The following is a 57,671-nucleotide window of genomic DNA, read 5'->3' on the forward strand; positions in this document are numbered from 1 at the left end:
CGGAGAAACGAAACAAACAGCGGCTGTATTTATTGACCGAACTGCACCGAAATTGACACATGAAGTTGATCAAGAAAATCTTGTAATTAGAGGGAAAGTTGACGATATTCTACTAGATTGGATGACAGAATCTGGTTGGGTAGCACCTGGAATTCCAGTGAGACTACAATATGAAATCAATGGAAATGGTGTATGGGAACAGGCATTCCTGAACCCTTGGGAGAAAAGCTATGACATTTATTTCGATCGTACTCAATTACAAGAAGGTAAAAATACAATTCATCTTGTAGCAACTGATGCAGCTGGAAATACATCTAATTTAAACATTGATCTAGAAGTAAAATAAAAAATTCTAGTTGACAATTTTTTTAATATAGTTTTATAATACAAAACATAGTTTAGTTGAACGAATTATATATCGGCTTTGAAGGAATACTAGTAGCGACTTATATCCCTGTCTCAGAGAACTGATGGTTGGTGCGAATCAGTACATATACAAGCGTGAATTACAATTCTGGAGCTTCTTTCCCGTAATGCTGTTTATGCATGAAGAGAAAGACGGATCTTTCCGTTATCGTAAAGTGAGTGGTAAACAATTACTTGTTTACAAATAGGGTGGTACCGCGATTTTTATCGTCCCTATCGGATTTTCCGATAGGGACTTTTTTGCGTCTGTCCTTTTACATAATTTCATATATACGCGTTGAAAGAATCGCAGTAGTATCTTATATCCCTGTTACAGAGAGCTAATGGTCGGTGGAAATTGGCACATATATAAGTACGAATTACAATTCTGGAGCTTCTTTTTCGTAGTGCTTTTACGCATGAAGGAAAAGACGGAGTTTTTCCGTTATCATTAATTGAGATGTAAGTATATTTTCACTTACAAATAGGGTGGTACCGCGATTCTTTCGCCCCTATCGGATTTTCCGATAGGGGCTTTTTCTATTTCTCAAAGAAACAAATGTTAAATAATTCCGAATCTTATGATAAAATTTTATAAGCGCTTACAAATTGAAAAGGGGTGGTACAAGCTATACGAAACCGATACTTAATTTTATTGAAAAAAAGGAGGATGTCTAAATGACAAAGAAAACAGAAATCCCATCACATTTAAAACCATTCGTATCCACACAACATTATGATCAATACACACCGGTGAATCACGCTGTGTGGCGTTACATTATGAGACAAAATCATAGCTTCTTAAAAGACGTTGCCCATCCAGCCTATGTGAATGGACTACAATCATCTGGTATTAATATAGATGCAATTCCAAAGGTAGAAGAAATGAATGAATGCTTAGCACCAAGCGGCTGGGGAGCTGTAACAATTGATGGCCTTATTCCTGGCGTCGCATTTTTCGATTTTCAGGGGCACGGATTACTACCAATTGCAACAGATATTCGTAAAGTAGAAAATATCGAGTATACACCAGCTCCAGATATTGTACACGAAGCGGCAGGACACGCACCGATTTTACTTGATTCTACATATGCAAAATATGTAAAACGTTTTGGACAAATTGGTGCAAAAGCTTTCTCAACAAAAGAAGAACATGATGCATTTGAAGCTGTTCGTACATTAACGATTGTCAAAGAAAGCCCTACTTCTACTCCTGCTGAAGTTAAAGCTGCTGAAAATAATGTAATTGAAAAACAAAACTTAGTTTCTGGTTTATCAGAAGCTGAACAAATTTCACGTCTTTTCTGGTGGACAGTGGAATATGGATTAATTGGAAATATTGACGATCCAAAAATCTACGGTGCTGGCCTTCTTTCCTCTGTCGGCGAAAGCAAACATTGCTTAACAGATGCTGTAGAAAAAGTTCCTTTTTCAATTGAAGCTTGCACAGGGACAACTTATGATGTGACAAAAATGCAACCACAGCTATTTGTTTGTCAATCATTTGAAGAGTTAACTGAGGCGCTTGAGACGTTCTCTGAAACGATGGCATTCAAAACAGGTGGCACAGAAGGATTAGAAAAAGCAATTCACTCCGAAAATCATGCCACAACTGAGTTAAGTAGCGGATTACAAATTACAGGTACATTTACAGAAACAATTAAAAATGATGCCGACGAAGTCATTTACATGCGAACAAGTTCGCCAACAGCATTAGCAATTCATAATAAGCAGTTGGCAAATCATTCTACCTCTGTACACAGTGATGGATTCGGGACACCGGTCGGATTACTAAATGGTAATATCGCACTAGAAGATTGTACAGAAGAAAAGTTACATTCATTAGGCATTACAATTGGAAGCGGTGCAGATTTTACTTTTGCAAGTGACATTCATGTAAAAGGAACAGTAACTGATATTGTAAAGAATGATAATAAAATTGCCCTTATCTCGTTTATAGATTGTACAGTTACTTATAAAGATCGTTTACTATTTGATGCTTCATGGGGCACATTTGATATGGCTGTTGGTTCAACAATTACTTCCGTATTCCCAGGTGCCGCAGATGCCGCAGCATTTTTCCCAATGGATGAGGAAGTACAAGAAATTCCTGATCCACTTGTACTAAATGAACTTGAACGTATGTATCAAACAGTTCGAGATATTCGAAATGAAGGTATTTTACACGACGTGCATATCGATCAATTAGTAGCAATTCAAGAAGTATTAAATACATTTTATGCGAAAGAATGGCTGCTTCGCCTTGAAATATTAGAATTACTTTTAGAGCATAACAAAGGACACGAAACATCAGCAGTACTATTACAACAACTTAATACTTTCACAACTGACGAAGCTGTAACACGCCTTATTAACAATGGTCTTACGTTACTTCCAGTAAAGGGTGTGAGAAATGATGCTACGATTAACTGAAGAAGAAGTTCAAGGAGAATTATTGAAGGTAGATAAATGGATGGTAAAAGATGAAAAATGGATTGAACGAAAATATATGTTTTCCGACTACTTAAAAGGAGTCGAATTTGTCTCTGAAGCCGCCAAACTATCAGAAGAACATAATCACCATCCATTTATCCTTATCCAGTATAAAGCAGTCATTATTACTTTGTCATCTTGGAATGCAAAAGGTTTAACGAAACTAGATTTTGAACTGGCAAAGCAGTTTGATGAACTATTTTTACAAAACGAAAAAGCAATTATAAGAAAGTAAAAAAAAGAGAAGCCTTTTTTAGGCTTCTCCTTTAATTTTGAAATGGATACAATGTCCAAATGGATCCTGGGCTTGTAATATTCCATCTTTGTACGTAGCAATTTTGCCAATATTTTTTAAGCTTTCACATACTTGCTCTTTTTGTTTTTCATCTGCTAGTACAATTGTGAAATATTTCAACCCAACGGAATTTGGCATTTGCGGTAGTATTCCTTCGCCTTGCCACGTATTTAAACCAATATGGTGATGATAGCCACCTGCCGATACGAACAACGCGCCATTACGAGCTGGGATTGTTACTTCAAAACCAAGACCATCCACATAGAAACGTTTCGCTTCTTCTAAATCAGCTACATGGAAATGAACATGCCCCATCACAGTACCAGCTGGAAATCCACTCCATGTGCTTCCTTGCTGCAATAATTCTTCACCAGCTAACGGGTTACTAACAAATGGTAGCTCTCCATTCTCATCACGCCAAACTTCTTTTTGGCGATCATGATAAATTTCAATCCCGTTTCCATCTGGATCAGCTAAATAAAGAGCTTCACTAAAGTAATGGTCAGCTCCGCCATGCAGTGGATATACCATTTCTACAAGATGACGAAGAACGTTCGCTAAATCCTGTCTGTTTGGTAATAAAATTGCATAATGATATAGCCCTGTTCTCCCTCTTTGCTTTGGTAAAGCTTCTTTCTTTTCTTCAATGATAAGGAGTGGTTCTTCATTTTCATTCCCAAATGTAACGACTGTTTCCTCTTCTTTTAGCACTTTCATGCTTAATACTTCTGTATAAAACTCTAGTGATTTCTTTATATTTGATACGTATAAATGAACAACACCAAGTGTTGTTTCGGGATGAAGTTGAAAGCTCATCTTGTTATACCCCCATTTAAATTAGTTCTTCTTTGACATTTTCTCTTTTAAGAAATTATCTACAAAACCATCAGCTTTCGCAACAAATAAGTACGCACCCATTGCTAACAATGCAAGTTCTAATTCGAAGCCAGGATTTTTTCCATCTCCTAATAAACCAGCTGACCATTTTACTTTCACAATTGCTCCAACCATAACAAGTGCAAATAATAATCCAATATATCTTACACCTAAACCTAGAATTAACAATAGACCCCCAACTAATTCCACTGTTGCTACACCGTATGCAAGTCCTCCTGGTAAACCAATACTTGTAAACCACCCTGCAATATTGTCAATTCCCGATTGGAATTTTGTTAAACCGTGCATAAAGAACGTTACCCCTAACACGATACGAATAATTAAGTTACCAATATGTTGATTCATTTCTTTCTCTCCTTTATAGTTTTCTTATACAAAACTTTTATTTACATTACAAAACATACACTACTTTTTTTTATTCGTCAATTCATTTTCACTGGGAAAAAATATATTTTTTTTGCTATGATACAAATAGTTGTTTACAAAAAAGGAGCTTGATTTTATGAATATTGGTTCTGCAATACGTGAAATTCGTCAACGTAGAGGCATAACAATCGCACAAATTTGTGAAGGAACAGGTCTTTCTAAAGGATTTATGAGTCAGGTTGAAAATAATAAAACTTCACCATCTATCTCAACTTTAGAAACGATCTCCAATTTTTTAAACGTTCCTCTTCCCTATTTATTATTAGAACAAAAAGATCGGTTGAAAGTTGTCAAAAAAGTAGAGCGTAAATACAGTGTATACGGAAAAGATGAGCAAAGAATTGAACATGTTGCAGAGCAAGGTGGCCTTCGCCTAAATCTCGTAGAAATTCCTGCTGGGTTTCCGAAGGAAAACTCACCAAATGCCCATGAAGGGGAAGAATGTCACCTTGTATTACGTGGAAAACTAGAAGTTCAACATGGAGAAGATATTGCAATTGTAGAAGAAGGGGATTCTTTCTCTTGGAATGCATGTGTTCCTCATATCGTTCGTAATATAGGAGAAGAAACGGCATTATTACTCATCTCTAGTCATGCAGAAAATCGAAAACGTGTTTATTAAATAAAAAAGAAGCCTCTAAATCAGGCTTCTTTTTTATCCCCTTATAACTCCATAGCTTGTCCCAACTAGTACAGTCTTTTCATGTTGATTGCGATAAACTGACTCGATTGAAACCTTTTTGTATCCTTCCATCTGTTCAATATTTGTTAAAGTTAATTCACAAGTAATCGTATCTCCTGTAAAAACTGGTCTAATAAACTCACTTACTAATTCTCTTGCTATGTAATGTAATTCTTCGCCTACTTTCGTTCCAATACTAGCAGTCAATAAACCATGAACCATTAAACGCCCATTTTCATCATATTCCATATGATGCCTACCTTTATCTCCTGTAATATTTGCAAATTCAAAAACCTCTTCCTCAGTAAATCTTCTTTCGTATTTAAATACATCCCCAACTTTTATACTCATTTTGATCCCCCTGTGAACAAACAGAATTTTCTTTCATTTTATCATAAAATGAGTCTCAATCCATTTTCTATTACAAAAAGAATTAGAAATACTTATAACTGTACTATTTCTTTGCTTTTCGCTCATTTACCGATGACCATCTCTTTTCGCAACTTGATATCCATAGTACGCACATGTTCCATTTCTTGATAACTCTCTCACCTCAAAACCACAACTTCTATAAAAATCAAAATTGTTCGCAGATGTATGCGCAAACCAGTCACCGTGTGGCAGCTTTTGTAAGCAAAGAGCAACAAGCTTCTTACCTAATCCCTTTCCTCTATATTCACACTTCACAACTAAATTTACTATGTTCGCGACCATGATTCCATCAGAAATAACTCTAACCATCGCAATCATCTCTTCTTCATCCCAAATTGTAAATGCCCATGTTGAATTTTCAAATGCTATCGTGAATTTTTCAATTTGCCAAGAAGGGATATTATCATTGCTCCAACCAGCATCTTCAAACAAAGCTTTAATTGCGTATGCTGGTACACCATTCGTTCCCTCGCGAATAATGAGTCCATTATGATACATGTACATGTAATCCCCCCTTTATTTTTATATACCATTCTTCAAAAGATGCAATTTACCCTTTTTCATCCAACGCGTTTAATGGAATAAACGAGAACATCCATCCCATGAAATGAAGTTGTTTTCTCATAACTAAGCCCTGTTTTTCTAGCAACAAAGATTGAGGCAGGGTGGTCTGGATTAATAAGAGAAATTAACTTATTCATTCGTAACGCTTGGAAGCCATAGTCTCGAAATGCTGCCGCTGCTTCTTTCGCATACCCTTTTCCCCAATACTGAGGTAATAACCAATACCCAATTTCAATTTCCTCTTTTCCATCTATCTGCTGCTTTACTAATCCTGCATGACCAATTCGTATTCCCGTTTCCTTTTCAATCAATACAAATAAACCAAGACCGTTTTTATAGCTAGGAATCACCCACTCCTCTAAACTTTTTTTACACTGCATATATGTTTTTAATGTTCCATTTCCAATATAGCGCATTACCTTCTCATTTCCCCATAGTGAAGCGTAGAACTGTAAATCATCCATTGTATATTTACGAATTTGCAAACGATCTGTATGAAACATTTCTGCACCCCTTCCCACGAATTTGTTATTTATTTCACGATCATGTTTTGTATGTATATGAATTGTTACTATTTATTATAAAGTGAAACTTTAATCAGTGGGGGGTTTTGTTCATCCCCACTGATTATTAGCCCTCACCAATCGGACATTTACGGACAGTGGACCTCCAGCCTAACTTCTTTGCTCTAGCTGAATTTTGAGGCGGGAGTCTTACTGCCCCTTAATGTGGGATAAATGAACCAGCAACAAAACACGGAATATTCAATCTTACTAAATATAAAAAAGGCAGTAGACAAATATTGTCTACTGCATCCATATCATAACTAGCATAAAGAAAACTACAATTGAGGGGGTGTAGGATTTTCAAATATACTAGATACTTATCCCGTTCTAACGGGCGGTAAACTTTTCACTTTCCAAGTATATGAAAGTGAAAAGTTTACCGCACATAAGAACCTTTGCGGTCATTAAGAGAGCACCGTTAAATACTCAAATACACGCTGTGCTTTTTCTCCACCCATTCGTGCATGTTGAAGAAGGGAAATACCATGTGGACCAGGTGCATGCAATGCTTCTGGTTGTGCTACTAAAATAGCTTGTACAACTTCTAATTCTCCAAGCATAGCGGCCGCAAAAATATCTATTCGAGCACCCTTTTCTAGTAAATAGAGAGCAACATCTTTACGACCTACATGTGCCGCTGCTCCTAACGCACTTTCCCAATCTGACCCGCCCCAATTGTAAGAGGCATGAAGTAAGCTTGGAGATTCAGCCAACAGCTCCTGTACTTTTTCTAGATCCCCGTGAGCTGCCATAACAAATTCTCTTACTAACTCAGTGGTAATACATTCTTCTGTTCGCATCTTGCTCCTCCTTTTTTAGAAATTCGTTTTGGTGTAAAAAATGGCTTGTCGCTACCTTGAAAAATATCTACCTCTATGCCGAATACACGTTGGAACATTTCATGACATAACACTGCTTCTGGTATACCGTCATACTGAAGCTTCCCTCGCTTTAATACGAGTAAACGGTCACTATATTGAGCCGCTTGGTTAATGTCATGTAAAACCATTATAATTGTCATTCCAAACTCCTCGTTTAACCGTTTCACAAGTTCCATTACTTCCAACTGATGAACGATATCTAAAAAGGTTGTTGGCTCATCCAATAATAAGACATTTGTACGTTGTGCTAGCGTCATTGCAATCCAGGCACGTTGTCTTTCTCCTCCTGATAAAGATTGTAAAAGGCGATATTCATACCCTTCAAGATTTGTAACAGACAATGCCCAATCAACAATTTCTTCATCTTCTTTATTTAAGCGATTGCTCCATGATTTATGAGGACCTCTTCCAAATTCGATTAATTCTTTCACTGTTAAATCTAATTGATGATCATGCATTTGTGGTAACATCGCTAATTGCTTCGCTACATCGGCACTTTTCATTGTATGAATACTTTTTCCATCTAAAATAATATCCCCTTTGCTTTGTTTAAGTAGTCTTGCCATTAAACGAAGCAAAGTAGATTTGCCAGATCCATTCGGTCCAATTAAACTAACGACCTCTCCAGCTTTAATATGTACATTCATATTTTGCATTTGAAATCTTTCAGAATGTGCGTAAAACACTTTGTTAACGGAAATCACGTTGTTTTCCTCCTCTATGAATTAAATATAAGAAGAACGGACCACCTAAGAAGGATAATAAAATACCAACAGGCAATTCTATTGGGTCGAACCAACTTCGAGCTATCGCATCCGCGAAAACAAGTAATATCCCTCCGCCAAGGCATGATAATGGCAGCAAATATTTATAGTCATTTCCAACTAATAAACGTAGCATATGTGGTACGACAAGACCGACAAATCCAATAAGACCAGAAACACTAACTGCAATTCCAGCTAATAATGTACTTACTACTATTAAATAAAACCGGCTTCTCTCCACGTTATAACCTAATAATTTCGCCATTTCATCTCCAAGCATTAATACTCGAATATGCTTAATACCAAAGAAGGCCAATATAATAGCAAATATTGCATAATAAATAATCATGTTTAAATGTGCCCAACTTACACCACCAATGCCACCTGCTAACCACGGTAACACGGATTGTACTTTGTCACTATGTAATAACATTAACGCTGACGTCGCTGCACCAATTAACGCATTGATCGACACACCTACTAAGACAATCCTTGAAGGTGGTGCCCCTTTTTGCCATGATAAAGCATAAATGACCATCGCCGTTATGAAAGCTCCTAAAAATGCCCCGAGCGGTAAAAATGCCATATGCTGAGGGAATAAAATCATAATTACAATTGCTACAAGGCCTGCTCCAGATGAAACCCCGATAATACCAGGGTCTGCAAGAGGATTTCTCATAACCCCTTGCAGCAGGGCACCAGATGCGGCTAAACATGTCCCTACTATAAATCCAACGAGCACTCTCGGTATACGAAGATCCCATACAATTCGATGAACCGTCGAACCTTCATCTTGTATGCCTGTTAGAATATCTCGTAAAGAAAAGGATAGGCTTCCTGCGAAAAGGCCGTAAAAAAGACCTAGAATCGTTAATACAACTAAAGTAACTGCTATTATCCATCTTTTTTTCGCAAAAGGATGTTCCTTTTCCCTTACTACTTCGCTACTTTCCATACTTATCATTTCCTTACATCTTGTATACTTTTATACATAAAGTCCATTGCTTCTGTAACTTTTGTTCCAGGATTTGACCCAAATAAGTCTGGTGGCAAAATAACTACACGGTTTTGTTTTACTGCATCTAAATTTTTCCACGCTTCATTTTTCATCATTTCGCCTTCAAATGCTTTTTTAACGCTATTTGGATCCCCATGTGTAATTAAATAAATCACATCTGGATTTGCCTCAATAATACGTTCTACACTTAGCTGCGCATATTGCGGATATTCCTTCATTTCTGGAAAGTCAGCCGCAATATTTTTCCCGCCCGTTTTCACTAAAATGTCACCTGATAGAGATGTTGGTAGTGCTGCTAAATAAGTACCTGGTGCTCCGTACACTAACAGTGCTTTCACATCACTCTTTTTCTCATATGTCTTCATTTGATCATTAATCTTTTGATTAAGTTCTTTTGCTTTATCTTCTTTCTTCATTATCGTTCCATATAGTTCAATATTCTTTTGAATATCTTGTACAGAATTCGCAGAAGAAATCATTACTTTCGTTCCTTGTCCTTCAACCGTTGGAACATTCTTTTGGAACCCATTGTTAGCAATAAGTACATCCGGTTTCAAACTAGCAATTTGCTCAAAATTCGGTTGATGTGCATTCCCGATTACTTGTACTTTCTTTAAATCCTCTGGAAGAGTTATTTTTGCATCCGGACGACCTACTATTTTTCCGCCTAAAGCATGAATAATATTCATGTCCCCCATACTTAATGTTGCAAAACTCTCTGGCACTTTATCGAACGTTACCTTTCTTCCTGACAGGTCGGTAACTTCGATTTTCTCTTTTCCTTTTTCTGTTTTTGTTGCAGATGCTTTTTCGTCTCCCTTTGCATTGCAACCTATTAACAAGAAAAAAATAGATAAAATCGCTGTGAATAGCGTAATAGATTTTTTCATTCTTCCACCTCTAACTGATAATGATAATCACTGACTACTATTCTACTTTAATTGATAAGGATTATCATTGTCAATATAAACCGCATACACTTTATAGAAAAACAAAAAGCGTTACAAAAAAGATTCCTTCTTTTTGTAACGCTCTATTTATCAATATTATTCACATTCGTTTCCCTCTAACTGTTCTCGCATCACTTTCACACGCTGAAAGAAAAAGAATGATAAACTTAAAAATACAACGGTGCTCCCCATCATAACAAAAGATTGTATTGTTTCTTTTGCTCCATTCGGAATCCATAAGCCAACCATTAACAATGTACTTACAGCGAGAAGAATTTGTCCGAACCGAGTATAATCTTCTATTTTTCCCTGTAATTCTTTCATTATATTCTCACTCCTCTATTTCACTGTATCATATTCTATTAAACTTAAAGACCAGTAAATACAGCCATTCTGGGAGATGTTTTCCAAATAAAAAAGAGCCGCTTTATTGCGACTCTTTCATAACCATTACTCTCCTTTATATGCTTCCATATAAATTTCTTTCAACTCTGAAATGAGAGGTAATTTTGGGTTAGCTGTTGTACATTGATCTTCAAAAGCTCTTTCTGCTAATAATCCAACAACCTCTTCAAATCGGTCGTTAGCAACTCCTTGTCCTGCAATACTCATATTTATATTTAAGCTTTTTCCAAGCTCAATAATTGCTTGGACGAGTGATTCCACACCTTCTGCTTTCGAGCCTGCTGGAAGCCCGAGCATTCTCGCAATATGTGCATAACGTTCATCAGCCACAAAGTGCTCATATTTTGGGAACAATGCGTGTTTTCTTGGCTTAATAGCATTATAGCGAACTACGTGCGGCATAAGAATTGCATTCGCACGCCCATGCGGAATATGAAATTCCGGTCCAATTTTATGCGCTAAGCTGTGATTAATACCTAAGAAAGCATTTGCAAATGCCATCCCTGCGATTGCAGAAGCATTATGCATTTTTTCTCGTGCTTCTTCGTCATTTCCATCTTTAAATGCTCTTGGTAAATATTTAAATACGAGATCAATAGCCTTTAATGCTAATCCATCTGTATAGTCATTTGCTAGAACAGACACATACGCCTCGATTGCATGCGTTAATACGTCCATACCAGTATCTGCTGTTACATGTGGTGGTACTGTCATTACAAACTGTGGATCAACAATTGCTACATCTGGTGTTAATTCATAATCCGCGAGCGGATACTTTATATTATTTTTCTTATCTGTAATAACCGCAAATGGTGTCACTTCTGATCCCGTTCCTGATGTCGTTGGAATCGCAACAAACTGCGCCTTATTTCCTAATTCCGGATATTTACATGTACGTTTTCTTATATCTAAAAACTTCTGTTTAATGCCATAGAATGTCGTTTCTGGATGCTCATAGAATAACCACATTCCTTTTGCTGCATCCATAGCTGAACCACCACCAAGTGCGATAATTACATCTGGCTTAAAGCTTCTCATCATTTCCGCACCTTTAAAGACAGTTTCATCTGATGGATCTGGTTCAACCTCAAAGAAAATTTCAACTTTCACATCATTTGCATGCTTGTTTAAATAGTGCGCGACTGTATCTACATAGCCATGTTCAACCATTCCAGGGTCCGTTACAATAAATGCACGTGAAATGTTAGGCATATTTGCTAAATACGCTGTAGCATGTTTTTCAAAATAAATTTTTGGTGGCAATTTGAACCACTGCATATTCTTTTTTCTATTTGCCAGCCTTTTTATATTTAATAAGTGAGTCGCTGTTACATTTTGGGAAACTGAATTCTTTCCGTATGAACCACAACCAAGTGTAAGTGATGGAATAAATCCATTGTATATATCCCCTATTCCACCTTGTGATGAAGGTGCATTTACAATGAGACGGCAAGCTTTCATACGTAACCCAAATTGCTTTTGCACATCTTTATTTGTAGAATGGATAACTGCTGAATGTCCTAAACCACCGAGGTTCAACATTTCTTCGCAATATGTAAATCCTTCTTCTAATGAATTCGCCTTCACACAAGCTAATACTGGACTCAGTTTCTCACGAGATAACGGATATGCTGCTCCGATACCTTGAATTTCAGCTACAAGCATTTTTGTATGTTCAGGAACAGTAATCCCAACTAATTCGGCAATATACTGTGCTGATTTCCCTACAATATCACTATTTACTGCACATGTATTTTCATTAATAACAAGCTTTTCTAATTTTCTTCTCTCTTCTTCTGTTACAAAGTAACAATTGTTTTCAATCATTTCTGTTTTCACATCATCATAGATTTCTTTATCGACAATGATTGCTTGTTCCGATGCACAAATCATACCGTTATCAAATGTTTTCGATAAAATTAAATCATTAACAGCTCGTTTTACATGTGCTGATTTTTCTATATAACACGGTACATTACCAGGACCAACGCCTAACGCTGGTTTTCCAGTAGAGTAAGCTGATTTCACCATACCAGCGCCTCCAGTTGCTAGAACGAGTGCTACACCGTCATGGTTCATTAATTGTTTCGTCGCTTCAACAGACGGTCTTTCAATCCATTGAATACAATGCTTTGGTGCACCAGCTTTCATCGCTGCATCATATACGGTTTTCGCCGCTGCCACAGAACATTTTTGTGCTGAAGGATGAAATGCGAAAATAATTGGATTTCTCGTTTTTATCGCAATTAACGCTTTAAACATTGTTGTCGACGTTGGATTCGTTACTGGCGTTACTCCAGCTACTACACCGACAGGTTCCGCGATTTCTATTATTTCTTCGTGAGGATCTTCGTGAATAATTCCTACCGTTTTATCCTGCTTTATACTATGCCAAATATATTCAGTGGCAAAAATATTTTTAATGCATTTGTCTTCATACACACCACGGCCTGTTTCTTCAACCGCCAATTTTGCTAGCGGCATATGTTGATCAACACCTGCTAATGCCATTTCATGAACAATGTTGTCAATTTCCTCTTGTGTAAAACTTTCTAATGCTTGTAAAGCTTGTTGACCATTATTTACTAGCGTATCAATCATCTTTTTTACTTCCTGCATTTCATTTACAACTTTCTCTTTGACTACCATGTAAACTTCCTCCTATTCTACTATCACGGTCATTATATGTCCCTATAGGTCAAAATAAGTCCCAATTAACATAAAAAAATAGAGATGCTTTCCTACATGAATTTCATTGTTTGTGAAATGTTTCACAAGATTGTTCATGAATAACATTTCCTGAATTCAATATACATGAAATCATTTCGTTTGTGTATGTCTATTTTGTGAAATATTTCACAAAATAATGTAATAAAAAATGCACTGCTAATATAAAGCAGTGCATTTTTTATTACGCTAGCGCTTGTGCTAAATCTTCAATTAAATCTTCACCATCTTCAATACCGACAGAAATACGAATTAATGTATCTGTAATTCCTAATTCTTTGCGGCGATCAGCTGGGATTGATGCATGTGTCATTTGAGATGGAATAGAAATTAAACTTTCTACTGCTCCTAAGCTTTCAGCAAGTGTAAAGTATTGTAGTTTCTCAAGTACTTTATTTAATGTCTCTTCACTATCTACATCAAATGAGATAATAGCACCAAATCCGTTTGCTTGTTCTGTTGCTAATTCGTGGTTTTGATGTGATTCAAGACCTGGGTAATATACTTTATTTACTTTTGGATGATTATTTAAGAACTCAGCAATAGCGCGTGAATTCGTTTCATGTTCTTCCATACGAATTCCTAATGTTTTTAAACCACGAAGTAGTAAGAAGCTATCTTGTGGCCCAAGAATGCCTCCTGTTGAGTTTTGTACAAAGTGAAGGTCTTCTGCTAATTGCGGGCTGTTTACAACTACTAGGCCTGCAACTACGTCACTATGACCTCCTAAATATTTCGTTGCACTATGAAGTACAATGTCTGCTCCTAAAGAAATCGGCGACTGCCAATATGGCGTCATGAATGTGTTATCGATAATTGTTAATAAATCTTTCTCTTTAGCAAGAGTAGATATTTTCTTAATATCAGTAATTTTTAGTAATGGGTTCGTTGGCGTTTCTACATAAATCGCTTTCGTATTTGGACGAATCGCTTCAACAACTTCTTCTAGGTTTGTTGTATCTACAAATGTATGCTCAATACCGAAGCGGTTTAATACTTTCGTAATAACGCGGTACGTTCCGCCATACACATCATCTGTTAAAATAACGTGATCACCTTTTGAGAATAACATAATTGTAGCTGTAATAGCAGCCATTCCTGAACCAAATGCAAATCCAGCATGCCCGTTTTCTAATACAGCAATCATTTCTTCTAAAGCTGCACGTGTTGGGTTACCTGTACGTGAATATTCATATCCTTGATGCTTACCAACCGCTTCTTGTTTGTACGTACTTGTTTGATAAATCGGTACATTTACAGATCCAGTTGAAGGTTCTCCTATGCGAATACCATGAATTAACTTTGTCTTTGCTCTCATTTTTTATTCCCATCCTTTGTATATGTCTTTACTTAAATAGCGCTCACTACTATCAGGAAAAATCGTTACAATATTTGTACCTGGTGCTGCTTTCTCTGCTTCAAGTAAACTTGCATGAAATGCTGCTCCTGAAGAGCTTCCAACAAGCAGTCCTTCTTTTTGCGCTAATTCCTTCACTCGTAAAAATGCATTTCGATCAGAGATTGTATGAATTGCATCAAAATAAGATGTTTTCAAAAATGGCGGAATGAATTCAAGGCCAATCCCTTCTGTTTCATGAGAACCAGCTTTACCACCATTTAAAATGGATCCTTCTGGTTCCACAATAACCGTTTTTATATCTACATTTTTTTCTTTCAAATAAGATGCAGTCCCCATGAATGTACCACCAGTTCCTGCTCCTGCAACAAATATGTTAATCTCTCCGTTAAGTGCCGACCAAAGTTCAGGACCTAGTGTTTTGAAATACGCACGCGGGTTTGCTTCATTCGCAAACTGACTTGGAGAGTATGAATTCGGTATTTCATTTACTAATTCTTTTGCTTTTGCAATTGCGCCGGTCATCCCTTGTTCAGTTGGTGTATGCACGACCGTTGCGCCCAGTGCTTTCATTAATTCTTGCTTTTCAATACTAAATTTCTCTGGTACACAAACAATAACGCGTAAATCATGTTGTAACGCTGCAAGTGCCAGTCCAATACCAGTATTTCCAGCAGTCGGTTCAATAATTGTTCCACCCTGGGTAACAAGCCCTTTTTCTAACGCATCTTCAATTAATTCTCTTCCTAAACGGTCCTTAACGCTTCCGCCTGGGTTATAAAATTCAAGCTTTGCAAATAAACGGACCCCTTCTGGAAGTGAAAAACGAGTAATTTCTACAATTGGTGTATGACCAATCAACTCATGAACTCCACGATATACATTCATCGTGTTCTCCCCCTTATTTGCCAATAAAGAAAAGGCAACTGTATGTATTTTCTTTATATGAGACAGTTGCCTTTTTGTTACATTACTTTAACTCTTCTAGTACTTTCACGATAAAGTTTGTAGAATGAAGAGCTGCTTGATCTAAAAATTGATCAAATGAAACATTTGATTCTTTACCAGCAATATCAGAAAGTGCACGAATAATAACAAACGGAACTTCATATTGGTGGCATACTTGTGCAACAGCTGCTGCTTCCATTTCTACTGCATAAAGATCTTCAAATTTATCACGAATTGCTGCAACGCGGTTCGGATCACTCATAAATGAATCACCTGTTGCAATCATACCTTTTACAACTTGAATATTTTCTTCTGCCTGCATACATTTCTCAGCTAATGCAACTAATGCTTCATCAGCCTTGAATCCAGGCGGCATTCCTGGTACTTGACCATACTCATAGTTAAATGCTGTTACATCTACGTCATGATGACGAACTTCTGTTGAAATAACTACATCTCCAACATTTAGAGAATGATGGAAGCCACCAGCTGAACCAGTATTAATTACTTTTTCAGGCTTATATCTTTCTAATAAAATTGTCGTTGACATCGCTGCATTTACTTTACCAATACCAGACTTTAACAAGATTACTTCATGTCCTGCTAATTGTCCTTTCGTAAATTCACAACCCGCAACCGTTTCTGTTTCTGCTTGTTCTAATTTGTCACGTAAAATACGTACTTCTTCTTCCATTGCTCCAATTACAGCAATTCTCAATCTAATCCCTCTTTCTATTGCTTAGTTGCCTCCATTACCCAAACGAAATGATTTAATCTCGTAAACGTTACATGGAAGCCATTGTTTTCAAAAATAGACTGCATGACTGGAATACGTGTATAGTATTCCGTTTGCAAATCATTTGCTAACTGATGAAAACCTCTTTGTTTTGCTGTTTCAACAGTTTTATCATATGCATCTTGATCTGCAAATATCGTATCAGCAAACACTATTTTACCACCTTTGTTTAGCAATTGACTATACTTCGCAATCGCTACATTTTTTTCATCATCTGTTAAATGATGAAATGCATAGGTGCTTACTATGGTATCAATTGAATTTGGGACTTCAAACGAAAGAAAATCACCTTCTGTAATGGAAAACTCTTGCGGCAATTTCTCTTTCGCAATCATGCGCATTTCACGTGACGGTTCTATACCGTAAACTGTGCGGCCAGCAAGTAATAACTTATTTGTTAAATTACCTGTACCAACACCAAATTCTAATACATTACCAAATGACTTGTTAACTACATCCTCTAGAATGTCCTCATAATGGGCGAAAACTTCTTTATATTGTATATCTTCGCCTTGTACAAATGAGTCGTACGTATGAGCCCACTCATCAAATAAACCATTAAATTCTGTACCCATAAAAATTCCCCTTTTTCTTATCGGTTTTATCAGTATGATATGCCCTCTTTCCAAAAATGTCAATTGAAATGTACATGGTATTTCCTTCTTTTCTTTGTTACACTATAGTTGATTACATAGGAGAGGGGTCGTCTTCGTGTCATTTACCTTTGAAATGTTAGAAGATAAAGTAGAGTTTTTCGAAGCAGGAGACTTAGCTTCTTTGGAACGAAAAATTAGTGAACAAATCGATAATAATAAAGCACTTATGCTTGAAGTTCATCACATCTCGCATCAAATGGTTATGGATCCTGAAAGCAAAAGGCCATATTATAGCGCGGTTGTTCATTTTAAATTAAAAAAATTACGCTAACTAAAAAAGAGAAGCTCCTAAGGAGCTTCTCTTTTTTAGTTTAGAGTTTGAACAAGTACTGGCTTCCAGCCCTCATTGTCTACCCAATCAATATTCACATAATATTTTTTACCTGATTGTTTATCTTGTACGTTACCGTAAGCTTTATTCTTACCGTTATTTCCAATTCTATGGATAACTAATTGATTTACTGGAACGTCAATTGCAGCTGAAATCGCTTGATTCATCTCATTCCAATCTGCTGTACCTTTTTTAAACGTCATCGCAGGTGTTGCACCTTGCTCTGTACCTACTGGCTTCCAAGAAGATTTCGTATAAGCATCTGTTGCCTGTGACTGTGTTTTTTCAGCTGGTACTTTCTCGTTAGCTTTCGCTTCTTCTTCAGCTTTTTTCTGTTCTTCTTCAGCCTTTTGCTTCTCTTCTTCCTTCTTCTTAGCTTCTGCCTTATCTTGCTCGCTCTTCTTCGTCTCTTCTTTGCCTTTAGCTTTCTCAGACTTATTCTCTTTCGTTGTTTGCTGAGCTACTTTTTTATCGCTAGAAGACGCTTGTTCTTTTCTTTCAGGAACAAACAATTGATATGATACAATAGCTACTAATATTAATACAATTGCAATTGCAATATTTAAAACACCGTTTTGACGACGTTTTTGTTGTTTCTGTTGGAATCTAGATCCTCCTGCCATTCTTCAAACCTCCATGCAGTTTTTCATACTTGCTATTGTAACATTAAATCTAGAAAGGTTGAACATTTACAATAATATTTTCACGAAATGAAAACATTTCACTATGAATTGCAAGATTACTTTTCATTCTCTAATCGATAGATTGATTCTACGATAGCTTTGAAAATAGGTGTAACTTTATTTACACTGCTATTCGTTTCTATATCCACGACAACTAAAGCATATTTTGGATCTTCATATGGAAAATAACCTGCAAACCAACGATTCACTTTCGTCCCTTTTCCTGTTTGCGCTGTCCCAGATTTTCCAGCGACACTTAGTGGTAACGACCTGAATGCTGATCCTGTTCCTTTCTCCGTTGTTACAACGCCCCTTAATAACTCTTGTAATGTTTTCACCGCTTCATACGAAAGCTGTTTTCCACCTAATGTATGGTCTTCAAATGTATAAAAGTCCGTTCCATTTTTATACATTATTTTTTCCACAGCTTTCACTTCCATCTTTTCTCCATCCCTAGCAATCGTCGCCATCATATTTGCAATCGCTAGAGGTGACATGCGTACATCTTTCTGTCCAATTGCTGTTTGCGCTACCGCCTTTTTACTATTCTTATTTCCTTCACTACCCCAAATCGTAACTCTCTTCTCCTCTGGCATTTGTTCAAAATGAGTTGTATGAAATACAGAACCTTTCCATCCAACCTTACCAGCGGCTCCTAAAGCTGCTACGTAAGTTTCTAATACCATCTTATCCTTTTGTATTAGCTCATTACCTAACTCTGAAAATGTCCTGTTACAGCTTCTAGCAAAGCTCTCTTTAAAACTAAGTGTACCCATCATAACTTGTGGGTGGTCTTCACCATATAAATCTTGATTACAATTAAATGTACGATTCAACACATTTTCATTTTGATCAATCACTGCCGCTGCAACTATTGTTTTAAAAACAGAACCAGGAAAATGTGGTGTCAACATTTGATTTTCAAGTGTAGTTGTATATAAACGCTCATCCTTCATCTGCACAGATGGTTTACTGACCATCGCTAAAATTTCATTTTTCTTTACATCAAGTAATACTAATCCCCCCTTCTTTATTTCGCTTGCTTCAACCACTTCTTCTGCTTTTTGCTGTAACCTGTTATGTAAAGTCGTTTGAATCGTCACTGGATAAAACGGATTTCCAGGCGCAGTATATTTTGCTTGTTTTCCAAAAATCGGTTCTCCTTGTCGGTCCACTTGATACAATACTTTTGCCTCTCCATCGGTCAAAAGAAATTCATCAAATGATTGCTGCAATCCTGAAATGCCAATTGGCGTTTGCCTTGAAATTTTTCTTACTTCTCCGTATCGTTTTTGAAATTCTCGTTCATTCTCCCCCACATCACCAATTAAATGATTCATCGCGCCAGTTTGCCGTAAACGAACTTCAGTTGCTACAATACCTAATACATTTAATTGATTTACCTTCTCCATCTGCTCTCGTGCCAATCGAAATGGACCATTTCCCCTTTGCATGATAAATGCACTTTTCTTGTCTTTCATTTGACTTTCAATCTCTTGTCTCGACACACCAATGATATGCGCAATTTTCTCTAACATGTCATTTTTTATTTGTAGAAATGGAAAAACAATTAAAACAGGATACTTTTTCTCACCTATGTCCTTACCGTTCCGATCTATAAAATGGCCTCGTCCATCATCTACGGTAATGGATTGCGTCCGTTGTGTAACACTTTTTTCAATTAAATTTATCTTACGTTTTGTAAATGATTCTGTATCTATAATTTGTATTTGAACTAAACGACAAAGTAAAATAAGCATGACACATATAAAACAAATTAGAACAATTGTGATTCTCCGTTTTATCTTCATAAAAAAACACCTCGTCTATTATAGTTTGGACGGAGTGTTTCATCTTTTATACAAATAAAAAAATCACCCGCTTTTACACGAGTGATTTTTTATTATTTTACAGAGATAATCTCTACTTGCATTTCTCCACCTGGAGTTTGGATTGCTACCTTCTCACCAATTTGCTTACCTAATAAGCTTTTTGCAATTGGAGAATCGTTAGAAATTCTTCCTTCAAATGGATCTGCTTCTGCGCTACCTACGATTGTGTAAGATTCTTCATCTCCACCTGGTAACTCTTTAAATGTTACTGTTTTACCTAATGTAACAACTGTAGATTCTTCACCGTTATCTGTGATGATAACTGCGTTACGAATCATGTTTTCTAATTGTGTAATACGTCCTTCTACGAATGCTTGCTCATCTTTCGCTGCATCGTACTCAGAGTTCTCAGAAAGATCTCCGAAGCTGCGTGCAATCTTAATTCGCTCTACAACCTCTTTACGTTTTACCGTTTTTAAATCTTCAAGTTCGTTCTCTAGCTTTTGCTTACCCTCTTGCGTCATAGGGTATGTTTTTTCTGTTGCCATATTTTCCACTCCTTTTATATACCAATCCCCCGAAAAAAAAGAGGAGTTCCATATGAAAACTCCCCCACTTATATGTATAGCGGAGGTTTCTAGCACGCCTGTACTAGCGGAGTTGTCACATACAACCCCGTATTCCCAATTCTTCTTTATATAAAGAAGATATGTATGGAAAGTTGATATAAATATGCCCTCACCTATATATAGATGAGGTTGCATGTTTCATTGTATTCGATAGGAAGGGAAAAAATCCCTTCCTATCGTATATCTTTTACTATGCTATTACAAATTTACTTTTTGTTCAAGAATTGTTGCAATTTTTGTCACCATAATATCAATTGCAACATGGTTTTGTCCACCTTCAGGGATAATAATATCCGCAAATTTCTTAGAAGGCTCAATAAATTGATTGTGCATTGGACGTACAACACTTACGTATTGATCAACAACTGAATCCATCGTACGACCGCGCTCTTTAATATCACGCTGCATGCGGCGCAGGATACGAAGATCTGCATCTGTATCAACGAATAGCTTAATGTCCATTAACTCACAAAGACGTGGGTCTTCTAAAATAAGAATTCCTTCTAAAATAATTACATCTTTCGGCTCAACTGGAATAACTTCTTCTGAACGCGTATGCAATGTATAGTCATATACAGGCTTATCAACTTGCTCATATGCAAGCAACTGCTGCAAATGTTCAATCAACAGATCATTATCAAACGCAAGCGGATGATCATAATTTGTTTTTAAACGCTCTTCCATTGGTAAATGGCTTTGATCTTTGTAATAATAATCTTGCTCTAAGATTAAAATAGAATGACCTTTAAAATGGTCAAAAATCGCTTTCGTTACACTCGTTTTACCTGATCCCGAACCACCAGCAATTCCAATTACAACAGGCTTATTCGTCCCCATTCGACTATCACTCTTTCTTATTGAAGTATGCTTTTGCGCATCATATTATTCACATACACTCGTTGATCCACTTTGAATTTCACGATTTGCAACGGATGTCTCGCTGCATCTAATTCGTTTCCATCCTCATCCCAAATCTTCTCCACCGTTTGCGTAAAGTTTTCTATTTCTGGCCCAAAGAACTCCACTTCATGTCCTGGTTTGAAATGATTACGTTGCTCAATCGTTACGATGCCCGTTTCTTCATTATAATCTAACACTAAACCAGCGAAATCATACGTTGTTTTCTTACTATGATTTCCAAACATTTGCTCTTGATGTCCTGGAACCCCTTCAAAGAATGCAGGAGCTGTATCACGATTTGCACATTTATCCAGCTCATCTAACCATTCTTGTTTAAACTCAAAGTTATCAGGATCCGCACAATACGCATCAATTACTTTACGGTATACCGTTGCTACAGTCGCTACGTAATGGATTGATTTCATACGTCCTTCAACTTTTAAGCTATCAATTCCAATTTCAATCATTTTCGGAATTGATAAAATTAAATTTAAGTCTTTTGGACTCATTGCAAAGTGAGCATCATCTTCTTGGAATAGAGGAAGCTCTTTTGCATCTTTATGTTGTGATACTGTTTGAACTAAATCATAGTCCCAGCGGCAAGATTGACAACACCCACCACGGTTAGAGTCACGCGCTGTCATATGGTTACTTAACGTACATCTCCCTGAATATGCGATACACATTGCACCATGGACAAATGCTTCAATTTCAATATCCACTTTTTCTTTAATTTCTTTCATTTCTTCATAGCTTGCTTCACGAGCTAATACAAGACGATGTAAACCTTCTTCTTTCCAATACTGTGCTGCTTTCCAGTTGGATAGTGATTGTTGTGTACTTAAATGCACTTCAACAGAAGGCGCTACACGTTTACAAGTCTCAATAATAAGCGGATCAGCAACGATAATTCCCGTTACGCCAGCTTTTTCAATCCCTTTTAAATATTCCTCTAGCCCGTCCATATTTTCATTATGTGCAAAGATATTTGTTGTTACATATATTTTTGCTCCATATTTCTTTGCAAATTCAACGCCTTCTGCCATATCTTCCAGCGTAAAGTTACCTGCATTCGAACGAAGACCAAATTCTTGTCCACCTAAATATACAGCATCTGCCCCGTAATGGATAGCTACTTTTAATTTTTCTAAGTTACCCGCAGGGATTAACAGTTCAGGTTTCTTCACAATAACGCGCTTGCCATCGATCACTCGTGAAATTTCTTGTACAGTCATTTCCTACACCCTCCTCGTTTAGTAAACCGTTTCTTTAAAGAAGAATCCTGTGTCTAACGGACGATTTACTGGTTGCATTTCTTCTATTTCTTTATATAGAGCATCTTTCACGTCATAATACGCATCACGATCTTCCACACATAAATCAATCGCTTGACGATATTTCTTCGTTACTTCAATAATGTATTCTGAGCTTTTTAGTACACCATCGATTTTTAAGCTGTCAACTTCAGCTTCGATTAGTTCCTCTAATTCATCGATGAAACAAATATCGTTCGGACTCATAATATGAGTACCATTTTCATCTTCATAGATTGGATATTTATTGTTACGCTCTGGGTCATATAAGAACATATTCTCTTCATATTTTTTCTTTTCAATGTCAAGATTACGTCCTTGATACTCAAAGTAGTTTCCTACTAATGAACGCTTCGATTGGAACATACAAGTCATACCGTGAATTTGTACTTCTAGTTCCACTTCAGCATTTTCTTTTAAATCAACAATTTCATCTAAGCTAAGCTCACGAGCTAATATAGCACGCTTAGCTCCTCGTTGTCCCCAGTAATTACAAGTAAACCAGTTCGTTGCTGTCGTTTCTGTATTCCAGTGCAACTGCATATTTGGCGCTACTTCACGAACAGCCATTAATACCGCTGGATCCCCAAAAACAATTGCATCTACATTCACTTCGTTTAAAAATGAAACGTAATCTGTTAATTCTTCTACTTTATCGTTGTGGAACATAGCGTTCATTGCTACGTATACTTTCACACCATTTTCATGTGCGATCCTCACAGCTTGCTTCACATCTTCACGTGAAAACTCCCCCGCTAAACGTAAACCAAACTTTTGCTCACCGATCATTACCGCATCTGCTCCTGCTTTCGCAAGAGGTTCGATATCCGCTACCGCTCTTGGCGTTACTAACAATTCAGGCTTCTTCATACCTTGGTCACCCTCTCTTTTTACTAACAGCTACTCCATCACCAATTGGGAAAATCGTTGTATCATATCCTTCATGGTTCATAAGCCACTCATTGTACGTCTTAATACGACGGATTAAACCACGTGTACGTCTGTTTTCAATTTTCTCTTTTGTCGTTACAAGACCATGGTACATAACATTATCTGAAATAATTACGCCACCAGGATTTAATAACGGTTCATATAAGTCAAAAAAGCGACGATATTGTCCTTTTGCTGCATCAATAAAAATAACATCAAATGTTCCATGTTCTTCTACTTGCTCGCCTGTTTCTAACGCATCACCGTAAATAACGGAAATACGCTCTTTAACTGGTGAACGTTCTATATATTCAAGTGCTTTTTCATATCGCTCGTGATTGCGTTCAACTGTCACAATGCGAGAATTTGGAATAGCTTGCATCATACGAATACTAGAATAGCCAATTGCTGTACCAAGCTCTAAAATACTTTTTGGTCCAATTAAACGTAAAAATTGCAACATAAATTCCATTCCAAGTCGATCCATAATCGGCACATGATTTTCTTTCGCATAGTCTTCCATTTCAAGAATTAATTTATCTTTCGGATCAATAAATGATAATAGGTACTCGTTAACTGCATCCTCCATAATGGTCCTCCTTATTTACATGGAGAAGTGCCTCTATGACGTCTTTTCACACATAGAATGCAATAAAAATACAAGCCAGTTTCACCCTTAGCTTGTACGTCCCGTTTTGATATTAAAAACGATTCTTCTGCCAGTTTTTAACCCGATATATTTTACCACAAAAAAGAGGGATGTGCGACCTTTTTCGCTATCCCTCCTCATTTCACTGTTTTTTCGTAATATATTTTTGCTTTAATGCATTATGCTCTTCCAATGTTTTCGCATAGTACACTTCACCAGTTGGTGCAGCTAAGAAATAATAATAATCTGTTTGCGCAGGTTCTAAAGCCGCCTCCACTGAATGTTTACCAGAGTTTGCAATCGGACCAACCGGCAATCCTTTCACAACATACGTATTGTACGGTGAGTTTACCTTTAAATCTTCGTATAATACACGTTGTTTATGCTTTCCAAGTGCGTATAATACTGTTGGATCGGTTTGCAGTGGCATACCCTTTGCTAAACGATTATAAAAGACACTAGATATCTTTTGACGATCTGTAAAACCTGTCGCCTCTTCTTCAATAAGTGAAGACAATGTTAAAAGCTGATGAACATCCCAGTTTTTCGCTTTCATTTTTGCCTCGTTTTGAACTACGATTGCATTCGTTTTCTCAAGCATCGGAATTACAATTTCTTCTAACGTCGTATCTTTTTTATAGAAAGAGTACGTTGCAGGATATAAATAACCTTCTAATGGGTATTTAATATTGCTATCAAAGATTTTATCCGTTAATAACTTTGGATACTTTTGCTGCATTTTTTGAACAAATGCTTTATCGTTTAATTGACGTACAACATCATCTTTATTCCACTTTAATTCGTTTGCAATTGCATCTGCAATTTCAGTTACTTGTGCCCCTTCTTTTATCGTCACTTTATAAAGAGCTGGACGATGAACATTACCAGATGACATTTGTTCAATCACATCTGAGGCATTCATTGAAGGATTTAATAAATATGTACCCGCTTGTAAATTTTTTGATTTAGCCTTTGTATAAAAACTAAAAACTGTACCGTTTTTCACAGCACCTTTTTCTTCTAAAATCTCACCAATTTTACTAGTAGATGATCCCTTGGGAATTTCTACTTCAATCTCTTTTTTATTCCCGCTATCAACTGGTCCTAATGCGGATGAAATATACGCATAGACTGAACCACAAACTAAAAGCAGTGCAATAATCGAAAATAAAAAAAGACGTCTACGCTTTTTTTTCACTTGATTCTCTATCAACACTCTTCCTCCTTAATTAAATTGTAGACCGTATGTATATCTTTCTATACAACACGATATAAAACACAATAAATTTATTTATCTTTTTTAGATAGACATTTTATTTTTCTACAATCCGTCTCATTATACTACAAAGGATTGCAAGGTTTCGACAAAAAATCTTTCATTTTACATATAAAAAAAGATGGACTATATGTCGTCCATCTTTTCAGTACTTATTATTCAGCTTCTTGCTCATCAGCTAGAGTGTTGAACATTTCTTGTACCATTTCCCACTCTTCTTCAGATTCGATCGGAAGTAAATTTCCGCCCTCTTCTTCATTTTGCTCATAAGCCATTGCATCATAAATTGGGTCTCCATCTTCATCTACTTCACCGATTGGAGAGAAGACTACGTATGATTTTTTGCCAAATTTTTCAGCATCAAAAGTGAAAATAATTTCACATAAATGTTCGTTACCTTTTTCGTCTACAATTGTAATTTGATTTTCTTCCATTTTGGTCACCTCTTATTTACTATCTAAAAATCCTTGTAAGATTACGACTGCAGCCATCTTATCGATTACTTGCTTTCGCTTCTTACGGCTTACATCAGCTGAAATGAGCAGACGTTCCGCTGCCATCGTCGACAAACGCTCGTCCCACATTACAACGTCTAATTGTAACAGCTCTCGTAGGTTTTCTGCAAATTGTTGGCACGCTTCACCACGTGGGCCAATTGTACCATTCATATTTTTAGGTAAACCTACTACTATTTTGTCCACATTGTACTGCTTTACTAACTCAGAAATACGATCAAAACCAAAGTTGCCTCGTTCTTCGTTAATCCTGATTGTTTCCAGTCCTTGCGCTGTCCAGCCCATTTCGTCGCTCATTGCAACTCCGACTGTTTTTGTACCTACATCTAAACCTAATATCCGCATAAACTACTCCTCACGATGATGTTTCAAGTAAGACTTCACAAGCTCTTCAATTAACTCATCACGTTCAAGCTTGCGAATGATGCTTCGTGCATCTTTATGGCGAGGTATGTATGCTGGGTCTCCACTTAATAAATAACCGACGATTTGGTTAATCGGATTATAACCTTTTTCTTGAAGTGCATCATACACAGTTAAAAGTACATCATTTACATGGACACTCTGTTTTTCATCTTGAATGCTAAACTTCATTGTTTTATCAAAACCGTCCATTTCAAGCACCTCACTTATATAGTAAGTATAGGGAGAAGAACTTCTCCTCTCCCTACCATTGTACACTACTATCTCTTTATTTTGAAACAGATTTAACGTACTCTTGTACAAATGCTAAAGCTTCCTCAACTTGCGCTGGGTTTTTACCGCCTGCTTGAGCCATATCAGGACGGCCACCACCGCCGCCGCCGCAACGAGAAGCTACTTCTTTCACAAGTTTACCAGCATGGTAACCTTGGCTAATTAAATCTTTCGTTACGCCAGCTAAGATGTTCACTTTATCATCATTTACAGACGCTAACACGACAACTGCAGACTCTAATTTATTTTTCAGGTCATCCATCATCGTACGTAAGTTGTTCATATCTGCAACGTTTACTTTCGCTGCTAATACGTTTACACCATCAACTGTCATTACTGAATCAGTTAAGTTTCCAGCTTCAATGTTACTTAATTTTGCAGCAAGAGATTCATTTTCTTTTTGAAGTTGTTTTACTTCAGCAAATAAACCATCCACTCTTGTTAAAATATCTTTCGGATTTGTTTTCATTTTTCCTGCTGCTTCTTTTAATAAACCTACTTGATCGTTCATTAATTCGTATGCAGACTTACCAGTTACCGCCTCAATACGACGAGTTCCTGCACCGATACCAGACTCAGCAACGATTTTGAAAATACCGATAGAAGCTGTGTTATCAACGTGACAACCACCGCAAAGCTCTAAGCTGTAATCGCCAACTTGTACAACGCGTACTACATCACCGTATTTTTCACCGAATAATGCCATTGCGCCCATTTCTTTCGCTTCTTCGATTGCTTTTTGAGAAATCTCAACATCAATACTTTCCCAAATTTTCTCGTTTACCATACGCTCAATTTTTTCTAATTCGTCAGCTTGTACTTGACCGAAGTGAGAGAAGTCAAAGCGTAAACGTTCAGAAGTTACAAGAGAACCTGCTTGGTTAACATGCGTTCCAAGTACGTCTTTTAATGCTTGGTGTAATAAGTGAGTTGCTGTATGGTTTTTCACAACGCTACTACGGTTCTTTGTATCAATAACAGCTTTCACAGCCGCATCTTTCGTTAATGTACCTTCTTCAACGACAACTTTGTGCAAGTTTTGGCCGTTTGGTGCTTTTTGTACGTCTTTTACAAGAACTTTCACGCCGTCAGCAAGAAGGTAACCACGGTCTGCAATTTGTCCACCGCTCTCAGCATAGAATGGTGTTACATCAAGCATTAATTGTCCTTCTTCACCAGCTTGTAAGCTGTCTGTGTATTCGCCGTTTTTCACAAGCGCAACAACGTTACTTTCTGTTGCAACTGTACCGTAACCAACGAACTCGCTCGCTACTTTCACTTCTCCAAGGACACCACCTTGAACTTGCATAGAATCAACGTCTTGACGAGCAGCACGTGCGCGCTCACGTTGTTTTTCCATTTCATTTTCAAAGCCTTCCTGATCGACTGTCATACCAGCTTCTTCTGCATATTCTTCTGTTAATTCAATCGGGAAACCGTATGTGTCATATAGACGGAACGCATCTACTCCAGAAATAACAGTTACTTTTTCTTCTTTTGCTTTTGTGATAACTTCAGCTAAAATTGCTTCCCCATCATGAAGTGTTTCATGGAAACGCTCTTCTTCGTTTTTCACAACTTTTGCTATAAAATCTTTCTTTTCAAGTACTTCTGGGTAGAAGTCTTTCATTACCTCTCCAACAACCGGCACTAATTCAAACATGAATGGACGGTTGATGTTTAATTTCTTCGAATAACGAACCGCACGGCGTAATAAACGACGTAATACATAACCACGGCCTTCGTTAGATGGAAGAGCACCGTCACCTACAGCAAATGTTACTGTACGGATATGGTCAGCAATTACTTTAAACGCCATATCTTTTTCTAAGTCACCATCACGATACTTCTCACCAGAAATTGATTCTGTTGCGCCAATCATCGGCATGAATAGGTCTGTGTCAAAGTTTGTAGGTACATCTTGAACGATAGATGTCATACGCTCTAGACCCATCCCTGTATCTATGTTTTTCTTAGGAAGCGGTGTATATGAACCGTCTGGATTATGGTTAAATTGAGAGAATACAAGGTTCCATACTTCTAAGTAACGCTCGTTTTCTCCGCCTGGATATAATTCTGGGTCACTAAAGTCATTACCGTAAGCTTCTCCGCGGTCATAGAAAATCTCTGTATTCGGTCCGCTTGGTCCTTCACCGATATCCCAGAAGTTTTCTTCTAAACGGATGATGCGCTCTTTTGGAACACCCATTTTTTCATTCCAAATTGTGAATGCTTCTTCATCTTCTGGATGGATTGTAACTGATAGTAATTCTTTATCGAATCCGATCCATTTGTCGCTCGTTAAGAATTCCCAAGCCCAAGTAATTGCTTCTTCTTTAAAGTAATCACCGATTGAGAAGTTTCCTAACATTTCAAAGAATGTATGGTGACGAGCTGTTTTTCCTACGTTTTCAATATCGTTTGTACGAATTGATTTTTGAGCATTTGTAATACGTGGATTTTGCGGGATTACACGTCCATCAAAATATTTTTTTAATGTCGCTACACCACTGTTAATCCATAACAGAGATGGATCTTCATGCGGAACTAGTGATGCACTAGGTTCTACTGCATGTCCTTTTTCTTGGAAAAAGTCTAAAAACATTTGACGAATTTGTGCGCCTGTTAGTTGTTTCATTGTATTTTCCTCCTTAAATATAAAAAACTCCCGCCCCTATAAAAGGGACGAGAGTTAACTCGCGATACCACCCTAATTATGAATTGATTAGTATAACAATCAATTCATCACCTCATGGTGCCGTAACGTGGCAAGACGGCAGTGATTAGCTGCTCTCAGGATTAGCTTTCTGTTACCCTTCATTTAAAGCTTCTTTCAGCCATATGGAAGCTTCTCTCTATAAATGGACTGTAACGTACTTTTTCCGTCATTGATTTAATGTATTATATGACTAAATATAATAGAATTCTCTTAAGTTTGTCAATGTAGATAATCATTTATATTGCATTAACCATAGTTATTCTACTATTCATTCTTAACAGCCTTTCAATATATTATGCATTTATTAATAAATTGTACTATCTCTATATTTTTTCAGAATATTATATTTTTTTATAATTAAATTATCAATAATAAAGGAGCGATTACAATGACAACCTTATTAAGCAAAGCTAAAAACATATTAATGACTGACGAAACAATATTGTTTTATGTAGCATGTTCATTAAATATATTTATTTATCGTTCCGTTGCAAGACCAGGACTGTTAATTTTAACGAACAAACGGCTCTTCTTTTATGGACCAGATGTAAGTAAGAACCCAATATTTGAAGAGTACTCTTTTGCAAACATTTCTAATCTAAAAGAGCAAAAACGTCTTTTCAGCAATCAAATTATATTTATGTACGATAATGAATGGAAAAAAATAAAACATATTCAAACAAATGATGTAAGCTCTCTCGTTCAACAAATACACGAGCAACTCTCAAAATAATGAAAGCCCTCTACTTTTATAAGTAGAGGGCTTTCTTATTACACATTTTCTTTTTTCCAAAGAGGTCTTACATGAACGATCACTGTACGAATGACTGCTAAAATTGGAACTGATATGAGTAATCCTACAATTCCCGCCACTTCTCCTCCAACTAGTAATGCCAGCATAATAATAACAGGATGCATACGAAGTGACTTACCAACGATGTAAGGTGATAAAATATTACTTTCCAAAAATTGTAAAATAGCAATCGTAATTCCCGCCTTAATGAGTAAACTCGTTGATACCGTTGCCGCAATCATCAATGTCGGAATCGCCCCTAAAATAGGACCGAAGTATGGGATTATATCCGTTACCCCAATAATAATGCCGAGTAATAATGGATATTTCATACCGATAAACCAAAAAGAAAGAACAGATACTCCTCCTAATACTAAGCAAACAAATAACTGTCCTCGAATATAACTTCCGAGTGACTTATCAATTTCTTTCGCCAGCATTTGCCCTGTACTACGCCACTTACTCGGGACTAGTTTCCAAAAGATATGATAAAACTCACCGTAATCTTTTAATATGTAAAATACAATGAACGGTATTAAGAAAATAATAAGCAACGAGTCCAATACGCCACGGGCTGTGCTCATCACTTTATTTAAAAGTGATTGTATCTTCGTTTCTACCCCACCAAAAATTTGTTTCACCTTTTCATGAATAAATGACGGGAAGTTCGCCGTTTGTTCCGTAACGCCATCCATCCAAGAATCATACATTTTTGTAAACTGCGGGAATTGTTCATTGATTTCTTGTAACTGCTTAATCACAACTGGCGTCCCTTTATATATTCCATAACCAATTCCGCCAAAGAAAAGGATATAAATGAGCAAAATAGCGAGCGTGCGTGGCATCCCTTCCTTATGAATTTTTTCAATTAAAGGATGCAATAAATACGCAATAAAACATGCAATAAGAAACGGTGTAATTGCCACTTTAAACACAAAAACAATCGGTTCCCAAAGCGGCTTAATTTTTAAAAAGACAAGCAAACAAAGAAAGACAAGTAACAATAACCCTAAACGATATATCCAAATGATTTTAAGATTCTTCACACGAAAAACCTCCTCCACCTTTATTGTGAAAATAAATAGGGTAGGTTATGTGCAAAAGTTTTAAAATCTTTTCGTGTAGACCATACTGTTTTGTAAAGATATACATATACATAACATAATAAGGACAACCACCCCTGAGAATGCAGCATGAAACAATATAATCAGGAGGGCTCATAATGGTTTTATTTATGCTCGTATTATCAGCACTTTTTATGATTCTTGAATGGGTTTGTATCGGGTTTGGTATTTGGAAAGGTTTCTTTATTCGTTCCTCACGAAAAGAAAGGGCGAAGCAATTATTTCATTACGGCATGCTTGGCGTTGGATGTTACGGCCTATCTTATCTCTTCTCTGAAATTGGACTTTTATATTTACATACAAGTGCATAAAAAAACTCCCTTATCATAAAGGGAGTTTTTTGCGCTTATAGATAAGATTTAATCATCTTACGTGCTTTTTTCATATTGCGTTTTGAAAATACATCTTGCTTGCGAGCATATTGATACGCTGCCGCTCCAACACCTAATGCGATTAATGAATTGCGTAGATTCAAAGTAAATCCCCCTTTTCGTTATCCGATCGTTCTTTCGTTCTCATCAAATAAATCATCAAGTGAGCTTAATGAACCATCTTCTTCTACTTGATGCGTATGGATTTTCCCCTTTGAAACCGATAATTCGATATAACAATTCCAGCAATAAAATTGGTTGACACCTATTTTTCCAATGTCTTTCCCTTTGCAATTTGGACAAATGAACATATGGCTTTCATCTCCTTACAGTCTCCCAGATTCTATTCGCCATTATGTCCAAACCGCATTCATTTATACATTGCTGGAGCCTTTCAACGTTATACGTTTGAAAGTTTCACTATATAATTTCACCTTGTTACATGAAATCATACGGTGAAATGTTTTCCACGTCCATTTCTTCACCATTAACTGTTACCATCTGTACTTCTCCTTGTGATTCTTGCAAGCGACCCGCTAAAGTTGTTTGACGCATTGCATCATCAAGGCGATTTACACCAGACCGGAAAGCTGCTTCCTCACCACAAATAATAAGGAATTTCTTACTCCTTGTAATGCCCGTGTAAATTAAATTACGACGTAACATACGGTAGTAGCTCTTTACAATTGGCATAATAACTATTGGGAATTCACTACCTTGTGATTTATGAATTGAGCAGCAATATGCATGGGTAATTTGGTTCAAATCAGGCTTTGTATACGTTACTTCAATCCCATCAAATGAAACGATAATCATATCTTGTTGCTCGACATTTTCTTTTGCATAAAAAATCGAAACGATTTCTCCAATATCACCATTAAACACTTGGCTTTCCGGCTGATTGACTAATTGAAGTACTTTATCACCTCTTCGATACACAACGTCACCGTAGGCAATTTCTTTACTTTTTTCTTTTTTCGGATTAAACACTTCTTGAAGAGCTTCATTTAACACATTAATACCTGCTGGTCCGCGGTACATAGGTGCCAACACTTGTACATCTTTTGCGCTAAACCCTTTCGTCTTCGCGTTTTCACATACTTTTTTTACAACTTCAACAATTTGAGCCCCTGCACAGCTGATAAATGAACGATCTTTTTTATTTTGCGCTAAATCTGGTGGAAGTGTTCCGTCTTTTATCGCATGGGCAAGCTGAATAACAGACGAACCTTCTGCCTGACGATAAATTTCTGTAAGTTTTACCGTTGGGATGGCTCCTGCATTTAATAAATCTTTTAACACTTGTCCAGGTCCTACAGATGGCAACTGATCTTCATCACCTACAACGATAACTTGAATATTTGTCGGAAGTGACTTGAATAGCTGATTTGCAAGCCAAATATCAACCATTGAAAACTCATCAATAATGAGTAGCTTTCCTTGTACTGGATCGGTTTCATTGCGCTGGAAAGACCCTTCTGGCGTCCAACCAAGCAAACGATGAATCGTACAAGCTGGAAGCCCTGTCGATTCACTCATACGCTTCGCTGCTCTTCCTGTTGGGGCCGTTAATAATATTGGAAATGGATTATCATCACTGTATTCATTCGTATTTAATGATAATCCGTGCAGTGACGCATACATTTCAACAATCCCTTTAATAACTGTTGTTTTCCCCGTTCCTGGTCCACCCGTTAATAGCATCATCGGCTTATGAAGTGCAGTTTGAACTGCTTCTTGCTGAAGCGGTGCATACTGTACCTTTAGCTGTTCTTCAATTTCCCCTAACGTTTTTAACACTTCTGCTTCAGGGAATGCAGGGGTTTCTTCTTGGTTCATAAGACGACGAATTGACTTTACAACGCCTTTTTCAGAGTAGAATAACGAAGCTAAATACACTCGCTCTTCTTCTATAATGACTTTCCCTTCACTTTGCATCATTTCAACGCAACCTACAATATCTTCCTCAGTCACTCTTCCTTCTTGATTGTTTAAAAGTGACATCGTTTCTCTTACAAGTTGATCTTTCCCCATATAAACGTGACCGAGTTGCAGTGAAACATTCTCTAACGTATAAAAACACCCCGCACGTACACGGTCATCATGATTACCCGATATACCTAACGCACGTCCTATATCATCCGCTCTTCCAAAGCCAATCCCATCCACTTCTTCGATAAGTTGGTACGGGTTATTACGAATCACTTCTAATGTCATCTCTTTATATTGTTGGTAAATCTTAATAGAAAGTTTCGTTCCAAAACCGTAGCCATTTAAAAAGCTCATTACTTTCTCTAATCCTTGATGTTCAACAATTGTCTCATATATTTCCTGAGCTTTTTGTTTGTTGACAACACCATTTAATGCCTCAGGGTCATCCATAATTTTAGAAATAGCATGTTCCCCGAGATGGTCCACAATTTTTTCGGCCGTACGCTTTCCAATCCCTTTAAATAAATCGCTCGCTAAATATTGCACCATACCTGCTTTTGTTTGCGGCAATTCTTTCTTAAACGTTTCAACTAAATATTGTTTCCCATACTTCGGATGGTCTTTAAAATGCCCTGTCAATGTAAACACTTCATCTTCATGCATGCGGGGAAAATGACCGTTTATCATCACTTTTTTTTCGTCGTACGTTTCATTCGTTTCAATGATTTTCATACTGACAACGGAATAGAGGTTTTCTTCGTTGTGGAAAATGGTATGAAGAACTTGCGCTTTTATAAATTTTTTCTCTTCCTCAAACAAATCCATGGCATGTTGATTTCCCATCTTTCCTCTCCTTCCCAAGTTCTTTTCACCTTAATGAGCAGTACATCCCCCACCTCTTTCACAACCTTTAGATGAGGGGTAACTGCGCATTAAACTATAATTTCACTTTATTCAGCTTCTTGCTCTAATAAACGAACACCATTACCAGCTAAAAAGTGATCTGGCTGAATTTCAGTTGCTTTCTTAAATAAAGTAAGAGCCTTCTCGTTATTTTCTTCAAATACGTACGCAACACCTAAATTATAATACGCATCTGCATGCTCTTCATCCATTTCTAATACCTTTTCAAAATAAGGTTTCGCCTCTTGAATATGTTCTAAACGTGCAAAGCAAAGTCCGCACTGGAACACAGCTTCTACATCGTTTTCATCTAATTCTGTTGCTCTTTGTAAAAACGGCAGTGCAAGAAGATCATTTCCAAGTTGCACATGTGTAATACCTAACATAAATGTTACATCAGCTGATTGTAATCCCGCTTGCATCGCTTGTTCAAATACAGCCTTTGCCTCTGCAAATTGCTCTTGACTGTAATACACATTTCCTAATCCATAATAAGCAGCCGCAGATTTATCATCTAATTCTAATGCACGCTTATAAAATAAAATTGCTCTTTCACTATCACCTATTACATCTAATAAGTTCGCAAAATTAATGTATCCAAGCGCATCTTTCGGATTTTCTTCGATTGCTTCTGTGAAATTTTTAGCAGCTTCTTCCCAGTTTCCTTCTTGCATATATTGAATACCTGTTTCAAGTTTGTTTGACATGTCCTTCACCTCTACAACAAATTATAACAAAGAATGTATTTTCCAAGCGAACGAAAATTCGCTTTATGTAAAAGAAACCTCTAACCGCAAATCGGCAGAGGCTTCTCGTTTTATCCTAAATAATCCAATTTCTTACCGCTACGGTACACTTCATCAATTGTAGCACCGCCTAAGCACTCATCTCCATCATAGAAAACAACTGCTTGTCCTGGTGTAATTGCACGAATTGGCTCGTCACAAAGAATACGAACTGTATTTTCATCAACGATTTGAACCGTTACTTTATTGTCTTCTTGACGATAACGGAATTTCGCTGTGCACTTAAATTCTTTTTCTTTCGCTTCATTACTTACCCAACCGATATTCGTAGCAATAACTTCATCACCATATAGAAGTTCGTTATGGAACCCTTGATCAACATATAAAATGTTTTCTTTCAAGTTTTTCCCAACAGCAAACCATGGATCACCGTTACCACCAATACCAAGGCCATGACGTTGTCCAATTGTATAGTACATTAAACCGTCATGCTTTCCTTTCACTTCACCAGATAATGTTTGCATCACACCTGGTTGTGCTGGTAAATAGTTACTTAAGAAATCTTTAAAGTTACGCTCACCAATGAAGCAAATACCAGTACTATCTTTCTTCGCCGCTGTCGCTAAACCAGCTTCTTTCGCCATTTCACGAATTTGTGGTTTCTTTAATTCACCTAACGGGAACAATGTTTTTGATAATTGCTCTTGGCTTAATTGATTTAAGAAATAAGTTTGGTCTTTATTATCATCAACGCCACGAAGCATTTTATATTCGCCGTCCATATAAGCAACGCGTGCATAATGACCTGTCGCTACATAATCAGCACCAAGCGCAATTGCATGCTCTAAAAATGCTTTAAATTTAATTTCTTTGTTACACATTACATCTGGGTTTGGCGTACGACCAGCTCGGTACTCATCTAAGAAGTACGTAAATACTTTATCCCAATATTGTTTTTCAAAGTTTACTGCATAATACGGAATGCCAATTTGGTTACACACTTCAATTACATCATTGTAATCTTCTGTTGCTGTGCAGACACCATTCTCATCTGTATCATCCCAGTTTTTCATAAAGATTCCGATTACATCATAACCTTGCTCTTTTAATAAAAGAGCTGCTACAGATGAATCAACGCCACCGGACATCCCGATGACAACGCGTGTTTCGTGAGGTAGTTTGTTCATCATGTCACCTCCCATGCTAATTTTGTGTTAATCGCTTCACGATTTTCACTGTTTCGTACGCCGCTTTCTCAATTTGCTCTTTCGTATTTCCAAGCCCGAAACTAAAGCGTACGGATGAACGTATTTGATCGGAGTCTTTTCCGAACATCGCTACTAATACATGTGATGGATCAATCGAACCAGCTGTACAAGCCGAACCACTTGACACTGCAATGCCAGCTAAGTCTAAGTTCACAAGGAACGGTTCAATGTTCATTCCTGTAAAACTGATATTAAGCACATGTGGTAAGCGATATTCTAAGTTTCCGTTTACCTCGAAAGTAATGTCTTCATTTTTGAAGACAGATACCATTATATCTTTAAACTCTTCATATTGGGCATTTTTTTGCTCACGAGTTTTTTCAGCTAGCAAAATTGCACGTTGCAAACCAACGATACTCGGCACATTTTCAGTACCAGCACGGCGTTTTCTTTCTTGCTCCCCGCCTATTAATAACGGTTCAAATTTCACATTTGCACCAGCGTATAGGAACCCTACACCTTTTGGCCCGTTAATTTTGTGAGCTGAAATCGATAATAAATCAATGCCGAACTCTTTTACATCTATTTCTACTAATCCGTAAGCTTGTACCGCATCTGTATGAAAATAGGCTTGATGCTCTTTTAGCAACTTCCCTATTTCCGCGATTGGTTGCATCGTCCCAACTTCATTATTCCCAAACATAACGGATACGAGAATTGTCTCTTCTGTTAATGCCTTTTGTATGTCAGAAACTTGAACGCGTCCTGTTTCATCAACAGGTAAATATGTCACTTCAAACCCTTCGCGCCCTAACAATTCACACGTATGCAAAATTGCATGATGTTCAATTTGCGTCGTTATAATATGGTTACCTTTATGACGGTTCGCACGTGCTACACCTATAAGTGCTAAATTATCAGCTTCTGTACCACCGCTCGTAAATATAATTTCATTCGGATTCGCATGAATGCTACGTGCACCCGCGCGTCTCGCCTCATCTACTGCATGGCGTGTTTGACGTCCATAAAAGTGAATACTAGACGGGTTTCCAAATGTTTCTGTCATATATGGAATCATCTTTTCGACCACTTCTGGGTGAGTCGGAGATGTCGCAGCATGATCTAAGTAAATGCGTTCCATTAAATCTCCTTCTTTCCAAATCGTTTCACAAGGAATTAAATGTAAAACATATAGCCCCCGTGATTTTCTTCCTCATAACGTACTAAATCTTCTAACGTTGTACTATCTAACACTTCTTGCACCGCATCACGAACACGCATCCATAATTGGCGTTGTGCTGGTTCTTCTTCTTCTATCATTTCTACAACACTAATTGGACCCTCTAATACACGGATTACATCTCCCGCTGTAATGTTAGCTGGCTGATCTGACAATACATATCCGCCATATGCACCGCGCGTACTCTTTACTAGACGAGCGTTACGAAGTGGTGAAATTAATTGCTCTAAATAATGTTCCGATAAGTCATGTGCCTGCGCAATTGATTTTAAGGAAATCGGACCTTCACCAAACTTTTTTGCAAGATCGATCATAATTGTTAAGCCGTAGCGGCCTTTCGTTGAAATCTTCATCTATTTTGCACCTCTTTTCAAATTTTCACTTCTATTAGTTATATCTTATTTATAAAAGAACACAATTTAAAATCCTATGAAATTATAGCATAATATAGTATTATAAGAAATTTCAACTTGTGTATCAAAATGATAACATAAAATCACATTGAAAAACTCGGAAATTATTACAATTGAAAGAAAAATGAAAATATTAATATTCATTTTTCCCACAAAACAGCATCCTATTTCAAATTCCACTAAAAAAAATGATACGATAGAAAGAGATTATACATTAAGGGAGACGGTAAAAATGAAACAACCACTCGCACATCGAATGCGCCCTACAAATATTCAAGAAATTATCGGACAACAACATTTAGTTGGTGAAGGAAAGATTTTATGGCGAATGGTCCAAGCAAATCATTTTCAATCTATGATTTTATACGGCCCTCCAGGTACTGGAAAAACTTCTATTGCAAGCGCAATTGCAGGAAGTACTGGAACCCCTTTTCGCCTATTAAACGCTGTTACTCATAATAAAAAAGATATGGAAGTTGTCGTACAAGAGGCAAAGATGCATCGACACCTCGTTTTAATTTTAGATGAAGTACACCGTCTAGATAAAGCAAAACAGGATTTTCTATTACCTCATTTAGAAAGCGGACTCCTTACCTTAATTGGTGCAACGACGAGTAATCCGTTCCATGCTATTAATTCTGCTATTCGAAGTCGTTGTCAGATCTTCGAATTACACGCATTAACAGAAGATGATCTTTTAATTGGCTTAAAACGAGCACTTGAAGATAAAGAAAAAGGTCTTGGGGAATATGATGTAACTGTTACGCCTGAAGCATTACATCATTTTGCAAATGCATCAGGCGGAGATATGCGTTCCGCTTATAATGCACTTGAACTAGCTGTTTTATCTAGCTTTACAACGGATGACAACGCTGCGGAAATTACGCTAGAAATCGCTGAAGAATGTTTGCAAAAAAAGAGCTTCGTTCATGACAAAGATGGAGATGCTCATTATGACGTATTATCGGCATTTCAAAAATCAGTGCGCGGAAGTGATGTAAATGCAGCACTTCATTATTTAGCACGTCTTATTGAAGCTGGTGATTTACAAAGCATTGGTAGACGCCTTCTTATTATGGCATATGAAGATATCGGACTTGCTAGCCCGCAAGCTGGACCACGTACACTAGCAGCTATAGAATCAGCTGAACGAGTTGGATTCCCAGAGGCACGTATACCACTTGCAAATGCTGTTATCGAGCTTTGCCTATCACCAAAATCAAACTCAGCTTATAAAGCACTTGATGCTGCACTACACGATTTACGTAACGGTCAAACCGGTGACATCCCAAGTCATTTAAAAGATAGTCATTACAAAGGCGCAGAATCACTTGGAAGAGGCATTGGATACTTATATCCACACGACCATCCAAATGGCTGGGTACAACAACAATACTTACCTGATAAAATAAAAAACAAACAATATTATAAACCGAAAGCGACAGGGAAATTTGAGCAAGCACTTTCTACTGTATATGAAAGATTACAAAGTTCGAATAAAACGAAAAATAAAGGGTAACCTAAGCGAAAACGTCACCATTATGGAGGTTTCGCTTATGAAAACACGTCAAGATGCATGGACAAAAGAAGACGATCTCCTTTTAGCAGAAACTGTTTTACGACATATTCGCAGCGGCAGTACACAAATAAAAGCATTCGATGAAGTCGGCGATACATTGAACCGCACTTCAGCAGCTTGCGGCTTTAGATGGAATGCTGAAGTACGACCGAATTACGAAGATGCGGTTCAACTTGCAAAAAAACAACGTAAAGAATTAAAACGCTCTGAAGCTAAAATAGAAAAAGAGCATTTCACGCAAACGAAACAACTCGTAATTGATGCCGAGTTTTCAGAAGATATTACACCAAATAAACAAGAACTTACAATGCACAGTGTTATTTCATTTTTACAAAACTTAGAGCACAATGACCCTTCACTCGCAAAGTTACAAACTGAAAATGACGTATTACAGGCTCAGCTCACGTCCCTGCAAAAAACGAATCATGAACTCGAAGCAAAATTAGTAATACTCTCAAAAAAACAACAAGCAATTGAAGAAGATTATGCCATGCTTGTTAGAATTATGGACCGTGCTCGAAAACTCGTTTCAGTTGAAGAACAAGAAGAACAGATTGCCCCCATTTTCAAAACAGATCAAAATGGAAATTTAGATATTATATATTCTGCAGAGAATTAAAAGCAGGGATGCCACTTTTTTGACTAAGTGACATCCCTTTTTGTTTATTTGATGAACAGCATATATATGTGTGTATGTGCCAGTAAATCAAATTATATCAACGATTTTTCAAATATATCTATCGTAACTCAAATTATATCGATGATTCGACACACAATATCGATTTACCGACAAAAACCGAAGAAATATCCCTCCCTTTCATACAAGGAAACTCCTGAAACGAATTGGATATTTTTTACTTAAATGTTACTATAAACATATACGTTTGAAGGGAGATAATTACTATTTCATTAATAGTCTTCAAAATAACACTCGGTGTTCTCGTCCTAACTTTAGCTCTTTTCACCATTAACAGCTTAAAAAAGACGTCCGCCTATAAATCAGATAAATATGATCATTACTTACTAGCCTTGCTTACATTTGAACTAGTGGTGATGCAAATATCCATATTTCTTTAATACATATAAAAAAGCATATATCCGAAATGGATATATGCTTTTACTTTATTCTTGCCCTACACGTTTCACTTCTACGTTTTTAATACGTTCACGTACAACGTGACTTGCCATAATTAAGCCTGCCACAGATGGTACGAATGCATTTGATGAAGGTGGTAATTTCGCTTTACGAATTTTTGCATTTTCGTCTGGTACGATTTCTTTACGTACTTCTTCACGAATTACGATTGGGTTTTCGTCAGAGAAAACAACTTTTACACCTTTTTTAATACCATCTTTACGAAGCTTCGTACGAATTACTTTCGCAATTGGATCTGTATGTGTTTTAGAGATATCCGCAATACGGAAACGAGTTGGGTCCATTTTATTTGCCGCACCCATACATGAGATAATTTTAATTTTGCGACGTAAGCACTGTTTAATTAAATGAATTTTGAACGTAATCGTATCAGATGCATCTACTACGAAATCCAATCCATGTTTGAAGAACTCTTCATATGTTTCATCAGTATAAAACATTTCTAGTCCAATTACTTCACACTCTGGATTAATGTCTGCGATACGCTCTTTCATTAATTCTACTTTTGAACGTCCTACAGTAGATACTAACGCGTGAATTTGACGGTTTACGTTTGTAATATCTACAACGTCTTTATCGACTAATACGAGACGTCCTACGCCAGAACGTGCTAACGCCTCTGCCGAAAATGACCCTACGCCGCCAATTCCTAAAATACCGACTGTACTATTTTTTAATATTTCAAGTCCTTCTTTACCGAAGGCTAATTCATTACGTGAAAATTGATGTAACATTCAGCTCTACACTCCTATTACAAAAATGGTCTACCATGTATTCTAGCGTTTTTCCGACTATTTGTATAGAAAAAGTTATAGAATTCCTAAAAATACATATTTCGATAATGAAAACATAGTATAAACCGGCTTTTATTTCTTCCTAAATACAAGTTTAAAAAAAGCCTAGATGGTATTAGTATAACCATCTAGACCCTATTTTCACTTCTCTTACTTCTCTTCTTTCAAGCTCAACTTCAAGTTTAACTCTTCAAGCTGTGCTTCTGCAACTGGGCTTGGAGCTTCTGTTAATAAGCAGCTTGCGCTTGCTGTTTTCGGGAATGCAATTGTATCACGAAGGTTCGTACGACCTGCAAGTAACATAACAAGACGGTCTAAACCTAATGCGATACCACCGTGTGGTGGAGTACCGTACTCGAATGCTTCTAATAAGAATCCGAATTGCTCTTGTGCTTCTTCTTGTGAGAATCCAAGTGCTTTGAACATTTTTTCTTGTACGTCACGCTCGTAAATACGAAGTGATCCACCACCAAGCTCATAACCATTTAATACAAGATCATATGCTTGTGCACGTGCTTTTTCTGGTGCCATTTCTAATAACTCAACATCTTCACGGAATGGCATTGTGAATGGGTGATGAGCTGCAAAGTAACGATCTGCATCTTCATCGTACTCAAGAAGTGGCCAATCCGTTACCCATAGGAAGTTAAATTTACTTTCATCGATTAACTCAAGCTCTTTACCTAGACGTAAACGAAGTGCACCTAAGCTATCTGCAACAACGCTCTTCTTATCTGCTACGAATAGTAATAAGTCGCCAGCAGTAGCTTCTAATGTAGTCATTAACGCGTTTGCTTCTTCTTCACCGAAGAATTTCGCAATCGGTCCTTTTAAGCCATCCTCTTCCACTTTAAGCCAAGCTAGACCTTTTGCACCGTATACTTTTACGAATTCAGTTAATGCATCGATATCTTTACGAGAGTATTTGCTCGCAGCACCTTTTGCATTAATTGCTTTTACTTGTCCGCCGCTTTCTACAGCACTTGTAAATACTTTAAAACCACACCCTACTGCAAATTCAGATAGGTCTGTTAGTTCCATTTCAAAGCGTGTATCTGGCTTATCAGAACCGTAGCGAGCCATTGCATCAGCATATTTCATACGAGGGAATGGTGCACGCACTTCTACACCTTTTGCATCCTTCATAACTTTCGTCATCATGCGCTCCATCATATCTAAAATTTCATCTTGTGTTAAGAATGAAGCTTCGATATCGATTTGCGTGAATTCTGGTTGACGGTCTGCACGTAAATCTTCGTCACGGAAACAACGTGCTACTTGATAGTAACGCTCAAATCCGCCGACCATAAGAAGCTGTTTAAATAATTGCGGAGACTGTGGTAATGCATAGAATTCACCATCATGTACACGACTTGGTACTAAATAGTCACGAGCTCCTTCTGGTGTGCTCTTCGTTAAAATTGGTGTTTCCACTTCTAAGAACTCTTCTGTGTCTAAGAAGTTACGAATTGTTTTCGTTACATCGTGACGCATTTTGAATGTGTTAAACATTGCAGGACGACGTAAGTCTAAATAACGATATTTTAAACGCACATCTTCTGATGCATCTGTATCATCAGCAATAATGATTGGCGTTGTTTTTGCTGCATTTAATACGTTTACTTTCGTTGCTTGTACTTCAATACGACCAGTTGCCATATTGTCATTAATTGCACCTTCACCACGCTCAACAACTGTACCTTCTACGTGTAATACGTATTCACTACGAATCGTTTCTGCTATTTCTAACGCTTCTTTTGATGTTTCTGGGTTAAATACAACTTGCACGATACCTGTACGGTCACGTAAGTCGATAAAGATTAATCCACCTAAATCACGTCGTTTTTGTACCCAACCTTTTAATTGAACTGTTTGTCCAACTGCTTCTACTGTTACTTTTCCACATGCATGTGTTCTTTCAGCCACTGTAAGTTCCCCCTATATTAATTTCTCTGCTACGTATGAAGCAAATACATCTAATGCTACTTCTTCTTGCTCACCAGTTGCCATATCTTTTAAGTTAATGATGCCTTTATCTAGTTCATCTTCCCCTAATACAGCTACAAATTTCGCCTTTAGACGATCTGCGGATTTAAATTGTGCTTTCATTTTGCGGTCTAAATAATCTTTTTCAACTGATAATCCAGCTTTACGAAGATCAAACGCAACTTTCGCAGCATGGTCTTTCGCTTTTTCACCAAGCGCTACAACATAACAATCAATACTATGTTCAATTGGTAATTCAATGTTTTCAGCTTTTAGCGCCATAATTAAACGTTCGATACTCATCGCAAAACCGATACCTGGCATTTCTGGTCCACCGATTTCTTGTACAAGCCCGTTATAACGACCACCACCGCTTAATGTAGTGATAGCACCGAAACCTTCTGCCTCACTCATAATTTCAAAAACAGTGTGTTGATAGTAGTCTAAACCACGTACTAAGTTCGGATCTTTTTCAAATGGAACATCCATCATCGTTAATAGTTCTTGAACTTTCTCGTAGTATACTGCTGAATCTTCGTTTAAGTATTCTGTAATAGATGGTGCTGTTCCCATTAATTCATGGTTACGGTCCTTCTTACAATCTAAAATACGAAGAGGGTTCTTTTCTAAACGAGATTGACAGTCAGAACAGAACTCACCGATACGTGGCTGGAAGTGTGTGATTAACGCATCACGGTGCGCTTGACGGCTCGCCGCATCACCTAAGCTGTTTAATACAACTTTAATATTTTTTAAGCCCATGCCGCGGTAAAACTCTACAGCAAGTGCAATTACTTCTGCATCAATTGCAGGATCGTTACTACCGATTGCTTCAATACCGAATTGTACGAATTGACGATAACGACCTGCTTGTGGTCTTTCATAACGGAACATTTGACCGATATAGTATAATTTCGTTGGCTGTGTTGCGTCACCGAACATTTTGTTTTCAACATAAGAACGTACAACAGGTGCAGTACCTTCTGGACGTAATGTTAAACTACGCTCCCCACGATCTTGGAATGAGTACATTTCTTTTTGTACGATATCTGTCGTATCACCAACACCACGTAAAAATAACTCAGTGTGTTCAAAAATTGGTGTACGAATTTCTTTATAATTGTAACGACGGCAAATTTCGCGTGCTTGCCCTTCGATATACTGCCATAACTCAACAGTGCCTGGAAGAATATCTTGCGTTCCGCGTGGGATTTGAATAGACATATTCAGTTCCTCCTCAAATTGTTTTAATCTTAATAAAAATAAAAAAACTCCCGCCTCTACTGTTTGAACAGTAGGGACGAGAGTATTATACCCGTGGTGCCACCCTAATTGAAGCACGTATGCTTCCACTTTTTTAATAACGCTTAAATGTGCGTTCATCTCTACTAAGCATATATGCCGTTCAAGTTGAAACCTCTAGAGTGTCATTCAATCAGTCATCATGCAGAAATGTTTTCAGCCTAAGACATTTCTTCTCTTTCCATGTGTGTCTCATTTACTCTTCTCTATCAACGGTTATATTCATATGTAAATATAAAATTACTATACGTTTGTTCAGTAGGATTGTCAAGTGCTCTAAGAGCGTTCAATCTGCTTCTTTAGACGCTTTACATCTTGAAGAGAAATTCCAAACTCAGAAGCAAGCTCCATTGAAGTATTGTTTTGTTCCTTTGAAATAAACTCATGAAAATTCACGTTAAACAGTTGATTTGCACCATTTGTAACAGAATGCCCTTTTTCATTCATACGCATACGTATATCCCTCACATTCAATATGGATGTTTTACTTTTTATTGTTCCATATTGATGAGAGAGTTATACATAACTGAAACAGCTATTGATTCCAAATAAAGTGAACCTTTCATCTGTGGGGGGCACTGCCCACAAATAGCGGGATAAATGAACAAAACATACAACAATGTATAAAAAAGAGAGGATTATATAATCCCCTCTTCTTTAGCAACACTATTTACTATCCACAATTAAGGTCACCGGACCATCATTGATTAAAGAAACATCCATCATTGCTCCGAACTTCCCTGTTTCTACATGCAACCCTTGCTTACGAACTTCCTCATTAAAGAAATCATATAAACGCTCTGCATAATCAGGTTTGGCAGCATCCATAAAGTTGGGACGTCTTCCCTTGCGGCAATCTCCGTATAATGTGAATTGCGAAATTGATAGAACTTGTCCTTCTACATCAAGTACAGAATGGTTCATCTTTCCACTCTCATCTTCAAAAATACGTAAGTTCGCAATTTTTTCTGCAATGTAAGTTGCATCTTTTTCTGTATCTTCATGCGTAATGCCAACTAGTAATGTTAAACCGAACGGAATTTGTCCTACGATCTCACCGTCTACTGTGACAGACGCTTCTTTTGATCGTTGTAAAACAACTCTCATCTTTTCTACACTCCCTATTAATGCATCATGCGTCGTACTGCATAAATTTCTGGAACACGTTTAATGCGTTCTACTACTTTTTTCAAGTGCTGTAAGTTACGAATAGAGATTGACATATTAATTGTTGCCATCTTATTACGGTCACTTCTACCAGAAACTGCCGAAATGTACGTTTTCGTCTCTGTAACAGCTTGCAATACTTCATTTAATAAACCACGGCGATCGTAACCTGAAATTTCAATATCAACGTTATACTCAATTTCTTTTTCAGGGCTACCTTCCCACTCTACTTCTAATAAACGTTCTACAGCTTCTTCTGTATGAACATTTACACAATCACGGCGGTGAATCGATACGCCTCGGCCTTTCGTAATATATCCAACGATATCATCACCCGGTACTGGGTTACAGCATTTTGATAAGCGAATTAATAAATTATCCGCACCGCTTACTTTAACGCCAGAATCCCATTTTCGAATTTTCATCGGTTTACGAACTTCTTTAACTTCAACGATTTCTTCTTCTTCACGTTGCTTACGGAATTTGTCCGTTAGTCGCGTAACAATTTGCGACGCTGTAATCCCGCTATATCCAACTGCTGCAAACATATCTTCTTCATTTGCAAAATTGAACTTCTCAGCAACACGTTTTAAATTGTCAGGAGCTAACACTTCTTTCATCTCATACTCTAGACCACGCACTTCTTTTTCAACAAGCTCACGGCCTTTTTCAATATTTTCATCTCTACGTTGCTTCTTAAAGAATTGACGTATTTTATTTTTCGCATGAGATGTTTGAGCAAGTTTCACCCAGTCTTGACTTGGTCCATACGAATGTTTCGATGTTAAAATTTCAATGATGTCACCTGTTTTTAATTTATAATCAAGGGTCACCATTTTGCCGTTTACTTTTGCACCAATTGTTTTATTTCCAATCTCTGAATGCACGCGATACGAAAAGTCAATTGGAACAGATCCAAGTGGCAATTCCATTACGTCGCCTTTCGGTGTAAAGACGAATACCATGTCAGAGAATAAATCAATTTTTAATGACTCCATAAACTCTTCTGCATTAGAAGCTTCATTTTGCCATTCTAATATTTGACGGAACCATGTAAGTTTCTTCTCTAATGTACCTGTTGTTTCTGCTGTTTTTCCTTCTTTATACGCCCAGTGCGCCGCGATCCCGAATTCTGCAATCTCATGCATTTCTTTCGTACGAATTTGCACTTCAAGCGGATCACCTTTCGGCCCAATTACAGTCGTATGAAGAGATTGATATAGATTTGCTTTCGGCATCGCAATATAATCTTTAAAACGACCTGGCATCGGCTTCCAGCACGTATGAATAATTCCAAGCACTGCATAACAATCTTTAATACTATTTACAACGACACGTACAGCTAATAAATCGTAAATTTCATTGAACTGTTTATTTTGCAGTGCCATTTTACGATAAATACTGTAAATATGTTTTGGTCTTCCAGAAATCTCAGGTTGAATTGAAACCTCTTTTAATTTCTCACGAATACCAGTCATTACTTCATCTAAATATTCTTCACGCTCTGCACGTTTACGCTTCATTAAATTTACAATACGATAGTATTGTTGCGGATTTAAATAGCGAAGTGACGTATCCTCTAACTCCCATTTAATAGTACTAATTCCGAGTCTATGTGCTAAAGGTGCAAAGATTTCTAACGTTTCATTCGCAATGCGACGCTGCTTCTCTTGAGGCAAATGTTTCAATGTACGCATGTTATGAAGACGATCAGCTAGTTTAATTAAAATAACTCGAATATCTTGAGCCATTGCGATAAACATTTTACGATGGTTTTCTGCTTGTTGTTGCTCATGAGATTTATATTTAATCTTTCCGAGCTTTGTTACACCATCGACAAGCATAGCAATTTCTTTATTAAATTCCCGTTCGATATCTTCTAATGTAATCTCTGTATCTTCCACTACATCATGTAAGAAACCTGCTGATACTGTAGCTGGATCCATGTGTAAATCAACTAAAATACCTGCAACTTGAATTGGATGAATAATGTACGGTTCACCCGATTTTCTGTATTGTTCGCTATGCGCATCACGTGCATATTCATAGGCACGTGCCACTAGCTCAATATCTTCATCTGCTAAATATTGACTTGCTTTCTCGAGTACCTGTTCAGCTGTTAGTACCTGCTCATTTGCCATCGAATCACCTTTTATTGAAAATTGACTTTATCTTAATTAAGTAGAATAAATTATATTCTATCATTATAACCTAATGATTGTGAATTGTGAAAAGGAAAAGATTTTACTGACATTTCACCTTATTTTTTTGTGCAATTATACAAAAGTACCCGCTCCTCTCCAAGAGATTCACGGGTACTTTTTATCACCGTAGTTTTACCTATATAGTGATTAGTATTTTTCTAATACTAATACATCGTAACCATCTAACATTTTACGACCATCTAAGTAAGTAAGCTCTACTAAGAATGCAATTCCTGCTACAACTCCGCCAAGTTCTTCAACTAGCTTAATTGTCGCTTCAATTGTTCCACCTGTAGCTAATAGATCATCTGTAATTAATACGCGTTGACCTGGCTTAATTGCATCTTTATGGATTGTTAAAACATCTTTACCATATTCTTTACCGTAGTCAACTGTAATTACTTCACGTGGTAATTTTCCTAATTTACGAACTGGTGCAAAACCTACTTCTAATGCATAAGAAACTGGGCAACCGATAATAAAGCCACGAGCTTCTGGTCCTACTACAACATCGATATCTCTGTCTTTTGCATACTCAACGATTGCATCTGTTGCTGCTTTGTATGCTTTACCGTCGTTCATTAACGGTGTAATGTCTTTAAATACAATACCTTCTTTTGGATAATCCGGTACAATTGCGATATGTTGCTTGAAATCCATATTTCTGAATCCTCCTCAGATATAAAAGGTTTTGTAAATACAAATCCTTTACCCTAACTGTTCTACTTCTTTATGATTACGAATCGTTTCAAACCATGTATATAGTTGCTGATATGTGCTATAAACCAATTCTTTTTCTAATTGTAAGTGGTTCATTTTCTCACGATATGTGTTCGATTCAATTAAATCACGCTTTTGTTTTTTGTCTGCCATAAAAATGACGCCATCTTTTATTGTAACAAATTCTAACTCAAAAAACACCTGTGTCATGAAATTTACTGTATCTTTTGACCAACCTTTATGTCGGCATAGTTGTTCTCCATATTGTCTTAAAGAAAATGGTGCTTTTTGGCTCAAGAACGAATAGTACCATTTAAAATGTTCCCTCGTTGGAACAGTACTAAATAAATGATTATTCTCTTGATAAAATAGCGTATAAATTCGCGACGGGAACCCAACTTTAAATAGATCTCTTAATTCATCTGTTCCTTTTGGTAAATTAAGTAACACGATGTATTGATCGTCTAAATGAGTTACTTCTGATGCATGCATCATATGCTCTTTATAGTCTTCTAAAGAAAATTTATTCAATACCTCTTCAGAAAAATACACCATCGTTATTTTTTCTTTCGGAAGTTCTGCTACATTCGCTTCTACGTTACGCATACTACGCCAATCAAATAATTGCCACGCCTCTACAGCAATATCTTGCACCATTAATTGCGGCTTCTTAAAATTATTCCATTCATTGATAGATGCTTCCCCTATTACAGATACCTTTGCAACTGGAGAAATTTCTTTCGCATAGGCACCAAAACCAAATCCAATTGTATCTAGTGTCGCTTGTCCATCGCGAAGAGCCATTTTCAAATGAGAGCCATCTGATCCGATTGCACGAATACTTTCTAACTCTGCATCCTTCACTGCAATACGTGGTTTTGGGTTTCCAACGCCAAATGGCGCTAACTTTTGCATGTCTTCAATTGCTGCCAGTGTTACATCCTCCACTTTACAAAAGACATCAACAGCTGTAATTGGAATAAAATCTTCTTCTGTTAAAATTACCTCTGCTTGTTCATTTAAGCGGCGGCGTAATTCATCTACATCATTCATATGTAGCGTCATTCCCGCTGCCATCGGATGCCCTCCGAAGTGTGGCAATAACTCTCTACAATCTGACAAATTTGCAAACAAATCAAATCCTGCAATACTACGTGCTGAACCTTTTGCTGTTTCTTTTACAGGATCAATGCATAATACAATCGTTGGACGATAAAAACGTTCAACTAATTTAGATGCGACAATTCCAATTACACCTGGATTCCAGCCTTCTTTTGCCAGTACTAGTACTTTATTGTCTTCTGGCGAGAAATTATTTTCCACTTCAGCGATAGCTTCTTCTGTAATTTGCTTTACAATATCTTTTCGCAGTTTGTTCAGCTCATCAATTTCTTCAGCTAGCTCTTTCGCTTCTTCTGGATCATCTGATAATAAAAGATGTACAGCCGGCGTAGCATCTTCTAAACGTCCAACTGCATTAATACGCGGTGCGATCGAGAAACCAATGCTCTCTTCTGTAATTTCACTTTGCGAAACGTTAGCAACTTTAAATAGCGCCTTTAGTCCGATATTTTTTGTCATGCGCATATGCTTTAAACCGCGCTTCACTAGCAATCTATTCTCACCATGAAGTGACACTAAATCGGCTACTGTACCAATTACTGCAATTTCTAATAAATGCTCTGGTACACGGCCTAGTAGTGCATGTGCAACTTTAAACGCAACACCTACACCAGCTAAATAGTGAAACGGATATACACCGCCATCTAATTTCGGATGAATAATTGCAAGTGCTTCTGGCAATTCTGGTGGTGGCTCATGGTGATCTGTAATAATAAGATCTATTCCAAGTTCTTTCGCCACATTCGCTTCATGTACTGCTGCGATACCAGTATCGACAGTAATAATTAGTGAGAATCCTGCGCTATGTGCCCAACGAAATGCTTCTTCGTTCGGTCCATATCCTTCTGTAAAACGGTTTGGAATATAAAATTCTACGTCTGCACCTAATTCTTGCAAGGCAAGATATAACACAGTCGTACTACTTACTCCGTCCGCATCGTAGTCACCAAATATTAATATTTGCTCTCCATTTTGAATCGCCTTATTTACACGTTCTACCGTTCTATCCATTCCTTCTAATAAAAATGGATCATGAAATTCTTGATTTTCTGTATTTAAAAAATCTAAAATCTTATCTTCTGTATCTAGTCCTCTACCGAGGAATAACGAAACGACAAGTGGTGATAATTGTAATTTACTTGCTAATTCACTCACTCGCTCATTATTATATTCTTTTTCTTTCCAACGCGTCTTCGGTTGTAACACGAAATCACCCCTTAACCTGTTCATTATACAAGACAGATTAAGGGGTGACAATATAATGCAAAATACGATGCAATATCTATATACTAAAATGTTAATGATATTTAATTTGGAGAATACGGATTTATATGTACAAACACATTTTGTACGTTATCTTGTTCCATAAGCGTTTCTTTCACATGCTTTCCAATGCGGTGCCCTTCTTCTACAGTAATGTATGGATCTACAGAAACTTTAATATCAACAATAACGTAATGACCATGCTCCCTTGCATATAAAGAGCCGATTTTTTTCACACCGTCTATTTGAAGTACAGCCTCTCTAAGCGGCACAACATCTTCCTCATGAAGAACATGATCAAGCGTTGCATGAATCGCTTCGGCCCCAATACTCCACGCCATCTTTGCAACAAGAAGTGAAACAAATAATCCTGCAATTGGATCGGCATATACAAGCCAGTCTACCCCGAACTTACCACCAATAATCGCTGCACAAATACCAATTAAAGCTGCAATTGAAGAAAACACATCCGAACGGTGCTCATATGCATTTGCAATAATTGCATCACTATTTACCCTCTTTCCTAATCGGAATTTATATTGAAACATTCCTTCTTTCACGATAATCGAAAGAACAACAGCAAAAATCGTAATTCCTTTAGGTGGTTCTAGTTCTTGCGAAAAAGCTTTTATAGACGAAATTGCTATCTCGATTCCCACAATAAATAATAATACCGCTACAATAATTGCTGAAATCGATTCCGCTTTACCATGACCATACGGATGATCTTCATCAGGCGGTTGCTTTGCTGCTCGCAATCCAAAAAGTACAGCGAGCGAACCAATTACATCTGATGCAGAATGCACGGCATCCGCTAATAGTGCTTTACTGTTCCCAATATAACCAATTACCGCCTTTACAATCGCTAATATAATATTACCAACGATCCCGACAATAGCACCAAACTCGGCCTGTTTAAAACGTTCATCTTTTTCCATAATTAAAATCCCTTCTTTTCTTAACCTATCTTTTTATTGTAGCAAAAATAGCGATAACATCACCATTTTCTTCTATATTCCTTCTGTTAAAAAGTTGCTATCTTATTGTATCCACAAACGAAAAAAGAGATGCCTCATAAAGAGACATCATCTTTTTTATACTTGCGGTTCAGATTCTACTTTCTCAACCTTTTTCTTGTTTTTGCCCTTTTTCAAACGACGATTTTCAAGCATTAACCAAATTTGAGAAGCAACGAAAACAGAAGAGTACGTACCTACAACTAATCCAACAAGTAACGCAAACGAGAAGTTACGTAGTGACTCACTACCGAAGATAAGTAACGCAATTACTGGGAATAACACTGTTAATACGGTGTTAATCGAACGTCCAAGTGTTTGGCGAATACTTGCGTTTACGATTTCTTCTAGGTCTTTTATGTCGCGAACGCGTTTTTTCTGTTTGTATAGCTCACGGTTTCTATCAAACGTAACAATCGAGTCATTGATAGAATAACCGATGATTGTTAATACCGCAGCGATAAACGTTAAGTCTACCTCTAATTGGAAAATACTAAATATAACAACCATAACGAATGCGTCATGTAATAATGCAAGTACTGCAGATAATGCGTACGTAAATCGGAATCGAATACTTACGTATAAAATGATAACCGCAGAAGCGATTAATACTGCGATAAATGCATTTCGTGCAATTTCTTTACCGATTGTCGGTGAAACTGTACTTACGTTTGGATCTGTACCATATTTATCGTGGAAGAATGTTTTTGTTTTCGCAATTTCATCTTTTGATAGAACACCTAAAGTACGAACTGCGAATCCTTTATTGTCATCTCCAGTCGGTACAATATTTTCTTCCTTCACGTCAATTTTCAATTCTTTAAAATCTTTATGAACATCAGACACAGTAAGTGTTTGTTTTGATTGCAAGTCGATACGTGTACCACTCGCAAAGTCAATACCAAGATTCAATTTGAAAATTGGTAAAATAATTGCACCTGCAATGATAACTACAATCGAGAAAACAAGGAATTTATGACCGATATTTACGAAGTTAATACGATCAAATCTTGTCGGTGGATGTACTACACCTTTTGTTAATGGAATAATATCCTTTTGTTTCACACCAAAGTATCCTGGTTTTTTATCGAAGTAACGGCTCTTTACAAGTAAACTTAGTAAGAAACGAGTACCGAATACGTTCGTAACGAAACCAACTAAAATACTTACGATTAAACTTGTTGCGAATCCTTTTACAGAGCTATTACCATAAACGAATAACACACCAGCTGCTGCAAGAGTCGTAACGTTTGCATCTAAAATTGTTGCTAATGAACGATGGTTACCAGCACGAAATGCTGACATCATTGACTTGCCAATTTTCAGCTCTTCTTTCAGTCTCTCGTACGTAATAATATTCGCATCAACTGCGATACCTACCCCGAGCACTAACGCCGCAATACCTGGCAACGTAAGAACTGCATGCATCCAGTTAAAGACAAGTAACGTAACGAAAATGTATAGACCTAACATAATAACCGCTACAATTCCTGGTAAACGGTAGAATACAAGCATAAATAAGAAAATAAGAGCGATACCAATCGCACTAGCGAAAATCGTTTGCTCTAACGCTTGTTGACCAAATTTCGCTCCAACAGATGTTGAATACATTTCTTTTAAATCAACAGGAAGTGCACCTGCATTTAATAAAGATGAAAGTTGTTTCGCACTTTCAACTGTGAAGTTTCCACCTACGATAGATACTTCAGCTTGATTAAACACTTGACTTACTGTTGCTGCTGATAAGAACTTCGGATTCGGTTTTGCAGATTCTGCTTTATACGAATCTTTTCCTTCTTCAAAATCAAGCCAAATTACCATTAAATTCGTTGGTGGTGGCATTTTTGAAATTTTTTCAGTTACTTCACGGAATTTTTCAGCGCTCTTTAGTGTAAGACCTACGCTCGCACGGCCTTGCTCATCAAATGTTTGCTTCGCTCCGCCGCCTTTTAAATCCGTTCCGTCCATAAGAAGGTTGTCATCTACATCACGGAATGTTAATTTCGCTTGTGTTGATAACATTTCACGTGCTTTTTGCTGATCTTGTACACCAGCAAGCTGTACGCGAATTCGATCTTGTCCTTCAATTTGAATGTTCGGCTCACTTACACCGAGAACATTGACACGATTTTCAAGAGCCCCTACTGTACTTACAAGTACGTCTCGATCGATTTTATCACCTTTTTTGGCTGGTTTTACTTCATACAGAATTTCAAAACCACCGCGAAGGTCTAGTCCTAGACTAATTCCTTTTGCTATGTCTTTTCCTGCCGCACCAATTACTCCACCGATTAATAAAACGATGAGGAAAAAGGCGGCAATTCTCGTACCACGCTTTGCCATATGTACCCTCTTTCTGCTACTAACACTTTAAATAAATCTCTTACGATTCACTTTTACACGTGTGCATACGTCTAGTTAGTAGACTTCCTTTCTATAATTTTGCTAGTTCCTCACTAGCTGTGTCGGTAAGTGTTTCACAATACCTTCACTTTCATTATTTATTTTCTCTCTTCACTACCCCCTTTATATATAATCTTAGACATAATTATTTCCTCATTATCAATACCTATCATTATACTGCAAAAGGAAGAACAAACCAATTGCAGTCGGTTATTTATTTTCATATTCATCAAATGACCAAAGTGGCGCTTGATATGCTTCAACAGTTAAATAAGTCATATATTCATTAGCACTTACTCTTAATACGTCATTAACTAATTCATACAATCTAACATCACTGTCTATCTTCTTCCACTTTTTCACTTTAAGAAACTTCCAAATATCATCATCTGTTACTCGGTCATAACCGAACATGTGGAACTCTTCTACTTTGCTTTCTAAAACGACTTGTAACTGTCCGCGGTATGATTCTACCAAAGCCTCTTTTTCTAACATACATAACATCTCCTTCTGATTTCAGCACGAAAAGTCGCTTTTAATCCCGCTCTAATGGACAGCAATAACTACTTTCAAGAGCACTCTCATACTTCACTCTCTTAAATGCTTGTCATTCTTGTCTCATACGTGCATATAAATTATTGTAAATCATTCCACTGATTTTGAGAAGGTAGGAGAAGACCATGACGAGACAAAGCTTTTTAAAAGGCGCATTTATTTTAATGATAGCCGGCTTTATTACCAAAATCCTAGGATTTATTAATCGTATTGTAATGGCACGTATTTTAGGGGAAGAAGGCGTTGGCCTTTATATGATGGCCGTTCCTACATTCATTCTAGCAATTACATTAACACAAATCGGTCTTCCTGTCGCAATCGCAAAATTTGTAGCAGAAGCGGAAGCGGTGAACGATAAACAAAGAGTAAAAAAAATATTAACAGTATCATTAGCTGTTACATCCGTTATTAGTATCATTTTAACAATTGGAATTATGCTCCTCACACCTATTTTAGCAAAAACATTATTAACTGATGAACGGACGTACTATCCATTAATGGCCATTTTGCCTGTCGTTCCTGTTATTGCTGTTTCTTCTGTTTTACGCGGCTATTTCCAAGGGAAACAAAATATGAAACCTAGTGCTTACGCCCAAGTTATAGAACAATTTGTCCGCATTACAATTATCGCTATATGCATTCAGTTATTTTTACCTTACGGCGTAGAATATGCTGCAGCTGGCGCTATGTTATCAGCCGTTCTCGGTGAAGTTGCATCGTTATTATTTTTACTCACTTTATTTCAGCGCGAAAAACATTTATCTATACGCTCTGGTTTTTTTACTACTGTAAAGGAAAGCAAAGGGACATTTTATTCTCTGATGGATATCGCTCTTCCGACTACAGGAAGTCGTTTAATCGGTTCCGTTTCATATTTCTTTGAGCCTATCGTCGTTATGCAAAGCTTAGCGATTGCAGGAGTTGCTGCCTCTGTCGCAACCCAGCAATACGGTATATTAAACGGTTATGCATTCCCACTTCTATCACTGCCAGCCTTTATTACATACGCTCTTTCTACAGCACTTGTTCCATCTATTAGTGAAGCGATGGCTAAAAGACAGCATAAATTAGTAGAACACCGCCTACAACAAGCTCTTCGGATCTCATTAATTACTGGTGGCTGGTCAGTCGTTATATTATACGTATTCGCTTCTCCTGTTTTAACTCTTATGTATGGATCGGATAGTGCCACAGCATTCATCCAGCTCCTTGCACCTTGCTTTTTATTTCATTACTTTCAAAGTCCACTTACCTCTGTTTTACAAGCTTTAAACTTAGCAAGAGCTGCAATGATGAATACATTTATTGGCGCCATCGTGAAATTAATCGTTATTTTTGTACTAGCTTCAAGGCCAGATTTTCAAATGATGGGGGTTGCACTCGCTATCGCTGCAAATATAGTAACGGTAACATTCCTTCATTACGCTACTGTTTTAAAGAAAATTACATTTACCATTTACGCAAAAGACTATATTTTCGGTGGACTTGCTATCGGTATTGCAGGCGCTTTCGGTTTTTACCTTCATAAATATATGATTTTCTCTCATTCACTCGGCGTACAAACATTATGGGAAATCACTTTAACAACAATCGTTTATATTATCCTCCTCTTCACTTTCAAACTCATTCGAAAAGAAGAGCTAAGTCGACTTCCAATCATTCGAAAACTTTCATTTTTGAAGTAAACGGGCTTACTATTTCATATAGTAAGCCTCTAGTTTTCTTTCAAATCAACAAAAAATTGTCCATTTTGAAAGCTGCAGTATAAAATTTGTTTAATATCGTTATAACCTAAGTTTTTTAATTTGCCAATGAGCCATTCATCTGTATGTTCAATCATTTGTAAATGATTCGATTGAATTTCTCCATCAATAATAAGAGGAAGAGTAAACTGCAATGCACCCTGTTTACCTTTTTGTTTTTGAAAGACAGATAACTT

Annotated in this window: 57 protein-coding genes and 4 other annotated features (2 of these 61 cut by a window edge); of the genes, 10 read left to right on the forward strand and 47 right to left on the reverse strand. The window is 37.1% G+C overall.

Going from position 1 to position 57,671, the window contains the following annotated elements; all coding sequences use genetic code 11:
• From KZZ19_RS21290 to KZZ19_RS21300, 3 genes are all read left to right on the forward strand, one after another.
• A protein-coding gene (locus KZZ19_RS21290; protein WP_237979542.1) for a S8 family serine peptidase crosses the window boundary here: on the forward strand, nucleotides 1–346 show its 3' end. 2,408 nt of this gene lie to the left of the window's left edge; the window shows 346 of its 2,754 coding nt (coding positions 2,409–2,754); its start codon lies off the left edge, out of view; it ends in the stop codon at nucleotides 344–346.
• Between the two features lie 69 nt (nucleotides 347–415).
• Nucleotides 416–644, forward strand: a binding site (T-box leader).
• Between the two features lie 50 nt (nucleotides 645–694).
• Nucleotides 695–922: a binding site (T-box leader), on the forward strand.
• 161 nt (nucleotides 923–1,083) lie between these two features.
• Nucleotides 1,084–2,838 carry an aromatic amino acid hydroxylase gene (locus KZZ19_RS21295; protein WP_237979543.1) on the forward strand — a complete coding sequence of 585 codons (1,755 nt, stop codon included), beginning with the start codon at nucleotides 1,084–1,086 and terminating at the stop codon, nucleotides 2,836–2,838.
• Nucleotides 2,819–3,133 (forward strand): 4a-hydroxytetrahydrobiopterin dehydratase, encoded by a 315-nt coding sequence (locus tag KZZ19_RS21300; RefSeq protein ID WP_088097817.1) that lies wholly within the window; start codon nucleotides 2,819–2,821, stop codon nucleotides 3,131–3,133. The genes KZZ19_RS21295 and KZZ19_RS21300 overlap by 20 nt, the downstream gene beginning before the upstream one ends.
• An 18-nt stretch (nucleotides 3,134–3,151) precedes the next feature.
• Here the strand turns inward: KZZ19_RS21300 and KZZ19_RS21305 are convergent, their stop codons facing one another.
• Nucleotides 3,152–4,009: a VOC family protein gene (locus tag KZZ19_RS21305; protein ID WP_088097818.1), complete on the reverse strand. Its 858-nt coding sequence runs from the start codon at nucleotides 4,007–4,009 to the stop codon at nucleotides 3,152–3,154.
• A gap of 21 nt (nucleotides 4,010–4,030) precedes the next feature.
• Nucleotides 4,031–4,435: a DoxX family protein gene (locus tag KZZ19_RS21310; protein WP_001071557.1), complete on the reverse strand. Its 405-nt coding sequence runs from the start codon at nucleotides 4,433–4,435 to the stop codon at nucleotides 4,031–4,033.
• Between the two features lie 157 nt (nucleotides 4,436–4,592).
• On the opposite strand from KZZ19_RS21310, the gene KZZ19_RS21315 reads away from it, so the two are divergent.
• Nucleotides 4,593–5,138: a helix-turn-helix domain-containing protein gene (locus KZZ19_RS21315; protein WP_001020698.1), complete on the forward strand. Its 546-nt coding sequence runs from the start codon at nucleotides 4,593–4,595 to the stop codon at nucleotides 5,136–5,138.
• Nucleotides 5,139–5,171: 33 nt separating this feature from the next.
• Here KZZ19_RS21315 and KZZ19_RS21320 read toward each other — a convergent pair whose 3' ends face one another.
• The 13 genes from KZZ19_RS21320 to KZZ19_RS21380 form a co-directional block, all read right to left on the reverse strand.
• The gene (locus KZZ19_RS21320; RefSeq protein WP_000025009.1) at nucleotides 5,172–5,549 is read right to left on the reverse strand and encodes a MaoC/PaaZ C-terminal domain-containing protein; all 378 of its coding nucleotides are present in this window, start codon (nucleotides 5,547–5,549) and stop codon (nucleotides 5,172–5,174) included.
• A 126-nt stretch (nucleotides 5,550–5,675) separates the two neighbouring features.
• Nucleotides 5,676–6,134 (reverse strand): GNAT family N-acetyltransferase, encoded by a 459-nt coding sequence (locus tag KZZ19_RS21325; protein ID WP_088097819.1) that lies wholly within the window; start codon nucleotides 6,132–6,134, stop codon nucleotides 5,676–5,678.
• A gap of 56 nt (nucleotides 6,135–6,190) precedes the next feature.
• Nucleotides 6,191–6,769 (reverse strand): GNAT family N-acetyltransferase, encoded by a 579-nt coding sequence (locus KZZ19_RS21330; RefSeq protein ID WP_237979596.1) that lies wholly within the window; start codon nucleotides 6,767–6,769, stop codon nucleotides 6,191–6,193.
• Nucleotides 6,770–7,164: 395 nt separating this feature from the next.
• Nucleotides 7,165–7,560, reverse strand: coding sequence for an ankyrin repeat domain-containing protein (locus KZZ19_RS21335; protein ID WP_237979544.1), 396 nt, complete (start codon nucleotides 7,558–7,560; stop codon nucleotides 7,165–7,167).
• Nucleotides 7,527–8,345, reverse strand: a complete 819-nt coding sequence (locus KZZ19_RS21340; RefSeq protein ID WP_237979545.1) for an ABC transporter ATP-binding protein — start codon at nucleotides 8,343–8,345, stop codon at nucleotides 7,527–7,529. Before KZZ19_RS21340 ends, KZZ19_RS21335 begins: the two co-directional genes overlap by 34 nt.
• On the reverse strand, nucleotides 8,332–9,360 hold the full coding sequence (locus KZZ19_RS21345; RefSeq protein WP_140392554.1) for a FecCD family ABC transporter permease: 1,029 nt from the start codon (nucleotides 9,358–9,360) through the stop codon (nucleotides 8,332–8,334). The genes KZZ19_RS21340 and KZZ19_RS21345 overlap by 14 nt, the downstream gene beginning before the upstream one ends.
• A 5-nt stretch (nucleotides 9,361–9,365) precedes the next feature.
• Nucleotides 9,366–10,313 carry an ABC transporter substrate-binding protein gene (locus tag KZZ19_RS21350; RefSeq protein ID WP_098341763.1) on the reverse strand — a complete coding sequence of 316 codons (948 nt, stop codon included), beginning with the start codon at nucleotides 10,311–10,313 and terminating at the stop codon, nucleotides 9,366–9,368.
• A gap of 156 nt (nucleotides 10,314–10,469) precedes the next feature.
• Nucleotides 10,470–10,697, reverse strand: coding sequence for a YrhC family protein (locus tag KZZ19_RS21355; RefSeq protein ID WP_088097825.1), 228 nt, complete (start codon nucleotides 10,695–10,697; stop codon nucleotides 10,470–10,472).
• A gap of 126 nt (nucleotides 10,698–10,823) precedes the next feature.
• Nucleotides 10,824–13,427 (reverse strand): bifunctional acetaldehyde-CoA/alcohol dehydrogenase, encoded by a 2,604-nt coding sequence (gene adhE, locus KZZ19_RS21360; RefSeq protein ID WP_237979546.1) that lies wholly within the window; start codon nucleotides 13,425–13,427, stop codon nucleotides 10,824–10,826.
• Between the two features lie 262 nt (nucleotides 13,428–13,689).
• Nucleotides 13,690–14,823, reverse strand: coding sequence for a bifunctional cystathionine gamma-lyase/homocysteine desulfhydrase (locus tag KZZ19_RS21365; RefSeq protein WP_001201921.1), 1,134 nt, complete (start codon nucleotides 14,821–14,823; stop codon nucleotides 13,690–13,692).
• 3 nt (nucleotides 14,824–14,826) lie between these two features.
• A complete protein-coding gene (locus KZZ19_RS21370; protein WP_001103872.1) occupies nucleotides 14,827–15,750 on the reverse strand; it encodes an O-acetylserine dependent cystathionine beta-synthase in 924 nt (307 codons plus the stop codon).
• An 82-nt stretch (nucleotides 15,751–15,832) separates the two neighbouring features.
• Entirely contained in the window at nucleotides 15,833–16,528 is a 696-nt protein-coding gene (gene mtnN, locus KZZ19_RS21375; RefSeq protein WP_001217038.1) for a 5'-methylthioadenosine/S-adenosylhomocysteine nucleosidase, read from the reverse strand.
• 14 nt (nucleotides 16,529–16,542) lie between these two features.
• Nucleotides 16,543–17,181: a class I SAM-dependent DNA methyltransferase gene (locus tag KZZ19_RS21380; protein WP_098670110.1), complete on the reverse strand. Its 639-nt coding sequence runs from the start codon at nucleotides 17,179–17,181 to the stop codon at nucleotides 16,543–16,545.
• Between the two features lie 136 nt (nucleotides 17,182–17,317).
• Here KZZ19_RS21380 and KZZ19_RS21385 point away from each other — a divergent pair, with 136 nt between their 5' ends.
• On the forward strand, nucleotides 17,318–17,533 hold the full coding sequence (locus KZZ19_RS21385; protein WP_000010984.1) for a YrzA family protein: 216 nt from the start codon (nucleotides 17,318–17,320) through the stop codon (nucleotides 17,531–17,533).
• Nucleotides 17,534–17,568: 35 nt separating this feature from the next.
• On the opposite strand, the gene KZZ19_RS21390 is transcribed toward KZZ19_RS21385, so the two are convergent.
• From KZZ19_RS21390 to alaS, 12 genes are all read right to left on the reverse strand, one after another.
• On the reverse strand, nucleotides 17,569–18,216 hold the full coding sequence (locus tag KZZ19_RS21390) for a YrrS family protein (protein ID WP_088097830.1): 648 nt from the start codon (nucleotides 18,214–18,216) through the stop codon (nucleotides 17,569–17,571).
• A 116-nt stretch (nucleotides 18,217–18,332) separates the two neighbouring features.
• Entirely contained in the window at nucleotides 18,333–20,087 is a 1,755-nt protein-coding gene (locus KZZ19_RS21395; RefSeq protein WP_237979547.1) for a peptidoglycan D,D-transpeptidase FtsI family protein, read from the reverse strand.
• 92 nt (nucleotides 20,088–20,179) lie between these two features.
• Nucleotides 20,180–20,656, reverse strand: a complete 477-nt coding sequence (gene greA, locus KZZ19_RS21400) for a transcription elongation factor GreA (RefSeq protein ID WP_000179964.1) — start codon at nucleotides 20,654–20,656, stop codon at nucleotides 20,180–20,182.
• Nucleotides 20,657–20,935: 279 nt separating this feature from the next.
• Nucleotides 20,936–21,574: a uridine kinase gene (gene udk / locus KZZ19_RS21405; protein ID WP_048562247.1), complete on the reverse strand. Its 639-nt coding sequence runs from the start codon at nucleotides 21,572–21,574 to the stop codon at nucleotides 20,936–20,938.
• A gap of 17 nt (nucleotides 21,575–21,591) precedes the next feature.
• Nucleotides 21,592–22,872 carry a peptidase U32 family protein gene (locus KZZ19_RS21410; RefSeq protein WP_088097832.1) on the reverse strand — a complete coding sequence of 427 codons (1,281 nt, stop codon included), beginning with the start codon at nucleotides 22,870–22,872 and terminating at the stop codon, nucleotides 21,592–21,594.
• A gap of 18 nt (nucleotides 22,873–22,890) precedes the next feature.
• A complete protein-coding gene (locus KZZ19_RS21415) occupies nucleotides 22,891–23,820 on the reverse strand; it encodes a peptidase U32 family protein (protein WP_237979548.1) in 930 nt (309 codons plus the stop codon).
• A gap of 7 nt (nucleotides 23,821–23,827) precedes the next feature.
• Nucleotides 23,828–24,469, reverse strand: coding sequence for an O-methyltransferase (locus KZZ19_RS21420; protein WP_237979550.1), 642 nt, complete (start codon nucleotides 24,467–24,469; stop codon nucleotides 23,828–23,830).
• Between the two features lie 202 nt (nucleotides 24,470–24,671).
• Nucleotides 24,672–25,742, reverse strand: coding sequence for an endolytic transglycosylase MltG (gene mltG, locus KZZ19_RS21425; RefSeq protein ID WP_088097835.1), 1,071 nt, complete (start codon nucleotides 25,740–25,742; stop codon nucleotides 24,672–24,674).
• A 218-nt stretch (nucleotides 25,743–25,960) separates the two neighbouring features.
• On the reverse strand, nucleotides 25,961–26,239 hold the full coding sequence (locus tag KZZ19_RS21430; RefSeq protein WP_088097836.1) for a DUF1292 domain-containing protein: 279 nt from the start codon (nucleotides 26,237–26,239) through the stop codon (nucleotides 25,961–25,963).
• A 12-nt stretch (nucleotides 26,240–26,251) separates the two neighbouring features.
• The gene (gene ruvX / locus KZZ19_RS21435) at nucleotides 26,252–26,665 is read right to left on the reverse strand and encodes a Holliday junction resolvase RuvX (protein ID WP_061677211.1); all 414 of its coding nucleotides are present in this window, start codon (nucleotides 26,663–26,665) and stop codon (nucleotides 26,252–26,254) included.
• Nucleotides 26,666–26,668: 3 nt separating this feature from the next.
• Nucleotides 26,669–26,935: an IreB family regulatory phosphoprotein gene (locus tag KZZ19_RS21440; protein WP_000348590.1), complete on the reverse strand. Its 267-nt coding sequence runs from the start codon at nucleotides 26,933–26,935 to the stop codon at nucleotides 26,669–26,671.
• 76 nt (nucleotides 26,936–27,011) lie between these two features.
• The gene (gene alaS / locus KZZ19_RS21445; protein WP_237979552.1) at nucleotides 27,012–29,654 is read right to left on the reverse strand and encodes an alanine--tRNA ligase; all 2,643 of its coding nucleotides are present in this window, start codon (nucleotides 29,652–29,654) and stop codon (nucleotides 27,012–27,014) included.
• Nucleotides 29,655–29,694: 40 nt separating this feature from the next.
• Nucleotides 29,695–29,914, reverse strand: a binding site (T-box leader).
• A gap of 209 nt (nucleotides 29,915–30,123) precedes the next feature.
• Here alaS and KZZ19_RS21450 point away from each other — a divergent pair.
• Nucleotides 30,124–30,468, forward strand: a complete 345-nt coding sequence (locus KZZ19_RS21450) for a PH domain-containing protein (RefSeq protein WP_088059728.1) — start codon at nucleotides 30,124–30,126, stop codon at nucleotides 30,466–30,468.
• A gap of 38 nt (nucleotides 30,469–30,506) precedes the next feature.
• On the opposite strand, the gene KZZ19_RS21455 is transcribed toward KZZ19_RS21450, so the two are convergent.
• Nucleotides 30,507–31,574: an AI-2E family transporter gene (locus tag KZZ19_RS21455; RefSeq protein ID WP_088097839.1), complete on the reverse strand. Its 1,068-nt coding sequence runs from the start codon at nucleotides 31,572–31,574 to the stop codon at nucleotides 30,507–30,509.
• Between the two features lie 176 nt (nucleotides 31,575–31,750).
• Between KZZ19_RS21455 and KZZ19_RS21460 the strand changes: the two genes are divergently transcribed.
• Nucleotides 31,751–31,963, forward strand: coding sequence for a hypothetical protein (locus tag KZZ19_RS21460; RefSeq protein ID WP_000242555.1), 213 nt, complete (start codon nucleotides 31,751–31,753; stop codon nucleotides 31,961–31,963).
• A gap of 35 nt (nucleotides 31,964–31,998) precedes the next feature.
• Here the strand turns inward: KZZ19_RS21460 and KZZ19_RS21465 are convergent, their stop codons facing one another.
• The 7 genes from KZZ19_RS21465 to cymR form a co-directional block, all read right to left on the reverse strand.
• A complete protein-coding gene (locus tag KZZ19_RS21465; RefSeq protein WP_001053553.1) occupies nucleotides 31,999–32,127 on the reverse strand; it encodes a YrzQ family protein in 129 nt (42 codons plus the stop codon).
• A gap of 18 nt (nucleotides 32,128–32,145) precedes the next feature.
• The gene (locus tag KZZ19_RS21470; RefSeq protein ID WP_000469281.1) at nucleotides 32,146–32,334 is read right to left on the reverse strand and encodes a hypothetical protein; all 189 of its coding nucleotides are present in this window, start codon (nucleotides 32,332–32,334) and stop codon (nucleotides 32,146–32,148) included.
• Between the two features lie 127 nt (nucleotides 32,335–32,461).
• A complete protein-coding gene (gene recD2 / locus KZZ19_RS21475; protein WP_237979554.1) occupies nucleotides 32,462–34,798 on the reverse strand; it encodes an SF1B family DNA helicase RecD2 in 2,337 nt (778 codons plus the stop codon).
• A gap of 107 nt (nucleotides 34,799–34,905) precedes the next feature.
• Nucleotides 34,906–35,565 (reverse strand): tetratricopeptide repeat protein, encoded by a 660-nt coding sequence (locus tag KZZ19_RS21480; protein ID WP_237979555.1) that lies wholly within the window; start codon nucleotides 35,563–35,565, stop codon nucleotides 34,906–34,908.
• Between the two features lie 110 nt (nucleotides 35,566–35,675).
• Nucleotides 35,676–36,791, reverse strand: coding sequence for a tRNA 2-thiouridine(34) synthase MnmA (gene mnmA, locus KZZ19_RS21485; protein ID WP_088097843.1), 1,116 nt, complete (start codon nucleotides 36,789–36,791; stop codon nucleotides 35,676–35,678).
• Nucleotides 36,792–36,807: 16 nt separating this feature from the next.
• On the reverse strand, nucleotides 36,808–37,953 hold the full coding sequence (locus tag KZZ19_RS21490) for a cysteine desulfurase family protein (RefSeq protein WP_237979556.1): 1,146 nt from the start codon (nucleotides 37,951–37,953) through the stop codon (nucleotides 36,808–36,810).
• Between the two features lie 35 nt (nucleotides 37,954–37,988).
• Nucleotides 37,989–38,405, reverse strand: coding sequence for a cysteine metabolism transcriptional regulator CymR (gene cymR / locus KZZ19_RS21495; protein WP_000704116.1), 417 nt, complete (start codon nucleotides 38,403–38,405; stop codon nucleotides 37,989–37,991).
• Nucleotides 38,406–38,697: 292 nt separating this feature from the next.
• On the opposite strand from cymR, the gene KZZ19_RS21500 reads away from it, so the two are divergent.
• The gene (locus tag KZZ19_RS21500) at nucleotides 38,698–39,984 is read left to right on the forward strand and encodes a replication-associated recombination protein A (protein WP_237979557.1); all 1,287 of its coding nucleotides are present in this window, start codon (nucleotides 38,698–38,700) and stop codon (nucleotides 39,982–39,984) included.
• A gap of 37 nt (nucleotides 39,985–40,021) precedes the next feature.
• A complete protein-coding gene (locus KZZ19_RS21505) occupies nucleotides 40,022–40,663 on the forward strand; it encodes an RsfA family transcriptional regulator (protein WP_237979558.1) in 642 nt (213 codons plus the stop codon).
• 503 nt (nucleotides 40,664–41,166) lie between these two features.
• On the opposite strand, the gene KZZ19_RS21510 is transcribed toward KZZ19_RS21505, so the two are convergent.
• The 11 genes from KZZ19_RS21510 to KZZ19_RS21560 form a co-directional block, all read right to left on the reverse strand.
• On the reverse strand, nucleotides 41,167–41,934 hold the full coding sequence (locus KZZ19_RS21510; protein ID WP_000903181.1) for a tRNA threonylcarbamoyladenosine dehydratase: 768 nt from the start codon (nucleotides 41,932–41,934) through the stop codon (nucleotides 41,167–41,169).
• Nucleotides 41,935–42,144: 210 nt separating this feature from the next.
• Complete coding sequence (gene aspS, locus KZZ19_RS21515) at nucleotides 42,145–43,920, reverse strand: aspartate--tRNA ligase (protein WP_237979559.1); 1,776 nt, start codon at nucleotides 43,918–43,920, stop codon at nucleotides 42,145–42,147.
• 12 nt (nucleotides 43,921–43,932) lie between these two features.
• Nucleotides 43,933–45,204, reverse strand: a complete 1,272-nt coding sequence (gene hisS / locus KZZ19_RS21520) for a histidine--tRNA ligase (RefSeq protein ID WP_237979560.1) — start codon at nucleotides 45,202–45,204, stop codon at nucleotides 43,933–43,935.
• Nucleotides 45,205–45,273: 69 nt separating this feature from the next.
• Nucleotides 45,274–45,504: a binding site (T-box leader), on the reverse strand.
• A gap of 54 nt (nucleotides 45,505–45,558) precedes the next feature.
• Entirely contained in the window at nucleotides 45,559–45,735 is a 177-nt protein-coding gene (locus tag KZZ19_RS21525; protein WP_016086173.1) for a hypothetical protein, read from the reverse strand.
• 213 nt (nucleotides 45,736–45,948) lie between these two features.
• Complete coding sequence (locus tag KZZ19_RS21530) at nucleotides 45,949–46,389, reverse strand: D-tyrosyl-tRNA(Tyr) deacylase (RefSeq protein ID WP_001266955.1); 441 nt, start codon at nucleotides 46,387–46,389, stop codon at nucleotides 45,949–45,951.
• A gap of 17 nt (nucleotides 46,390–46,406) precedes the next feature.
• A complete protein-coding gene (gene relA, locus KZZ19_RS21535; protein ID WP_002145623.1) occupies nucleotides 46,407–48,590 on the reverse strand; it encodes a GTP diphosphokinase in 2,184 nt (727 codons plus the stop codon).
• A 210-nt stretch (nucleotides 48,591–48,800) separates the two neighbouring features.
• Nucleotides 48,801–49,313: an adenine phosphoribosyltransferase gene (locus KZZ19_RS21540; RefSeq protein WP_000346213.1), complete on the reverse strand. Its 513-nt coding sequence runs from the start codon at nucleotides 49,311–49,313 to the stop codon at nucleotides 48,801–48,803.
• 48 nt (nucleotides 49,314–49,361) lie between these two features.
• Nucleotides 49,362–51,701, reverse strand: a complete 2,340-nt coding sequence (recJ, locus tag KZZ19_RS21545; protein WP_237979561.1) for a single-stranded-DNA-specific exonuclease RecJ — start codon at nucleotides 51,699–51,701, stop codon at nucleotides 49,362–49,364.
• A gap of 101 nt (nucleotides 51,702–51,802) precedes the next feature.
• Nucleotides 51,803–52,696 (reverse strand): cation diffusion facilitator family transporter, encoded by an 894-nt coding sequence (locus KZZ19_RS21550; RefSeq protein ID WP_087982109.1) that lies wholly within the window; start codon nucleotides 52,694–52,696, stop codon nucleotides 51,803–51,805.
• A gap of 156 nt (nucleotides 52,697–52,852) precedes the next feature.
• Nucleotides 52,853–55,117 (reverse strand): protein translocase subunit SecDF, encoded by a 2,265-nt coding sequence (gene secDF, locus KZZ19_RS21555; protein WP_237979562.1) that lies wholly within the window; start codon nucleotides 55,115–55,117, stop codon nucleotides 52,853–52,855.
• A 270-nt stretch (nucleotides 55,118–55,387) separates the two neighbouring features.
• Complete coding sequence (locus KZZ19_RS21560; RefSeq protein WP_000890213.1) at nucleotides 55,388–55,672, reverse strand: post-transcriptional regulator; 285 nt, start codon at nucleotides 55,670–55,672, stop codon at nucleotides 55,388–55,390.
• Between the two features lie 185 nt (nucleotides 55,673–55,857).
• Here KZZ19_RS21560 and spoVB point away from each other — a divergent pair, with 185 nt between their 5' ends.
• The gene (spoVB, locus tag KZZ19_RS21565; RefSeq protein WP_237979563.1) at nucleotides 55,858–57,417 is read left to right on the forward strand and encodes a stage V sporulation protein B; all 1,560 of its coding nucleotides are present in this window, start codon (nucleotides 55,858–55,860) and stop codon (nucleotides 57,415–57,417) included.
• Between the two features lie 29 nt (nucleotides 57,418–57,446).
• Here spoVB and KZZ19_RS21570 read toward each other — a convergent pair whose 3' ends face one another.
• On the reverse strand, nucleotides 57,447–57,671 hold the 3' portion of the coding sequence (locus KZZ19_RS21570; RefSeq protein WP_237979564.1) for a DUF421 domain-containing protein. Its footprint extends 423 nt past the window's final position; only the last 225 of its 648 coding nucleotides appear in the window; the start codon falls outside the window, past its right edge — the gene reads right to left on this strand; it ends in the stop codon at nucleotides 57,447–57,449.

Source organism: Bacillus thuringiensis, assembly GCF_022095615.2.
Classification (GTDB): Bacteria; Bacillota; Bacilli; order Bacillales; family Bacillaceae_G; genus Bacillus_A; species Bacillus_A cereus_AG.

What these genes read in the sequence shown, in the direction of transcription:
- KZZ19_RS21295 (WP_237979543.1), top strand. Translation starts at nt 1,084, where the DNA reads ATGACAAAGAAAACAGAAATCCCATCACATTTAAAACCATTCGTATCC.
- KZZ19_RS21300 (WP_088097817.1), top strand. Translation starts at nt 2,819, where the DNA reads ATGATGCTACGATTAACTGAAGAAGAAGTTCAAGGAGAATTATTGAAG.
- KZZ19_RS21305 (WP_088097818.1), bottom strand. Translation starts at nt 4,009, where the DNA reads ATGAGCTTTCAACTTCATCCCGAAACAACACTTGGTGTTGTTCATTTA.
- KZZ19_RS21310 (WP_001071557.1), bottom strand. Translation starts at nt 4,435, where the DNA reads ATGAATCAACATATTGGTAACTTAATTATTCGTATCGTGTTAGGGGTA.
- KZZ19_RS21315 (WP_001020698.1), top strand. Translation starts at nt 4,593, where the DNA reads ATGAATATTGGTTCTGCAATACGTGAAATTCGTCAACGTAGAGGCATA.
- KZZ19_RS21320 (WP_000025009.1), bottom strand. Translation starts at nt 5,549, where the DNA reads ATGAGTATAAAAGTTGGGGATGTATTTAAATACGAAAGAAGATTTACT.
- KZZ19_RS21325 (WP_088097819.1), bottom strand. Translation starts at nt 6,134, where the DNA reads ATGTACATGTATCATAATGGACTCATTATTCGCGAGGGAACGAATGGT.
- KZZ19_RS21335 (WP_237979544.1), bottom strand. Translation starts at nt 7,560, where the DNA reads ATGCGAACAGAAGAATGTATTACCACTGAGTTAGTAAGAGAATTTGTT.
- KZZ19_RS21345 (WP_140392554.1), bottom strand. Translation starts at nt 9,360, where the DNA reads ATGGAAAGTAGCGAAGTAGTAAGGGAAAAGGAACATCCTTTTGCGAAA.
- KZZ19_RS21350 (WP_098341763.1), bottom strand. Translation starts at nt 10,313, where the DNA reads ATGAAAAAATCTATTACGCTATTCACAGCGATTTTATCTATTTTTTTC.
- KZZ19_RS21355 (WP_088097825.1), bottom strand. Translation starts at nt 10,697, where the DNA reads ATGAAAGAATTACAGGGAAAAATAGAAGATTATACTCGGTTCGGACAA.
- adhE (WP_237979546.1), bottom strand. Translation starts at nt 13,427, where the DNA reads ATGGTAGTCAAAGAGAAAGTTGTAAATGAAATGCAGGAAGTAAAAAAG.
- KZZ19_RS21365 (WP_001201921.1), bottom strand. Translation starts at nt 14,823, where the DNA reads ATGAGAGCAAAGACAAAGTTAATTCATGGTATTCGCATAGGAGAACCT.
- KZZ19_RS21370 (WP_001103872.1), bottom strand. Translation starts at nt 15,750, where the DNA reads ATGAATGTATATCGTGGAGTTCATGAGTTGATTGGTCATACACCAATT.
- KZZ19_RS21380 (WP_098670110.1), bottom strand. Translation starts at nt 17,181, where the DNA reads ATGGGTACAGAATTTAATGGTTTATTTGATGAGTGGGCTCATACGTAC.
- KZZ19_RS21390 (WP_088097830.1), bottom strand. Translation starts at nt 18,216, where the DNA reads ATGGCAGGAGGATCTAGATTCCAACAGAAACAACAAAAACGTCGTCAA.
- KZZ19_RS21395 (WP_237979547.1), bottom strand. Translation starts at nt 20,087, where the DNA reads ATGAAGATAAAACGGAGAATCACAATTGTTCTAATTTGTTTTATATGT.
- greA (WP_000179964.1), bottom strand. Translation starts at nt 20,656, where the DNA reads ATGGCAACAGAAAAAACATACCCTATGACGCAAGAGGGTAAGCAAAAG.
- udk (WP_048562247.1), bottom strand. Translation starts at nt 21,574, where the DNA reads ATGGGGACGAATAAGCCTGTTGTAATTGGAATTGCTGGTGGTTCGGGA.
- KZZ19_RS21410 (WP_088097832.1), bottom strand. Translation starts at nt 22,872, where the DNA reads ATGACTGTACAAGAAATTTCACGAGTGATCGATGGCAAGCGCGTTATT.
- KZZ19_RS21415 (WP_237979548.1), bottom strand. Translation starts at nt 23,820, where the DNA reads ATGAAGAAGCCTGAATTGTTAGTAACGCCAAGAGCGGTAGCGGATATC.
- KZZ19_RS21420 (WP_237979550.1), bottom strand. Translation starts at nt 24,469, where the DNA reads ATGGAGGATGCAGTTAACGAGTACCTATTATCATTTATTGATCCGAAA.
- KZZ19_RS21430 (WP_088097836.1), bottom strand. Translation starts at nt 26,239, where the DNA reads ATGGAAGAAAATCAAATTACAATTGTAGACGAAAAAGGTAACGAACAT.
- ruvX (WP_061677211.1), bottom strand. Translation starts at nt 26,665, where the DNA reads ATGCGGATATTAGGTTTAGATGTAGGTACAAAAACAGTCGGAGTTGCA.
- KZZ19_RS21440 (WP_000348590.1), bottom strand. Translation starts at nt 26,935, where the DNA reads ATGGACGGTTTTGATAAAACAATGAAGTTTAGCATTCAAGATGAAAAA.
- alaS (WP_237979552.1), bottom strand. Translation starts at nt 29,654, where the DNA reads ATGAAACAACTAACAGGCGCACAAATTCGTCAAATGTTTTTAGACTTT.
- KZZ19_RS21450 (WP_088059728.1), top strand. Translation starts at nt 30,124, where the DNA reads ATGACAACCTTATTAAGCAAAGCTAAAAACATATTAATGACTGACGAA.
- KZZ19_RS21460 (WP_000242555.1), top strand. Translation starts at nt 31,751, where the DNA reads ATGGTTTTATTTATGCTCGTATTATCAGCACTTTTTATGATTCTTGAA.
- KZZ19_RS21470 (WP_000469281.1), bottom strand. Translation starts at nt 32,334, where the DNA reads ATGTTCATTTGTCCAAATTGCAAAGGGAAAGACATTGGAAAAATAGGT.
- recD2 (WP_237979554.1), bottom strand. Translation starts at nt 34,798, where the DNA reads ATGGGAAATCAACATGCCATGGATTTGTTTGAGGAAGAGAAAAAATTT.
- KZZ19_RS21480 (WP_237979555.1), bottom strand. Translation starts at nt 35,565, where the DNA reads ATGTCAAACAAACTTGAAACAGGTATTCAATATATGCAAGAAGGAAAC.
- mnmA (WP_088097843.1), bottom strand. Translation starts at nt 36,791, where the DNA reads ATGAACAAACTACCTCACGAAACACGCGTTGTCATCGGGATGTCCGGT.
- KZZ19_RS21490 (WP_237979556.1), bottom strand. Translation starts at nt 37,953, where the DNA reads ATGGAACGCATTTACTTAGATCATGCTGCGACATCTCCGACTCACCCA.
- cymR (WP_000704116.1), bottom strand. Translation starts at nt 38,405, where the DNA reads ATGAAGATTTCAACGAAAGGCCGCTACGGCTTAACAATTATGATCGAT.
- KZZ19_RS21500 (WP_237979557.1), top strand. Translation starts at nt 38,698, where the DNA reads ATGAAACAACCACTCGCACATCGAATGCGCCCTACAAATATTCAAGAA.
- KZZ19_RS21505 (WP_237979558.1), top strand. Translation starts at nt 40,022, where the DNA reads ATGAAAACACGTCAAGATGCATGGACAAAAGAAGACGATCTCCTTTTA.
- KZZ19_RS21510 (WP_000903181.1), bottom strand. Translation starts at nt 41,934, where the DNA reads ATGTTACATCAATTTTCACGTAATGAATTAGCCTTCGGTAAAGAAGGA.
- hisS (WP_237979560.1), bottom strand. Translation starts at nt 45,204, where the DNA reads ATGTCTATTCAAATCCCACGCGGAACGCAAGATATTCTTCCAGGCACT.
- KZZ19_RS21525 (WP_016086173.1), bottom strand. Translation starts at nt 45,735, where the DNA reads ATGCGTATGAATGAAAAAGGGCATTCTGTTACAAATGGTGCAAATCAA.
- KZZ19_RS21530 (WP_001266955.1), bottom strand. Translation starts at nt 46,389, where the DNA reads ATGAGAGTTGTTTTACAACGATCAAAAGAAGCGTCTGTCACAGTAGAC.
- relA (WP_002145623.1), bottom strand. Translation starts at nt 48,590, where the DNA reads ATGGCAAATGAGCAGGTACTAACAGCTGAACAGGTACTCGAGAAAGCA.
- KZZ19_RS21540 (WP_000346213.1), bottom strand. Translation starts at nt 49,313, where the DNA reads ATGGATTTCAAGCAACATATCGCAATTGTACCGGATTATCCAAAAGAA.
- KZZ19_RS21550 (WP_087982109.1), bottom strand. Translation starts at nt 52,696, where the DNA reads ATGGAAAAAGATGAACGTTTTAAACAGGCCGAGTTTGGTGCTATTGTC.
- secDF (WP_237979562.1), bottom strand. Translation starts at nt 55,117, where the DNA reads ATGGCAAAGCGTGGTACGAGAATTGCCGCCTTTTTCCTCATCGTTTTA.
- KZZ19_RS21560 (WP_000890213.1), bottom strand. Translation starts at nt 55,672, where the DNA reads ATGTTAGAAAAAGAGGCTTTGGTAGAATCATACCGCGGACAGTTACAA.
- spoVB (WP_237979563.1), top strand. Translation starts at nt 55,858, where the DNA reads ATGACGAGACAAAGCTTTTTAAAAGGCGCATTTATTTTAATGATAGCC.